The organism is Acinetobacter sp. AG3 (assembly GCF_022343575.1).
Classification (GTDB): Bacteria; Pseudomonadota; Gammaproteobacteria; order Pseudomonadales; family Moraxellaceae; genus Acinetobacter; species Acinetobacter guillouiae.
Genome location: NZ_JAKQZD010000001.1, coordinates 1,730,146 through 1,787,816, shown reverse-complemented (window position 1 = coordinate 1,787,816; position 57,671 = coordinate 1,730,146). Strand labels below are relative to the sequence as shown.

The following is a 57,671-nucleotide window of genomic DNA, read 5'->3' as shown; positions in this document are numbered from 1 at the left end:
AAGATGAGCCGCTTATACAAAAAAGACTGACTGACATATTAATTAATCTAGGGTACTCAATTGCAGATTTACGTTTTGCCCAAAGTTTAGCTCAAGCCAAAGAACAACTCAGTATACACTCAGCCTCTTTTGCATTGGTTGATTTGGGCTTGCCTGATGGTAATGGAATTGAGTTTATTGAAATTTTAAAAAACTATGATCCAACCATCATGATTTTAGTGATCTCTGCATGGAGCACTGAAGATGCGATCCTCAATGCACTAAGTGCAGGTGCAACAGGCTATGTGCTCAAAGAAAGAGATGACTTAGAAGTTTCTCTTTCGATCAAAAGTGTCTTGCGTGGTGGAGCGCCGATTGATCCATTTATTGCTCAAAAAATTTTAAAACAACTACACTTTAATGAAAAAAATAATTCAAATAAAACTGCACCCTGTCAGAAAGTCACTGATCAGGACAGTGTATTATCCAAAAGAGAATTGGGAATTTTAGAACTGGTTTCTCAAGGTTTAAGCAATAAGGAAATTGCAGATCAACTCAATTTATCCCGTTATACCGTTGAATCTCATATTAAACATATTTATCGGAAACTTGCGGTATGCAACAGAGCCAAAGCCATCGATACAGCACGCAACTTAGGATTACTCGACTAATTCTAAAATTAATCGGGTTGTTCGGTCTTATGCTAAGTTTGACCCAGCATTTTGCTTTTGCTGGTGCAGCCTTAACAGGTCAGTCCAATACAACAGATGCAGCCTGCCACTTTCAAATCCAAAGCATACAAGTTGCTCAAGCGCTTGCAAATCTTGAACAGGTTCCCCAACAGGGATGGAAAACAGTCACCTTGCCAGATGACTGGGAAACGCGCTGGAATAACTACACAGGCACTGCTTGGTATAAAATCAAATGGCAATATCAGTGCGATCAGGAAAATCAACCTGTCGCCTTGCTGATTGAACGAATCAATATTGCAGGAGCTGTCTATAGCAATAATGAACTGTTATGGAAAGACAAATCCTTAGTAGAGCCATTGTCAAGAAGTTGGAATATGCCAAGGTATTGGGTACTTCCTGCTACATCTATTCAAAACCAACAAAATGAAATTTTAGTCCGTGTTGTAGGGGTTGCATCACAACATTCAGGCCTAGGAAAAATTAAATTTGGTCAGGCCGAAGATATCGCCAATCAACAGGATCAGTTGGTTTTTGAACGGCGAACTTTATTTTTTATCAATATTATTATTACCTTTGTGGTGGGAACTACAGGTTTTACCATATGGCTATTTCGACGCCAAGAAAAAGCCTTTGGGTGGTTTGGTTTAACTTCATTTTTATGGGTATTGTTTGCCTATAATATTATTTCGACCATTCCTCTTCCTTTTACCGACAGTATCTTAACAGCACGTCTAAATCTGGTATTTTTAGTCGGATATACCTATTGCCTCTGTTTATTTGCTTGGCGTTTTGCCAATCGCCATTATCCGTATTTAGAACGTTTACTTTTATTGACCTCTATAATCGCGATTGCAGCATTGCTATTGACACCGATCAATTATCTAGAACCTAGCTTATCCTCTGTCTTTTTCTATTCTGGCATGGTATTTATTTTTAACTGCTTGTTTTTTCAGTGGATTGCTTTTAAACGTAGAAAGATGGACATTCTCCTGCTTGCGTTTATTTTCCTCATCTATTTACTTATTATTGTTCATGATTTTTATAGCATGATCCATCATCTGGATCAGACGCTCTATTGGACGCCATTGGCTGCACCAATTACCAGCTTAGCGATTTCGTTTATCTTGGCTTATCGTATTTCGCAGAATGTTGGACGTATTGAAAAATTTAATCAGACGCTTGAAGAAACTATTGAAAAAGTCACGTTTGACTTAGAACAATCTTTAGATAAAAAGTACCAACTTGAAATCGATAATATGCGGTTGCAAGAGCGTCTAAACCTGTCCCATGAATTACATGATGGACTAGGTGGTTCAATTGTTCGCTCGATGATTATACTGGATCACAGTGAACATATTGAAAAACAACAAGTGATCTCTATGTTTAAACTGTTAAGAAATGACTTACGCCAAGTGATTGACTCAGGAAGCAGTGCTGGGGCAAAAATACCTGAAAGTCCAGTGATGTGGGTTGCGCCATTGCGTCATCGTTTTATACAAATTTTCGAAGAAATGGAAATTGAATCGACTTGGATTTTTGCAGAAAAATGGAAACATAAACCGCTTGCATTGATTTGTTTAACCTTTTCTCGTGTCGCAGAAGAAGCCTTAACCAATATTGTAAAACATAGCCATGCAACTGATGTCGAAGTTTCGTTGGTTGAAGATGAACGACAACAACTCGTGTTAACCATTCAAGACAATGGCATTGGCTTTGAAGTTGATCAGGTTCAAGCTGGTTTGCATGTGGGTTTGCAGAGTATGCAAGTGCGAGTAAAAAGAATTGGAGGTAGTTTTGAAATCCATTCTCAGCAGGGTTTTACCGTGATCCGAGCCATAGTACCGTTGAAAGATAAAACCGAATGATTTAGATGAATGAAATAGTATTTCGACCAATATCATTCGCTTGATCTATGAAGAGATTCTGTCTTAAATCAGTTGGTGCAATTTTTTATGTTATATAGTTTTATAAAAGCATAAAAAAAGAGAAACTAGATCACTAGTTTCTCTTTAAAAAGATATCGCGTATTAGGATTTCTTTTTTGAACGCGCTAATACTGAGCTCGCTGTAAGCAACATCAGTCCAAATAAAGACCACAGTCCCGTACTGCCCCCACTGCTCTTATGCCCACCTGTAGTACCACTTGATTCATTTAAATCTAAATCAACAATAACCGGATCGTGATCAGAAGAACGGAAAGCATCTGGCGCATAGAAAGAAGCAATTTGTTCTTCAGTTTTATATTCTTCATTGTAGTCTAATGCTGTTGGTTCATCAGCATTGATATGCCATGCAAAAGTACGTTTAACCATTGGGTATAAGTTTGCATCTGCAATTGCATGATCTAAATTACCCGCACCACCATTCCCGGTTGCATCACTGGCCACACCAAAGACATAGCTATATGCAGATTTACCTTGCCCTACTTTTTCATCATTTAGCAATATTTTGTAGTTGGCTTTTTCAAATGCCAAGATTGGATCTTCTTTGGCATAACTGTTCATATCCCCAACCAATAAATAATTTGGTTTTTCAGCTTTGGTCGGGTTGGTTGCAATCCACTGAATCAATTTTTGTACTGCAGTAACACGAGTCGGATTCCAACAGCCTTGACCATCACCTTGGTTTGCTTCTGGTGAGGTTTTATCGTCAGGACAACTACCTTTAGACTTTAAGTGATTTGGTACAACAGTAAAGGTTTTTCCTCCCGTTACTGCTTGGAAGCTTTGTGCCATCGTGACTCGGTTTTTCTGTGTCAAATCATCATATACCACAGGATTACCAACAGGTTTTACACGTTTGCTATTATAAATAATCGCAACTGCAATCACATCAGTACCTAACTTATCCATATTCGGTGGGATGACATATTTCCAATCTGCACCTAAAGCTTTGGTTAAGTAATTCACAGCACTTTTTTCGCCATAACCATTGTTGGCAATTTCCATTAAGCCATAAACATCTGCATCAATGGTTTTAATCGCACTGACTATTTTGGCATGTTGACGATTAAATTCTGTCTCGGTGTTTGCACCACGATCTGGTTTAACACCAATCAGCGGCGAATTGTCATAATTTAGGACGTTAAATGCGGCAACACGAACCTGTTTAGTCTCTTTTGCCAAGACGGTTGAATTCCGCAGATTGCTGTCTTTGACAACCTCAGGCAAAGCTTTGTTTTGAATCGGTTGAATACGCCAAGCATTAAAACGGTATTCCAAAATCCCTTCAACATTTTTAAGCTGATAGCCTGTACGTAAAGTGTTTGCCGCATTAAATGTTTGTGGCAACCATGGTGTTCTGTTTTGATTGTTATAACCATCATCCAAGATAATCTTAGACAATAGATTTTGTTTTGCTAAAGCAACCGCTTCATTGGATTTCGCAGGATATAAATTGGTTGGGATATATAAACGTCCCAAACTTAAAGACAATTGACCATATCGACCATAATCATAATTCTCGCTAACCGTTAGGGTTTGAGGAATTTTCACCAACATGCCTTGATAGCGCTTAGGTGCATTGCCTGTAGCATCGGTTAAACTTGAAAATGGCAGTTGAATCGGAGTAGAACTCACCAAACTTGCGGCTTGATTATTACAGGTTTGAATATTGCTGCTCAGTTGATCAATTTGCAATTGATTTTCATAATTGGTTAAACGCCCTTTCAGAATCACTTCTTCACCCACTTTACCGCCAGTGATTGTGCTTGCAGCAGGGAGATAGACAAAGATCGCATTGCTTAAATTTGCTTTAGCTTTACTGTCAGGGGTTTGAATATAGAAACCTGAAAAACCATTTTGATAGCGATAATCCGCAGTAATGACACCTCGAACCACATATTGTTGGTTTTGTGCCGCAGATTGTAAATCTGCAATTGCAGTATCAGCAGCACTACAACTGATTGCAGTGATTGGCGGTGTCGTTGTACCAGTACCTAAATAGCTACTGAATGCATTACGATCTGACCATTTGCTCCACTCACTGTCCAAATCAAAGGCACTATTTGGATCTACAGCGCTGACATCATTTTTATTTTTTATTCTGCTTAGGCTATTTCCAGCACTGGTGATTGTGGTCCCCCAACCGCCACTTGCAGGTCTTTCCCCAATCCGCCCAAAACGATCTACAGCTGTTCCTTTATACACAAGGACCAAGGCATCATCGCCATTAAATGACAAAGCATTTGCAACTTGATTTAATTTATTACCAATTTCTGCCTGTAATTCAGTACTGCCCACAATAAATTTGGCTTTGGTCGCAAGTGTTCCTTGTAAATCAACAGTTGTAGGAGTTGTTTTACCATTGCTATATAGCTGAATTTGATAATCAGCAAGGTTGACGGTTGATGCATCTGGATTATAAATTTCTAATCCTTTTCTACTTCCTGTGCCATCAATGTATTGGCTAAACATCAATTGTGCATAGCTTGGAAATGAACAGCCCAATAGTGCAAGGCTTAAACAAAGTGTATGTGGTTTTAAATTTTGCATAATTTTTAACGTTTGTTGAAATTTAAAGCAGATTAATTTTTATTAATGACAATATCGTGAATTTGAATCATTCTATTTGATCCATTTATTATTTAGACAAAAAATATCACAGGTAAAGTGGACTAAAATTGTTATAAAGACCTTAGAAATACGGGATCTTATGCTGATCATAAAAAAGCACCCTTTCGGGTGCAAAGCATGGAACTTTAAAAGATATTAAGCCTGCAATTGCATTTGCTGTAATTTAGCCACTTCTTGTTGCTTCAATAAATTACGTTGAATTTTGCCACTAGATGTTTTGGGTAAGCTTTCAACAAACTCAATTTCACGTGGGTAAGAATGCTTAGATAATCGAGAACGTACATATTCTTGTAATTTCGCATTCAATTGGTGACAACCCGTGAACTGAGGCTTGAGCACAACAAAAGCTTTTACGATCTCTGTTCTTTCTGGATCAGGTTTACCAATCACGGCAGACTCTAAAACTTCAACACATTCCAAAAGGGTACTTTCTACATCAAATGGCCCAACACGATAACCTGAAGTTGTAATGACATCGTCTGCACGACCAATAAAATCAACCCCACCTAATTCATTCAAACGAACAGTATCCCCAGTTAAGTAATAATGATCAACGAAGGATTTACGATTATTTCCACCATAACCTTTAAACCATGTGAGTGGCGATTGAGAGAAGTCAATTGCTAGCGTTCCAATCTCACCTCGTTCAACTTCTTGGTTGTCTTGATTTAACACTGCAAAACGATGACCAGGATTAGCAAAGCCTGCTGAGCCGACTTTTATTGCATGTGCTAAAGCATGATGGTTACCAATCACCATACCTAATTCTGTCTGCCCATATTGGTCATAAATATTGACATTTAAGTCATGATTAAACCAATGAATTACTTCAGGTGTTAAAGGTTCACCCGCACTGCTGACTGCACGTAAATGCGCTTTGATTGAAGCATTAAATTTTTCTTTAAAGCCAAAGAACATACGAAATGCTGTCGGTGAACCGGTAAGATTACTGACTTGGTATTTTTGAATAATTTCCAAAGCATGGTCGACACTAAATGCCCGTTCATCCATGATAATACTGTGTCCCAATCCCAATGGGCCAGCAATACCATAATATAGACCATATGCCCAACCTGGATCCGCAAGGTTCCAAAATGAATCATCTTCACGTAAATCAACGGCGTGACGCATATATTCTTTAAAGGCCAAAATCGCTTTTAATGGTACTGGAACCGATTTTGCCAAACCTGTTGTTCCAGAGGTAAACATCATTAAAAAATCATCAGTAAAACTCAACATAACGGGTGCACATTCAGCTGATTGACCTGCTAGCTCTTGCCAAAAATCTGCATCCTTTGTTGTTGCAAAATCTTGTGGATGAACAGTCAGAATATTGGGAAGTTCAATCCCGTTTAATTTTGGACGTTGTTCAGTGTTAGTGATGATCAGTTGGGTATTGGCTGTTGCTACGCGATGCTCAATCGCTTTTGATTCAAAGGCGGTAAATAAGGGCTGATAAATTGCTCCGATACGCCAAGTTGCCAATATGGTGATCAGTAATTCTGGAGTGCGTGGTAATAAGCCAGCAATACAATCACCAGTTTTTAAGCCTAGCGAGTGTAAATAATTGGCTAATTTTCCTGATGCTTGTGCCAGTTGTTCAAAGGTCCATTGTGAAGACTCACCGTTTTTGCCTTCCCAGATCAAAGCCACTTTATTTAAACCGACAAAACGCTCGCAGCACTCGATATAGGCATTGATTGACTGTGGGTTGCCAACCAGTTGCTCATTGATTAGTTTTTCATAATCGAATTCTTGGTAGGCTTGTTCCAATGTTTTCATGGCAATATCCTTGTATTTTCAGCACAAATCATCTCGATGTGCGGTTCCATATTTTGCTTTCTAGCTTTTCTAAAAATGTTGAATCATTCAACATGTGTTCCTATGCGTATAGATAACCATGATTAGAAATCACACACAATTTCCAAATACCTCAATTGTATTGCAGTTTTTGAACATCTGCTTTTGCTGTCATGGTGGAAGGCTTTAAAATAAAAAAGACCAGTGCGAAGCTGGTCTTGAGATAGAATTTTGATGCGCTAATCTACAATTGAACTTACTGAATCAGCGCTCTTGCGATAACTAAACGTTGAATATCGGAAGCGCCTTCATAAATCTGACTGACTCGAACATCTCGATAGATTCGCTCTACTGGAAAATCAGCAACATAGCCATAACCACCATGAATTTGTATTGCATCTGAACAGACTTTTTCAGCAATTTCAGATGCAAACAACTTCGCCATTGATGCTTCTTTTAGACAAGCTAAACCTGCATCTTTTAAACTTGCGGCATGGTAAATCAACTGCCGTGCTGCTTCGATTTGAGTGGCCATATCGGCTAAGCGAAATGCCACAGCCTGATGTTGTACCAACTCCACTCCGAAAGCTTTGCGCTGATTGGCATATTCAACCGCAGCATCCAACGCCGCTCGTGCCATTCCCACACATTGAGCGGCTATACCAATGCGACCTGACTCTAAATTCGACAAGGCGATTTTATATCCTTCACCCTCATTTCCTAATATGTTCTCAGCAGGAATCCGACAATTCTCAAAAACAATTGTTGCGGTATCTGAGCAATGTTGTCCCATTTTATCTTCAATCCGAGAAACGATATAACCTTCTGTATTGGTTGGAACGATAAAACAAGAAATGCCTTTCTTCGCTGCGGATTTATCCGTAACTGCAAATACAATTGCCACTTGTGCGTGCTGTCCAGAAGTAATGAATTGTTTGGTTCCATTAATTACCCATGAATCGCCATCACGTTCTGCTTTACATAGCAAAGCACCTGCGTCTGAACCCGCCTGCGGCTCCGTTAAACAGAAACAGCCAAGCCATTGACCTGTTGCCAATGGCATTAAGTAGTCTTGTTTTTGTTGGTCTGTCCCATATTTTTGAATAATTCCACAAGGCAAAGAATTTTGTACGCTGACAATGGTTGAAATTGCACCATCTCCTGCGGCAATTTCTTCAATTGCCGTCACCAAGGAAATATAGTCCAAACCTGCGCCACCCCATTGATCAGACACGGTCATGCCTAATGCACCCAGTTCACCCAACTCTTTGAGTTCTTGATGAGGAAATTTTGCAGTTTTATCACGTTCAGCAGCTGTGGGTTTAAGTTTATTCTGCGAATAATTTCGCATCATTTCCTGAACCATTTTTTGTTCATCATTGAGAATCATTTGAGCATCCCTCTCAGCACTTTTAAATTTTAAATCACTGCAATCATGATCAGCGACCAATCAAAATCTCGTTGTTTATATAAATTTAGGCTAAAGTCTGCCTAACATGATGGTTTAGATCATGTCAGGCCGTATTCAATTTTTTAAAAGTTTGCTATTGCTTACATTAAAGCAAAGTTAGAAATAAGCAGACGGATTAGACCAGATTACTTTGGCTGCATACGGATTGCGCCGTCTAATCGAATTGTTTCACCATTTAAATAGCTATTTTCACAAATATGACCAACAAGCTGTGCAAACTCTTCAGGCTTCGCAAGGCGTTTAGGAAAAGGCACCATTTCACCCAACGCATCTTGAACATTTTGTGGTAATGATTTCAACATCGGGGTTTCCATAATCCCTGGTGCAATGGTCATCACACGGATGGCATGTTGCGCAAGTTCTCGCGCCAAAGGTAATGTCATTGCAACAACAGCACCTTTAGATGCAGCATAAGCGGATTGACCAATTTGGCCATCAAACGCAGCCACTGAAGCAGTGTTAATAATCACACCACGATCTTCTTCACCTGCGGGTAACGCATAACGAGAAATGACATCTGCGGCAAAACGCAGCATGTTAAATGTTCCTGCGACATTAATATTCAATACTTTTTGAAATGCGTCTAAAGCATGGATGCCATTTTTACCTAGTACTTTGGCAGATGGGCCAATTCCTGCACAATTAATTAAGCCATTTAATTGAGCATAATCCTGCTCCACATTTTTAAAGAATTGTTCAACAGCAACTTCATCGGTCACATCAAGTTGAACAAATTTGGACTTTTCACCTAAGCGCTTCTGCATTTCTTCGCCAAGCTGGTGATTCATATCCACCATGATCACTTTCGCACCTTGACCAATCAAATGTGTGGCTGTCGCTGCACCTAATCCAGATGCACCACCAGTCACAACAAAAACTTTTCCTTCAATTTTCATTTTATTTTCCTAGTTCATTGTTTGAATTGAGCAGTTTAAATGATGAATTAAACCCACTTTCGACTTAAGATGCAGAGTAAACATAGTCAAGCTTGAGTACAATTTCCAAAAGTTGCATCCTGTATGATGTATTTGGACAATTTAAACATCTTTTTGGAAAACTTTAGTCACAAAACACGTCTCACAAGATAATGGAATACACTGTGAACAATCAACAATTCAGTGAAAGCAAAGGCACAATTTCAATTGCACTGGTACATGAGGCGCTGAGCAGTGCCCAAGACAAGGGCTATGATATACAGCAGATTTTGCATGATGCAGAGATACCGCTGGAAATATTTCATGCAACCAAATCACGTATTGCTGTTTCAGCTTATGCAAAACTTTGGACTAAAATAGCAGACCATATGAATGATGAGCTCTTTGGCATGGACTCGCATCAGATGCGACGCGGTTGTTATAAATTATTGTCTAAAATGGTCATGCAAGCGGATACCCTACACACAGCGATTGAACAAATTTTGCAATATTTTAATTTTGTCTTGGATGACTTCACCAGCAAACTGATTATTGATGAAAATTATGCATACATTGTCATTACAGATAAATTACAAACTAAGCGTATGTTCTGCTATGCCACTTATATTATGTTGATTCACAGTTTGATCTGTTGGTTAGCAGATCAAAGGATTTTACTCAATCAATTACAATTAAAATGCACGCCTCCTGAAGATGACAGCGATTATCGCGTTCGATTCTGTGAAAATATTACTTACCAAGCAGATGAGAATTATCTGCAATTCGATGCAAACTACTTAAACATTCAAATCAAACGTGATCAAAAATCTTGGTATGGTTTTATTAAAAACACCCCTGAAAATCTACTATTAAGATTTAAGAATCCTTTGGCTTTAAGTTCAATGATTCGCAAGCAATTACTTTCTATTGCTCCTGCTGAATGGTTAGAACTCGGTGAACTATCAGCGCAGCTGAATATTTCAGAAGCCACCATACAACGCCGTTTAAAAAATGAAGGCAGCAGTTACCAACAACTCAAAAATGATATACGGCGAGATATGGCGATTGAACTGCTTGGTAAAACCACACATACCTTACAAGACATCAGTGAGCTGTTGAATTTTCAGGATGCCAGCGCATTTCATCGGGCATTTAAAAAATGGACTGGGGTAAGTCCAGGTGCTTATAGAGAACTCAAATAACATTGAAAGCATTGTTAATGCAAAAGATAATATTTTAAAAAATTTATTTAAAATCAAAATTATAATAAAAAATATATCAATATAAAGGCAAGCTCGATATTTACAGCTTATCTGAATAAGGTTGCAAATTAATCAATAATGGTATATTTATTACCCAATTTAAAGCAGGTTTTCTGCTTATTTCCTGTGGTACCCTCCTCCCCTTTAATCACTTTTAGGTCACTAACATGATTAAGATGATTGATGTACTAGAGCAAAATCTAGTTCAAAACTTTATCCATTCCCTTTCTGCTCAAACTGAACATTTAGATGAGCTTATCGAAGGTATTTTAAAAGCTTCAGATCATGACTTTGAACATGCCATGAATGATTTTTTCAAAACCAATGATGCTGCAGAAGTCGCACAAGCGCTTGATATTCACCAAGAGCGATTAGATGCAATTCAATCAGGCTTAGCAATGAAAAAAGAAAACATTGCTGATACTGCAAAAATTGTTGCGCTTTGTCTGGCACTTGAAACCAATGCATTAGACCAAGTTGAAATTGCAGACAGTCTGGAAGATTATCCAGTTTAATTTGCCCAATCCAAAAATGCCTCTGTATAGAGGCATTTTTTATGTCTAATGACTAAAATTTAATTAGAATATTTTTTTATAACTCATTTCAATAATCATCTATTCAACAAACAAATATGCATAATTTAAAAACATAAATTTATTCATATAGTTAAACCAATATTTTTTACATTTCATATTTTAAGAAGTGAATATCTGTTTTTCTTTTTTGTACTTTCACCCTAAAAAATATACATATCTAGCTCTGTGTTTCTCTTTGAATTTTATGGGGTATGTATGAAAGTTTTTAGCAAAAAAATGACGCACTTAGTTTCCACCTTAGCTTTAAGCTTAACCGCAATGTCTTCTTTTGCAACCATCCCAACAACATTGAAATTAGACTATGCCTATTACGCCCCAACAAGTTTAGTGGTTAAAGAACAAAAGCTATTAGAAAAAGCCTTACCCAAAACAGAGGTCAAATGGGTGTTTAGCCAAGGCAGTAACCGTTCACTTGAATATTTAAACAGTGGCAGTATCGATTTCGCCTCTACCGCGGGTTTAGCAGCAGTATTAAGTCGTGCCAATGGCAGTCCGATTAAAACGGTTTATATCCAAAGCCAGCCAGAATGGACTGCATTAGTCGTTGCAAAAAACTCAGCAATCAAATCCTTAAAAGATCTCAAAGGGAAAAAAATTGCTGCAACCAAAGGGACAGACCCATTCTTATTTACGCTTCAAGCACTTGAAACCGTCGGGTTAAATAAACGCGATGTGCAATTGGTACATCTACAACATCCAGATGGGAAAACAGCTTTAGAACGTGGTCAGGTAGATGCTTGGGCTGGTCTTGATCCACTGATGGCATCTGCACAATTGCAATCAGGCGCAAAACTGCTCTATCGCAATATCGCTTTTAATAGTTACAGCGTGTTAAGTGTAAAAGATCAATTTAGCACCCAAAGCCCAGAAGCAGTTGAGGCTGTAATTAAAGCTTATGAACAAGCACGTAAATGGGCAAAAGCCAATCCAGATAAACTTGCAGAATTATTAGCACGTGAAGCAAAATTGCCACTTGAAGTGGCGAAGTTGCAATTGAGCCGAACTAATCTAGATCAAAACATTCCAACCGCGAAACAGCTTAATGCGCTAAAGAAAGCAGGCACTATTTTGACTGAAGAGGAACTGGTTCGAAAAGGCACCAATGTAAATCAAGTTGTAGATCAACTATTTGACAGAAAATATGCACAAAAGGTCATTGGCAAGGTTGCTGAGAAGTAATGACAAAGTCTACACATACTCAATCGACGCAAAGCGAATCAAATGTACGTATAGCGCAGGCGAGTTTAAACAAACCTGCCTTTAAGACCAATGTTTTAAAATGGGTAAAAGGAATTACACTTCCGTTGCTGCTCATTTTATTATGTGAGTATTTAGTTCGTTTTGGATGGATTGAGTCTTATCTGCTCCCTGCCCCAAGTAGCTTAGTTGACTCATTCAAACAGCTTGCCGCAGGTGATTTATTGACCCATATCTATACCAGTACTTGGCGTGTTTTTTTAGGTTTTTTTATTGGTAGCTTATTGGGGCTCATTTTTGCAATTGCAGTGGGTTTAAACAAACACATTGAAGAATTTTTAGAACCTACATTTTCAGCGATCAAATCTATTCCAAGTCTTGCTTGGATTCCGTTATTGCTTTTGTGGTTAGGCATTGATGAAGCCTCAAAAATTACCTTAATTGCGATTGGTGCATTCTTTCCCACCTATACCAATAGCGTATCTGCCATACATGGTGTTGATTCAAAGTTGTTAGAAGTGGCAAAAGTATACCGTCTGACCTATCTACAAAGTATCTTCCAAATTGTTCTGCCTGCTGCATCGCCTGGAATTCTCGTTGGACTCAGAAACAGTTTAAGCCTAGCGTGGATGTTTATGATTGCAGCAGAACTGATTGCAGCGACACAAGGTATCGGTTATCTGCTCAGTGATGGTCGAGAAACCTCAAGACCTGATATTGTGATTATTGCGATCATCTTACTGGCTGTTCTCGGTAAACTCACTGACAATCTGATGAAATTGATTGAAAACTGGTTTTTACGTTGGAGAACATAAACCATTTAAAATACGGCTTTTGATCAGCCGTATTTTTTAAATTGCTTATTTGCAACTTGCATTTCTGCTTTTCTCTATGAAACACTGTCGCAGTAATAGTTAGGTAGACAGTATGATCATTCGTGATAAAAGTAACAGCTTCGCACTTCTCTTTGCTTGGCACGGCACCATTCTTCCCAAAGTCTTACCCGCATTAACTTTTGTTGTGCTGATCTCGACAGTTCTGGTTTACCTATCATCACATCACTATTTTACAATTCCTGCTGTACCTGCAATTGGGTTTACCGTGTTCGGGATTATCCTTTCTATTTTCTTAAGCTTTAGAAATACTGCATGTTATGATCGTTGGTGGGAGGGTCGTAAACTCTGGGGTGCCTTGATTGCAACCTCACGCCATCTTTCTCGTGACACACATGTTTTACAAGAAAACCAGCGTAAAGTTTTAATGTATCGGGTGATGCTATTTACCCGTTTATTAAGAAATCGTTTACGCAATCAAAATCAGTCCATTGAATTTTATAAAAATAAAGTTGATTTAGATGAATTAAGCTTTAGCCAACTGTCAAACCACATTAATGCTGCACAATTTGTTTTAGAAGAAATCCAAAAATCTTTAGTGCAATCACTTAAATCAGGTGAAATTTCTGACATTATCTATCAAGGTTTAAATCATCATATTGTTGCTATGGGTAATATTCAGGCTGGCTGTGATCGCATTCTAACCACCCCATTGCCTTATTCTTATTCAGTCTTATTACATCGCACAGTATATTGCTTTTGTTTGATTTTGCCGTTTAGTTTAGAGGCAAGTTTAGGGATTTGGACACCCGTCATCGTCAGTTTAATTGCTTATTTATTTTTGGGACTAGATGCTTTGAGTGCTCAGCTTGAAGAACCATTTGGCCTACAAGAAAATGATTTACCTTTAGATTCAATTACTCGTTTAATTGAAAGAGAAATGCACAGCTCTTTGGGTGAAAAACTCTTAGAGCCGATTCAATTGGTGAAAAGTAATTTGACTTAACTGGTTTTTCTAAAGGCTATATTTCCCCCTTAGCTTTTAAATACAGCGAATTCTTTTAATACTTATTATTCGCCAATAAAAAAGACTTTGTTGGATAAGCAACCACCGCCATCCAACAAAGTCTTTTTAGACATTGCAATGCAAAACTAATTTGGCCACTGACCTAGTGTGACACGATCATTTCCACCATAATCTTTAACGGTTCTGACTTGTTTAAAACCAGCACCTTTAAAAATGTTTTGTACCGCTTCAGCTTGATCATAACCATGCTCAAGTACGATCCAACCTTGAGTCGCCAACCATTTTTTACCTTGCTGAACAATATGTTCAATATCCGCCAAACCATGCTGCTCAGCAACCAAAGCTCTTTCAGGCTCAGAAGCAAGATGCGGCATATGCTCATCATCAGCATCAATGTAAGGTGGATTAGAAACAATCACATCAAAAAATTGACGATTCAAAGCTTTAAACCAACTTCCTAAGAAAAACTTGACCTGCCCTAAGTCATGTTTTTCAGCATTATGTAAAGCAACCTCTAAAGTCGGCTCATAAATATCTGTGGCAATAATAGACCAATTTGGACGCTCACTTGCCAGCGATAATGCGATCGCACCTGTACCCGTACCTAAATCAACCATACGAGTATCTTCAGGCAAATCAAGATTTAAAACCGTTTCAACCAATACCTCAGTATCTGGACGAGGGACTAAAGTATCTTTGGTAACTGTTAAATCCAAAGTCCAAAATGGTTGTGAGCCAGTTACATAAGCCAAGGGTTCACCCGCAGCAATCCGCGCTAGACCCTCGACATATTGCTGTTCTTGCTCAGCAGTTAATTCTTGCGTAGATTTAAGTGACAAATCAAAAGCATCAATTCTTAAAATATGCTCAAGTAACCAAGCATTTTCTTGACGCTCATAACTTTCAGCTTCTCCACGTAAGGCCAAAGCCTGTGCAATATTCATTAACCACCATTTTGTTGTGCAAGCATCGCCAACTGATCTGCTTGATATTCGCGATGTAAGCTGTCAAGTAGTTCAGTCAAATCACCTTCCATTACTGCATCTAACTTATATAAAGTTAAATTGATACGGTGATCTGTCATACGACCTTGTGGATAGTTATATGTGCGGATACGTTCCGAACGATCCCCTGAACCCACCAAATCACGGCGCATTTCAGATGTTGCTGCATCGGCTGCAGCACGTTTCGCATTCTCTAAACGTGAAGCCAGTAACGCCATCGCTTTTGCTTTGTTTTTATGCTGTGAACGTTCATCCTGACATTCCACCACAGTACCTGTTGGAAGATGGGTAATACGTACAGCAGAATCAGTTTTGTTAATGTGCTGACCACCCGCACCAGAAGCACGGTAAGTATCGATACGTAGATCCGCAGCATTAATCTCTACTGTGGTGTCTACATCAACTTCTGGAAGAATTGCCACAGTACATGCCGAAGTATGTACACGACCTTGTGACTCAGTGGCTGGAACACGTTGTACACGATGCGCCCCACTTTCAAACTTCAAGCGACCGTAAACACCTTCACCATTCACTAGACAGATAATCTCTTTATATCCGCCATGCTCACCTTCATTTTCAGATAAGATCTCAATACGCCAGTTTTGAGTTTCAGCGTATTTACTATACATACGGAATAAGTCACCCGAGAAAATCGCCGCTTCATCACCACCGGTACCAGCTCGGATTTCCAAATATGCCGAGTTGGCATCATTTGGGTCTTTAGGAATCATAAGAATATTCAACTCAGCTTCAAGTTGTTCAATTAAAGCTTTGTTCTCTTTGATTTCCTCAACAGCCATATCCTTAAAATCTGGATCAGTTAACATTGCTTCTGCTGTTTCAATATCTTCTTCAGCTTGCTTGTACTTTTTCCAAACATCGGTAATTTCTGATAAATCATTATGCTCACGGGACAAATTACGAAAACGCTTATTGTCTGAAATGACTTCAACATCTGCCAATAATGCTTCTAACTCTTCATGTCGATCACAAAGTTGGTCTAATCGTAAACGTAACGATTCTTTCATTTTAAATAGATTCTCAAGCTAAGCCTTACCAAAAAACATCGAGCTTTATAACAGCCCATTTAAAATTGGTAAGAAAATTCTAAAATTGTGCCTAGTTTACCGATTCTGCCATTTAAATGACACATTTATATAAGCACCATCAAGATAAGCTGGAGAATTTATAACAAGATGATCCGCATGTTTTTTGATTAGATGCTTTTATTCTCCATTATTCATGCTATTTGTTAACTAATATGGGTGTTTTAAAATCACTTTTAATAGAAAACATACATTCAGATACCAAACGCTATCAATTTTCAGATCCCTCTCCACATTTTTTTGAAAAATTTTTGTTACATTTGCCACATCGAATAGAGATAGAACTGTCCAGATAAGGACATGGAGCAACACATGAAATTTAATACGATCATATTTAGTACTGTATTGGCAGTAACTTCAATATTTACAGTAAGTGCTCATGCTGATAACTCAACACGTATTGCAGCAACTTCTGCTCTAGGTAGTGTCGTTGGTACTGCTGTAGGTAAACAAATCGGTGGTAACACTGGCGCAATGATTGGTTCAGCAGTGGGTGGTGCAGGTGGTGCTGCAGCATCAACCAATAGAAAAGACCGTACTGCGGCTGCAATCGGTGGTGGTTTAGGTGGTGTTGGTGGTTATACCGTAGGTAAAAATATGGGTGGTACCACAGGTGGTTATATTGGTGCTGCTGCTGGTGCGGCGGGTGGTTCGGTTCTTGGTAAAAAAGTTTCTCAAGACCGCCATGCAGATCAACGTAAGTACAATAAAAAGTACTACAAAAAACACCGTCGTCATCACTAATTGATCCGTGAATGATATCAAGCACCTTCGGGTGCTTTTTTGTTTTGTTTCATCTTAGATAAACTGTCAATCGTGTAGAACTACAAGTAATGATTCATAGCTTAATATTGATTGTACAAAATAAGGTTTTACTTAAAACTAAGTTTAATATTCACATAATATGAATAAATTAATCAGCCAAATATACAATCCACACACAAAACACAGAAATTGCTTACATTCAAATCCATAATTATTGCTAAATGTTTCGTTATTCTAGCCTCAAGTTAAAGAATTCGAAGAAGCTTCGATCAGGAGTTTAAAATGAAATTACAAGCAATCCTTGGTGCAACTGTAATTGCAGCAACAATGATGACGACTGCACATGCAGGCAACTCAACCAATACAGCATTAACATCAGCACTTGGTGGTGTGGTGGGTGCTGCGATTGGCCAACAAATGGGTGGTTCAACAGGCGCGATGATTGGTTCTGCAATCGGTGGTGGTGTTGGCGCAGGCGCTTCATCAAATAAACGTGACCGTAATGGTGCGATCATCGGTGGTGCTTTAGGTAGTGCTGGTGGTTATACCGTAGGTCGTAATGTGACGGGTACTTCAACTGGTGGCTATATTGGCGCAGGTCTTGGTGCTGCAGGTGGTTCGGCATTAGGTCAAAAAGTCAGTGACGACCGTCGTTATGATGATCGCTATGACAACCGTTATGGACGTTACAATGATCGATATGATCGTGGTGGTTACCGTAATGTTGATTATCGCTATAATGACCGTGGCTATCGTAAAGACAATGGCAATCATTATGGTCACTACAAAAACAAGAATCATTGGAATAACTGGAAAAATTAATTTCAGTCCAAAATTGATATCCAATTATTTAAATCAAGCACCTTCGGGTGCTTTTTTTTGGATAATAAAATCAACATCAAAACCACCAAATATCGACAATTTTCGATATACATTTGCACACTTATATCGTATTATTTCGATATATATTATTTTCGAGTTTAAAAATGTCGTCTTTAACAGATACCACATTAAAGAATACGAAGTTCTCTATCCTAGAACTCGCACCAGTTCGAGAAGATCAAACAGTTGAGTTTTCACTTAAGCATGCATTGCAACTTGCTCAGCATGCAGAACAGTTGGGGTTTGATCGCCTTTGGTTAGCTGAACATCATAATATGGACGGTATCGCCAGCTCCGCAACTGCTGTATTGCTGGGTTACATCTTAGCCAATACAAAAAATATTAAAGTGGGCTCGGGAGGGATTATGTTACCCAACCATGCACCTTTAGTGGTTGCTGAACAGTTTGGTACCTTGGCAACACTCTATCCAAATCGTATTGAACTCGGCTTAGGTCGTGCGCCTGGAACAGATCCAACCACCATGCGTGCATTAAGACGTGGTCGTCAAGAAACAGAAGAGCAATTTCCACAAGATGTTTTAGAAATTTTAAGCTATTTCGCCGATGCGGTGCCTCAGCAAAGAATTAAAGCAACACCTGGGCAAGGTACGCATGTGCCTGTGTGGCTTTTAGGATCGAGTCTTTTTAGTGCACAACTGGCGGCTAAATTAGGACTTCCTTATTCATTTGCCTCACATTTCGCACCGAGAATGTTAGGACAAGCCATTCAGCTCTATCGTGACAATTTTGAACCATCCGCCTATTTAGATAAACCGTTTGTATCTATGGGAGTTCCTACTGTGGTCGCCCAAACCGATGAGGAAGCAGAGTATCTAGCCACAAGTGTGTATCAACGTATTCTTGCATTACTGACAGGACAAAGTTTAAAACTGAAACCGCCTGTAGCAACAATGGAAGGCCGATGGTCTGCATCAGAGAAAATGTCCGTACAAAACTTCTTAGGTATGGCGCAAATTGGCTCACCAGACACAGTGAAGAACGGTTTAAAGCAACTTTTAGAAAAATATCAGGTAGATGAATTTATTTTCACTTGCGATATTTATGATACACAGAAGCGCCTAGACAACTTTAGTTTATTGATGGATTTAAAAAAATAATACAAATCAATCATGTTTTCCTCTTTACCAAAATGAAATGACAAATTTCATTTTGGTTTTTTTTTGATTTAACTGTCCTATAGCTGAAATATCCAATTGATTTAAAATACTATTTATTATTTCCCCCACTTAAACTCTATTTGAATTAGCTCTCATAAATTGAAAAGATTTGCCATCTCATTTCAAATCAGCATAATAGAACATATAAAAATCAGTAAAATAGTAATAAGGAACAACAATGAACCAATATATCAATAAACCCACCCCTGCTTTTATTGCAGTCAGTTGGGTGGCTTTACTTGCTGGTGCGGCAGCCTACTGTGTCGGTTTATTCAATGCACAAATTCTATTAAATGAAAAAGGCTATTATTTAATCCTGATCCTTTATGGTCTATTTTCTGCTGTTTCACTACAAAAAGTTGTTCGGGATAAACTTGAAGGTCAGCCAGTCACAGCAATTTATTATGGACTATGCTGGGCTTCAGTGGTGATCTGTATCGTTCTGCTCGCATTGGGTTTATGGAATGCGACCATGGCACTCAGTGAGAAAGGTTTTTATATCATGGCTTTTTTACTCAGCCTCTTCGGTGCTGTTGCTGTACAAAAGAATATTCGAGACTTGGAATATCTCAGAACGAATTCACAGCCTGAATTGCCTCAGCCCCACCCTGTTCAACAAGTTGAAGTTAAAGAACTTGAAACACCAGAAGATAAATTTTAATTGTTAAACAATCTATTGCTCCAAATGATAAGACTTGTCCTTTTATGACAAGTCTTTCTTTTTATCTCAATCACTTAGCTAAATTTTCACATTCAAAATCAAACCATTACTGGGTTGATATTTTTCATCATTTCACAATGAATATCTTTGCCAATTGATTCACAGAAATATTAAATAAAATGCAATGAAATCCTTATTTTTGATAGATTTGCTATGGCTTCAATTGACTTAGAAAAAATGTTAGATAAAGTCAAAAATACACAATGGACTTTATCCGATATTGATTGGGATGCACCAGGCCGTGAGCTGGTTACAGTTGAACAATGGCCAAAACTTAAAGACTTTATGGCAGATCTGATGTGGATTGAGCATGTAGGTGCCCGTGCATTTTCAGCAATGTCAAAAAAAGCGCCAACGGCAACTTTACGGGAGATGTACGCCATCTTTCATGCCGAAGAACAACGCCATGCCAATGCAGAAATGGCGCTCATGAAACGCTGGGGAATGTTAGATGGTGATATCCCTAAACCAAATAAAAATTTACGCTTGATTATTGAATGGCTAGATACCTATGCCGATGAAATGCCTTTTTATATTTTAGGCGCAGTGATTCCCATGCTTGAAGTGGCTTTGGATGGCGCTTTATGTACCTTTTTATTGGATACTGTAGATGATCCAGTTTGCCACCAAGCCTTTGAACTGATTAATGGCGATGAAGCACGGCATTTAGGTGTGGGTTTCAGTGTAATGGAAGCACAAGGGATCAATAAAAGCGTCATTGAGCTTGCCCAAATGGCTGCACGAGTAATCGACCCACGTTTGATGCTGGGTATTTTGGCCTACTTACCATTGATCAATAAAATGCGTGACAACGTCATTAAGCTCGGGCTTCCTGAAGAAAAATTATATGCAGCAATGAATAAATTTTCGAAAATTGGCGGAAGAACAGCGGAAGGACGCCGTAACCCATGGTTCCAAATCATTCAATTTCATGGCAAAAATGTAGTAGATCGCAATAAAAAATGGTTCCATATCCCGATTGATGCCATGGTTAGCGTGACTGACAAGATTCCTGAAAAGTCTTTACCTAAAGTCCCAAGTTGGATATATCAATTAACGTCAGAACCCACTGCGACCAATTAGTATAAAAAGGAAATAATATGCTCGATAGGAAAAAGAGTCAAAATGAAGGTTTTTTTCAAAATCAGCCGGAATTTTTTAAGCATTATAAAGGTAAAATTATTGCATCTACTGAGATTAAACTCACCGATTTTACCGGTTTAAACGTGGCAATTATTGGTGCAAATCAACTTACAGTCACACACCTTGGCCACGTTTTAAACAGTGCTGAATTTGTAAAAGTGTTTCAAATCACACCCGCTTTTATTTTACCGCAAACTGAAAAAGGGGTTCAAAAGTTAATTTCGCACCCTTTGATTATCAAAAATCGTCGTTTGTTTAATCATCGTGTTAAATCAATGTTGGCGATTCGTTATCTAGAGTCGCAAGTTCAGGAACAATGGTTAAAACGTCAGTTGATGCCGAACTCTGCGTTAAAGAGTAAAGTATTTTTAAAATCAGATACTTACTATACAGCATTACAACGTAAAAACTGTAAATTAATCACTTGGCCAGTCGTTAAAATTACTGAAAATGCAGTACAAAGTATGGAAGGAATTGAACATTTAGTGGATGTGATTATTACCACTTACGAATAATAGTTTGAGAAGGTTTGAATTTAAGAGGCTTTTAGGCCTCTTTTATTTAATTATTTGACCACACCACTGTAACGATAACCCTGTGGAGCTTTCTGATAACGTAAATAGTTATTGGTCAATTTTCCTGAAGCATTCACCACCAATATATCAATATTTTTTAAGTCTTTTGAGATACGGATAAAATCTTCAGCAGAACGCTCCCATTCCTGACAATCATTTTCAACACCGATTGAATCAAGTTTTTGAGTCTTGGTTTCAAAAATGGGGTGCGCGACAAATTTGCCGTTGTTCAATACAAAGGAGTGAATGCGATAGCCCCTTGAACAAGTACTATTAATAAATAGACTGGTGACTAAATAAACGTCCTGATTTTTAATTTTGACTTGCGCAATTTTATCGATAAATCCCACTTGAGCTAACTCTTGGGACGCCAATCCATTGCTTCGCTTCACCTGAATTAAACTATATGGTTCTCTCATCGTTCCCCCAGCAGAAACGTCCATTGTATAAAATTTGATTTTTCGATCAGGGCTGTAATGGATATCCAGCATATTTTTTTCAGTGAGTTTTGCAAACGAATATGCAAAACTCGATGAATCATTTTTTATTTTATTTTCAATTTCATTGGAAATTTTTTCATTGTACTGATCACATTCAGCACGTCCTGAACAGGTTTTTTGATAATATTTTTCAACCAACCCATTTTCAAATTTGCTCAATGATTCAGCATTGGTTTGTTGTGCAAATATACTTTGTCCACTTACAAGTATGAAAAATGAACTCACTTTTAATATCTTATTCATATAACAAATCACACTATAAAAAATAATAAACATAAAAGAAAAAGAGCCAAATCTTGATTCAGCTCAATACTGTTGTTACACCACAACACACATCAAAAAATATAATGATGGATTATCCAATACGACGTTTTAGACCTGTCATTTGTAATACGCGTGTTGAAATTTCTTCAATCGACATCTCTGAAACATTTAAATATTTAATCCCTTCAGAAATATAGATCCCTTCAACAGCACGCAGCTCCATCTGACACTGCGAAAAGCTCGCATAGCGACTATTGGCTTTACGTTCAGAACGAATGGCAACGAGACGTTCAGCATCAATCATCAAACCAAATAGTTTATTTTTATGTTCTTTCAGTACCGCAGGTAAGCGATTATCGTCTAAATCTTCTTCGGTCAATGGGTAGTTTGCAACTCGAATACCAAACTGCAAAGATAAATAAATTGAAGTTGGAGTTTTACCAGAACGCGATACGCCGATCAGGATTAAATCTGCTTTGTCATAATGGCGGGTACGTGCCCCATCATCGTTATCCAAAGCAAAATGAACAGCATCAATACGTGCTTTATACGACTCAGAATCCGTCACAGCATGGGTTTGTCCGACTAAAGTTGTAGGCGGTGTACCTAAAACGTCCGACAACTTACTAATAAGCCCTTCAAAAACATCAAGATTTACAGCATTTGCAGTGTTAATAATGTCACGAACATAAGGGTCAACCAAAGTATCGAATACCAAAGGTTGTTGACCATCTTTATCCGCCCTTTTATTGATTTCTTCGACTACATTCATTGCAGCTTCTTCAGAGGTAATATAGGGAATAATATGGATATCAAACTTTACATGAGGAAATTGCGCTAATAATGAATGCCCAAGGGTTTCAGCCGTAATCGCTGTACCATCAGAAATAAAAAATACGCTCCGCTTTATTTGGTTACTTTCTGACATTAAAAATCTCCTCAAACATTTGTCTTAGCGATGTATAATCTTTATAGTAAGCCCATCTTACATGACTATCACTTAGTTGAATCAAAATGCTAAGTTTTTTGTTATAATTTCATGCCAAGATAGTGATTAATACTGCATAAGTGGAGTAACAACTTTGGAAGCACGCGTAATCGGTCTGGAAAAACTAGGTAAACACGACGTTGAGATCGTGGGTGGTAAAAACTCTTCACTTGGGGAAATGATCAGTCATTTAGCAAATGCTGGTGTATCGGTTCCAGGTGGATTTGCAACGACTGCTGATGCATATCGCGAATTCCTAGAGCAAAGTGGCCTAAATGCTAAAATCAATGCAGAACTTGCAGCATTAAATGTTGATGATGTAATCGCACTGGCAGAAACTGGTGCAAAAATCCGTCAATGGATTGTAGAAACTCCACTTACTACAGGTCTAGAGACTGAAGTTCGCGAAGCATTTGCTGCCCTTTCTAACGGTAATCCTGACATCGCTGTTGCGGTACGTTCTTCTGCAACTGCTGAAGACTTACCAGATGCTTCATTTGCGGGTCAACAAGAAACTTTCTTAAACATTCGTGGGATCGACAACGTTCTTATCGCAATTAAAGAAGTTTTTGCTTCACTTTATAATGACCGTGCCATTGCTTACCGTGTACACCAAAATTTTGCACATGATATTGTTGCGCTTTCTGCTGGTATTCAGCGTATGGTTCGCTCTGAAACGGGTGCTGCAGGTGTAATGTTTACACTTGATACAGAATCTGGTTTCCGTGAAGCAGTATTTATTACTGCTTCTTACGGTTTGGGGGAAATGGTTGTACAAGGTGCAGTAAACCCTGACGAATTCTATGTTTCTAAGCCACTTCTAAGAAATGGCAAACATGCCGTTATTCGCCGTAATCTTGGTTCTAAACACCAAAAAATGATTTATGGTGAAGAAGGTGCTGCGGGTAAATCTGTTGTGGTTGTTGATGTTGAAAAAACAGATCGTCAGCAATTTGCTTTAAATGATTTAGAGCTTCAAGAACTTGCTAAACAAGCCTTGATCATTGAAGAACATTATCAAGCGCCGATGGATATCGAATGGGCAAAAGACGGTGATGATGGTCAAATCTATATCGTTCAAGCACGCCCTGAAACGGTAAAAAGCCGTGAGAATGTCGGCACAATGGAACGTTACCTCCTTAAACAAAAAGGTACAGTTCTTTGTGAAGGTCGTTCAATTGGTCAACGTATTGGTTCTGGTAAAGTTCGTATCGTTACCTCAATTAAAGAAATGGACAAAGTACAAGAAGGTGATGTTCTTGTATCTGACATGACTGACCCAGATTGGGAACCAGTGATGAAACGTGCGGCTGCAATTGTAACTAACCGTGGTGGTCGTACTTGTCATGCGGCAATTATTGCCCGTGAACTTGGTGTTCCTGCCATCGTAGGTTGTGGTAATGCAACAGAAGTGCTTGTTGATGGTCAAGAAGTCACTGTTTCTTGTGCTGAAGGTGATACAGGCTTTATTTATGAAGGTGCGTTAGATTTCGAAATTCAACGTAACTCGATCGAATCTATGCCTAAACTTCCGTTCAAAATTATGATGAACGTAGGTAACCCTGACCGTGCATTTGACTTTGCTCAAATTCCAAACGAAGGGATTGGTCTTGCACGTTTAGAATTCATCATCAACCGTATGATTGGTGTGCATCCAAAAGCGTTGTTAAACATTGACAGCCTACCACGCGAAACACGTGCGGCCGTTCTGGCACGTACTGCTGGTTATGCATCACCGATTGAATTCTATGTTGAAAAATTGGTTGAAGGTATTTCTACCCTTGCAGCTGCATTTGCTGACAAACCAGTAATTGTTCGTATGTCTGACTTTAAGTCGAATGAATATGCAAACTTGATTGGTGGTAAGCTTTACGAGCCTGAAGAAGAAAACCCAATGCTTGGTTTCCGTGGTGCGAGTCGTTATGTATCTGATAACTTCCGTGACTGCTTTGAACTCGAATGCCGTGCATTGAAAAAAGCACGTGATGAAATGGGTTTAACCAACATTCAAATCATGATTCCTTTTGTACGTACAGTATCTGAAGCGAAACGTGTTATTGAGTTATTGGCTCAGAACGGTCTTAGACGTGGTGAAAACGGTCTTAAAGTGATCATGATGTGTGAGTTACCAACAAACGCATTACTTGCTGAACAATTCCTTGAACACTTCGATGGTTTCTCTATCGGTTCAAATGACTTAACTCAGCTAACACTTGGTTTAGACCGTGACTCTGGTATCGTTTCTCACTTGTTTGACGAACGTGATCCAGCAGTAAAAGCATTACTTTCTATGGCAATTCATGCTTGCCGTAAAGCGGGTAAATATGTAGGTATCTGTGGTCAAGGTCCTTCTGATCACCCTGATCTTGCAAAATGGTTAATGGAACAAGGTATTGAATCTGTTTCATTAAACCCAGACTCAGTTTTAGATACTTGGTTCTTCCTTGCAGAAGAAAAGATTAAACAATCTTAATCAAAGCTGTTTAAAAAGACCCTCTAGCAGGGTCTTTTTTATGTATATTTTTTAAACTTTGATTTTAATATTCTATGAAGTATCAGATTTAAGATTGGTAGTTTTTAACGTAGATGCAAATATTAGATATATCGTTGGTGTATTCAGTTTTCACATCTGTGTTTGAATGTTGAACCAAGTTTTACAGTCACTCCTCTGCTGCTAAATAGGTTAATTTTTCTTGATATTTTAAGATTTCGTGTAAATTTAATGTTAATACATTCAAAAATCTAGTATACATAGTGGTTTAAAAAAGTAGGTGAACAAAGTTGCGGTTATGTTCATTTTCATCTACCAATTTTGTACTTTTAGATTTATTTTGAGAATTAAGTTTTATGCAAATTTACTTGGCGAGAAATAACCAACAAGCTGGTCCGTATTCAATTGAACAACTGAATCAAATGCTTGCAAGCCAGCAAGTACTTTTAACAGATTTAGCTTGGCATCAAGGATTAACGGAATGGAAAGCACTTGGTGAACTTACACAAGGTAAACTTGTTTATGAGCCTATTGGTTATGTCACACCAACGTCATCAAACAACGAACAAATTGATCGTCAACAAAATCCGGCTATCACCAATATAAAAATTGAAAAAAGTACAAAAAAAATCATTAAAGCAGCACCTGTAGGTAAACGAATCTCAGCCAAACTTATCGATTTTGCCCTTTTGTTTTTACCCCAATTCATCGCTATTGCTTATTTTATGCCTGAAGATGCAATCAAAGTTGCTTCAGATGGTTTTTCAGTAGACAACCAAGTTAAAATTGCTGAAATGATCAGTCAAAGTATGCCAGCCTATCTGAATATTGCTCTGATGGTCTTTGTACTTATTCTCTTGATCACTCAATGCTTTATGATTACCAAACTTGGACAATCTATTGGTAAAAAAATATTCAAACTGCAGATTGTTGATGTCAATACCAATCAATTGCCAGGGTCGCTAAGAGGATTTTTTGTTCGTTCATTTTTATTTCTTATCCTGTCTCAAGTTATGAGCGTATTGCCTCTGATTGCCATCATTTTCATTGTTGATTTGTTCATGTTTTTCTCTAAAGAGAATTATGCATTACATGATCGTATTTCTAAAACCAAAGTTATTGATCTTTCAGAATAATTCAAATGGCGGTTATACCGCCATTTTTTATCGCTAGCCAAGCACAAAATAATAATTTATGTTTTTGTTTTCCTTATAATTCCGACTAAAAATATCAGGTATTTTTACATCAATATATTCAACCTCTATGTATAGCTAAGTTTGACGATATGAGGCATAATGCCCTACAACGTAGCGGTGTCAGATCATTGAGAATGTTTTCTATTTAGAAATAATAGTCATTTTCAATCATGCGGCACTTTAATCGCTATCCCATATTTATATAGGGAATGGGACTCTTCACCGAGGTTGTAAAATGAGACAAACGACTTTAGCTGTATTGTCTTTATCTGCGATCGCCGCACTCTTAACTGGGTGTGGTGGTGATATAGTACTTCTAAACTCTAAAGGTCCAGTCGCTGAAGGTCAAAGTAGCCTGATGATGACTGCGATCTACTTAATGCTATTGGTCGTAATTCCTTCGATCTTGATGGCATTGTGGTTTGGTTGGAAATATCGCGCGTCAAATAAAGATGCAGACTATAAACCTACATGGGCACACTCTACTGCGATTGAAATTGTAGTATGGGGTATCCCGTGTATTATTATTGCTATTCTTGCGTATTTAACATGGTGGGGTTCACACAAATATGACCCTTACAGACCATTAACGAATACTCAAGGTCAGATGGAAGAACATTTAAAAATTCAAGCAGTCGCTGAACAATTTAAATGGGTATTTATCTATCCTGAACAACAAATAGCTACAATTAACGAAGTTCGTTTCCCAGTCAATAAACCAATTGAATTTCAAATCACTTCTAACTTTACAATGAACTCATTCTTCATTCCTAAGTTAGCAGGTCAGGTTTATGCAATGGCAGGTATGCAAACTAAGTTACATATGCTTGCAGAACATCCAAGTCCAGCAGATGGCTACCGTGGATTCTCAGCAAACTATAGCGGCTATGGCTTTACGCAAATGCGTTTCAGAGCTCATGCTGTTTCAGATGCTGACTTCAACACTTGGGTAGACGCTATTAAAGCAGGTAAAGGTACTTCAATTAATCCTGAAGCGATCCAAAAAACCACGCTTGATGCGACTGAATTTGCTACGCTCAAAGATGGTGATCGTTCTAAACACCAAATTGAAGCAATGCTGAACAATGCGCATACTCCAGAAGAACTTAAAGCTGCACACGAAGCTGAACGTAAAGGTCCATTCCCTACTAAGCCTCATCCTGTGACTTATTATTCTTCAGTTACGCCTGACTTGTTCAAAAGCATTATCAACACTTACATGAGCAACTACCATGGTGCAGACCATGCAGGTGCTGAACATGCAGGTGCTGAACATGCAACTGCTTCTGTAGGGGAATAAGACATGTCTTTGTTATTAGGTAAACTCAATTGGGATGCAATCCCTAAAGAGCCGATTGTACTTGTAACAATGGTCATTATGGCTCTTGGTGCAATTGCAGTTTTCGGCGGTATCACCTATTTCAAAAAATGGGGTTACCTCTGGAATGTATGGTTTAAATCTGTAGACCATAAAAAAATTGGTATTATGTATATCCTTGTGTCTGTTGTGATGCTACTTCGTGGTTTCGCAGATGCAATCATGATGCGTCTTCAACTGTTCCTTGCAAAAGGTGGCGGTGAAGGTTACTTACATCCAGACCATTACGATCAGATCTTCACCGCACATGGTGTAATCATGATCTTCTTCGTAGCAATGGGTCTTGTTGTTGGTATGATGAACATCACTGTACCACTTCAAATTGGTGCGCGTGACGTTGCATTCCCATTATTAAACTCTGTGAGCTTCTGGTTATTTGCTGGTGCTGCTGGTTTGATGATGGTTTCACTAGTATTAGGTGAGTTTGCTGCAACAGGTTGGATGGCTTATCCACCTCTTTCTGGCATTCAATATTCTCCTGGTGTTGGTGTTGACTACTATATCTGGGCACTTCAGGTTTCTGGTCTAGGTACGCTTTTAACCGGTGTTAACTTCTTTGTTACCATCATCAAAATGCGTGCACCTGGTATGAAACTTATGGACATGCCGATCTTTACTTGGACTGCACTTTGTACAGCAGTATTGATCATTGCATCTTTCCCAGTATTGACTGCAACAATTGCAATGTTAACGCTAGACCGTTACTTCGGTTTCCACTTCTTCACCAATGAGCTTGGCGGTAGCCCAATGCTTTATGTGAACTTGATTTGGACATGGGGTCACCCAGAAGTATATATCTTAGTATTACCTGCTTTTGGTCTTTACTCTGAAATCGTTTCAACGTTCTCTCGTAAAACGTTGTTCGGTTACAAGTCTATGGTGTATGCAACGATTGCGATTACAGTACTTGCTTTCGTGGTATGGTTACACCACTTCTTTACCATGGGTGCTGGTGCCAACGTTAACGCGTTCTTCGGTATCATGACCATGATTATTGCGATTCCTACTGGTGTGAAAATCTTCTCATGGTTATTCACTATGTATAAGGGTCGTATTACCTTTACATCACCAATGTACTGGACACTTGGCTTCCTTGTGACTTTCGGTATCGGTGGTTTAACGGGTGTATTGATGGCTGTTCCACCAGCTGACTTCTTGGTACACAACTCTTTATTCTTGATCGCTCACTTCCATAACGTAATTATTGGTGGTGTTGTATTCGGTATGTTCGCAGGTATCACTTTCTACTGGCCAAAAATGTTTGGTTGGAAGTTAAATGAAACTTGGGGTAAAGCATCGTTCTGGTTCTGGTTCTTTGGTTTCTATTTTGCATTCATGCCACTTTATATCCTTGGTTTCATGGGTATGACACGTCGTTTGAATACATATGACAACCCTGAATGGGACCCATACTTAGCAATTGCTTTGTTTGGTGCTGTGCTTGTAGCAATCGGTATTGCTTGTTTCTTAATGCAAGTTATTGTTGGTTTCTTACAACGTCACGACAACATGGACAACACAGGCGATCCATGGGATGGTCGTGTACTTGAATGGTCTACTTCATCCCCTGCTCCGTTCTATAACTTTGCTGAAATTCCAAAAATCAATGGTATTGATACTTTCTGGAATGACAAAGAGAATGGTGTAGCGTATGCACGTCCTGAGAAATATGAAGATATTCATATGCCAACTGACCGTGCTGCTGGTTTTGTTATTGCCTTGTTCATTACAGCAATGGGCTTCGCTTTAATCTGGCATATCTGGTGGTTAGTCGTTGCAACTTTCCTTGGTGCTGTTATCAGCTTCATCGTAAGTTCATTCACTAAAAAAGTGGACTACTACGTACCAGCTGCTGAAGTAGAACGTATCGAAAACGAGCGTTATGCTTTACTTGAAAAACACTTGAAGAAGGACTAAGGATATGGCTGAAGTACTTCATCACGACAACCACGGACACGATGAACATCATCATCACGATGATACAGACATCACCGTCTTTGGTTTCTGGACATACTTGATGAGTGACTTGATTTTATTCGGTACACTCTTCATCGCGTTCGCTGTATTAAGCAGTCATATTCCGCCTGGTACTCCAAGTCCAAAAGAGTTATTTGGTGAGTCTTTAGGTTTCGTACTTGTTGAAACCTTTGCTCTCTTGATTTCTTCTGTGACTTTCGGTTTTGCGGTACTTGCTTCTTACAAGAAAAATGTTAACCAAGTGCTTATGTGGTTAATTATCACTTGGCTCTTTGGTGCAACATTCATCGGTATGGAACTTTATGAATTTAATCATTTAGTTCACGCTGGTCATGGTCCTACCCACAGTGCGTTTTTATCTGCGTTCTTTACCCTTGTAGGTACGCATGGTATCCACGTAACATCTGGTTTGGTCTGGATGATCGTGTTAATGGTTCAAATCAAGAAAAATGGTTTGACTGTTCCAAATACACGTCGTCTTGCTTGCCTAAGTTTGTTCTGGCACTTCCTTGACATCGTTTGGATCTGTGTATTCAGCGTAGTTTATTTACTGGGAGCTTTATAATGAGTCATGATCATAATGCTGCTGGTGCTTCGCACGGAAACATCAAACAATACTCTATCGGCTTCATTCTTTCTGTCGTATTGACCATCATCCCTTTCGGGATGGTGATGAAAGGAATGACTGGTGGTGCAGTTGTTGCAACGATTGCGATCACTGCGATTGCTCAGGTTCTTGTACAATTAGTTTTCTTCTTGCACATGAATTCATCTTCTGAACAACGCTGGAATGTGATTGCATTCATCTATACGATTCTGACGATTGCAGTTCTATTAATTGGTTCTGTATGGATCATGAACTACTTACATTCAAACATGATGCTCTAGGGTGTCATGTTGAAAAAATATCTATTCCTGACTAAGCCAGGAATTCTCTTTGGTAACTTCGTTACCACTTTGGGCGGCTTTTTCTTAGCCGCTCAAGGTTCTGTAGATTTCCTTTTACTTCTCATCACATTACTCGGCACTACGCTTGTCGTTGCCTCTGGCTGTGTGGTGAATAATGTCATTGACCAAGACATTGACCAAAAAATGCAACGTACAATGAATCGTGCGCTTGTCAAAAAAACCATCAGCCCAACAGTTGCTTTAATTTTTTCTGCTGTGCTCGGTTTAATTGGCTTTGCTTTGTTGTGGTTTTTTGTCAACGCCTACGCATTTGGCTTTGCTGTACTCGGCTTTGTTGTGTATGTGATTTTTTATAGTCTTTGGAGTAAACGTACTACCATTCACCAAACTGTGATTGGAAGTATTTCTGGCGCAAGCCCTCCTGTAATTGGATATACTGCTGTTTCCAACGGATTTGATGTTGCCGCTTTGCTGATTTTTTTAGCTTATGCACTCTGGCAAATGCCACATTCTTGGGGAATTGCAATCTATCGATTTGATGATTATAAAAATGCAAATATTCCAATTTTACCTGTAGCCCGTTCAATTTTTCGCACGAAAGTTGAAAGTTTAATTTACGTTATTCTGTTTGCTGCAGTTTTAAATGGATTGTATTGTTTTGGCTATACCAACATTTTCTTCCTTATTACCTTTAATGCTTTATGTGCCTATTGGGTATATTTATCGATTATTGGATTTAAAGCTGAAAATGATCAGGTCTGGGCAAAAAAATATTTTTTGTATTCCGTCATTCTAATTACAGCGCTCAGTGTGAGCTTTAGTTTTAGTTATGTCTCCCCTGCACCTCATTTGCCACTGTTTTAAAAAAAGATAGAGTTCTCTCTATCTTTTTTTTATCTGCATAAATAAAATTAAAATATTAAAATTTTTATTATAACGATAGGCACTTTATGCTTTTTAAAAATAAAACACTGCAATATGTCTTTCTTGTCGGTTTACCTTTGGTAGTTCACCCTACTTCTAGCTTTGCTGGCGCTGCAGAAGAAATCGCATCACCAACTTTTGACCTAAACAACAATCAATATCGTATATTAAATCTCCCTATACTCTATCCAGCCAATGACAATAGAACCAACATGATGCTACTGCTAAGTGACAAAGGTTTAGCAAGTATCAAAGCATTTGAAGTTGATAAAATGAGTTTATGGGATACGTCTAGTGGCTTAGTCCCTTTTTACCCAACCGAACTAACTCAAGCATCTGAAAATAAGATTCCAAACAAACGTGCTTTTTATGATGCAAATGATCACGTCTATGATGAGCGCTGTATAACCCTCAAATCTGGTGCTGAAGTTTTTCTTCAACAAGTTTCAAATCACAAGAAAATATCTCAAAACGAAAAAAGCAGCTTGTTAGAACAACGAAATCAGATCAAAAATTGTCAACAAACTATTCCACTGATTCAGGTCAATACAGAATGGACACAATCCGCTCAACAGTATGCTTCTTATTTAAATGGGATCATTTTATTTTACAAAGCTAACTATTCCTCAGCAACTAAAATATTTACAGCACTAAGCCAAGTTGATGACCCTTGGTTAAAAGAAACCGCTCAATACATGCTCATCCGCACATCATTAAATGAGCTGTATAGCCAGTCATTAGGAACTTATGGTGATTTAGATACTCAAAAAGTTGATCAAGCGCTTCTTAAAACTTTTTTTAATCGCATTACTGATTATTTTAAGCTTTACCCTAAAGGTCAATACGTAGCCAGTGCCAGAGGCTTTTTACGCCGAGGCTACTGGATTGCCAATCAACAAGATGCGCTAGTCAAAGAGATGATTTGGCAGATGGATCACCCCAGATCAGATTATTACAATCTCGATATGTCCACATTGGCGGCCGAAATAGATCGCAAGGTATTTGGTTTAGAAAACTTCAATGCAAAAACACTCAACGATCCTTTCTTTTTAGCCATTTATGATCTGATGTATATGCGTCAGAGTGATTCTACGCAGTACCGGCCAATTAGCTGGTCCGAGTTAAATGCACAAAAACCTGTATTTAAGGAGCAACCTGAGTTGTTCCGTTATTTACAAGCCGTTCATTTATATTTTATTCAGAAAAAACCGCAAGATGCGTTAAATTATTTACCGAAACAAAAACCCAATTCCATTCAAAATTATTTAGAACTCAGCCAATATACGCTTAAAGGGGTCATTCTTGAAAAAAGTAGTGATAAAAATCTGATTGGACAATATTGGGACCATTTACTCGCAATTTCTGCTAATCCTTATCAAAAAGCTTTGGCAGAAGTCGCCCTAGCGATTCACTATAAAAACACCAATAACCAAAATGCCTTTTTAGGAAATCATTCAAAAATCAAACAAGCAAGCTTACAGAAAGCATTCATTACTCAAATTGCCGATGTCAAAGCTTTAGAAAGTATCATTACTGCCAAAGACAGTTCAGCTGATAAAAAGAATCTGGCTTTATATACATTATTAGATAAAAGCTTAATGAGTCAAAACTATGCGGTATTCAATAAAGCCTATACCACATGGTTACCTCAAGATGCCTCAGAATACAAAGCATACAACAGCAAAATTAAAGCTTATAAGTCAGAACCCCACTTCGAAGTTTTTGTTTGGAATGGTCATGAAATTACACCAACGCTCAAATGCCCTAAATTAAGCACCTTAACAGCTGGCTTAGAAAAAAATCCAAAAAATTTAACTTATCGTTTATGCCTAGGCGAATATATGCGTAATCAAGGCACTGCTTTAGAAAATTTTTATGGTGACTATTACTATGGTCCAAGTTTTAGCCAGCCGAAAAATGCCTTTACAGGTGAAACTTTTAGTCGTGGTGAGGTCTATAAAGAAATTATTAAATCCAATTCTAAAAGTGAATTACAAGCTTATGCGCTTTATCGCGCTGTGATGTGTTATTCGCCGAGTAGTATAAATGTCTGTGGTGGAAAAGAGGCCACAAAATCCACACGCAAACAATGGTACGCACAAATTAAACGTGACTATCCAAATACCACATGGGCAAAATCTTTAAAATATTATTGGTAGTTGATTCATGCTTAAACAGATTTTCTCGGTTCTACTGACAATCCAATGTTGTTTAGGATTAATGGCGTGTCAACCGAGTCAATCCGCAACAGCCTTAGATCAGGTCAATGCAAATGACTATGATACCTTTTGGATTTGGGGAAATATCAAGTCTGCGCCTTATTTAAGTAAAGCAAAGGAAATCTATATTTTACAAGGTGAAGTTAGGCTGGAGAAAAATTCCAACCAATCTATCTTGATCCAACAAGGCATTTCTGTGGTTAAGATTCCACATCAAAAAGTATGGTTAGTTTTTCGAAATCATCATTTAAATTGGCAAGGCGCTGAAATAGAAAAAATTTTACAACGCGTCCGACAGTGGGAAAGCGCAGGCAATCACATTCAAGGTATTCAAATCGACTTTGATGCACCAACTAAAAATTTAAAAGCGTATGGCTTATTTCTACAACAGCTTAGAAAGCAGTTACCACAGCATTATCAACTCAGCATCACCAGTTTGATGGATTGGGCAAATCTGCGTGATCCAGTTACACTTAGGCTATTTAGAGAAAATATTGATGAAATGGTGATTCAAACCTATCAAGGCACTACGACTATTCTAAATTATCAGACTTATTTAACCAAGGCTTCAACATTGAAACTGCCTTATAAAATTGGCTTGGTACAACATGGTAAATGGGATCAGCAACTTAAATTTGATACTGATCCAAACTTTAAGGGTTTTGTGGTGTTTTTATTACCACAAAATAAATCATGAATTAATCTAATCAATAAATTGATGTTTTTATTCAATTTAACTTCTAATTGAGTGACCCAATTAACTTCCAAAAAAAACAGAATCATGCTCAAACCGAGCAAATAATGCATCCATTTTTCCCGCATATTTCATATCCAGTTGATGCCATAATTTTTTCGGAAGTGGAATAAATTCTAATGTGTCGGAACCATCAGAAGCTTTACAGAAACGGATTTCATACTCAGGTTGTAAAATTTCATTGAGTGACCGTAGTGTGGTATCACGATCAGCACCTTCTCCTTGATAAGGAATCAACAATGATTTTTCACCATAATGAATTGTGATGCTAAAACCTTGTTGATTATCAGCATTTTCAAGTTCAGCAGACAATTGTCCAGTTTCTAAAATATTTTCACAATAGCCAATAATTGCATCATCCTCTTCTCTCCAATCCACCACCATGACAATGTCATAACGACCATCAAAAACATCAAAGTAGAAGTCTTGTGTAGGGTTTTCAATATAAGATTCAATGGTTTCAAGTTTTTCAGTACTGTAGTTTGTCATTTTAGTGATCCATATTTTTATTCATTTTTAATCTAAATAGGTACAAGATGAAATTCAATCTCGGGGCTGTAAAATTTTAGTGGTTATTCCAATAAATATTTGAATATTAAATTGTGTTTGCGCACAAACTTTCCTATAATAGGCGCTCGCAATTTTTGCGGCACAATCTACTGGCTTTTAAACTGTTGTTTAAAGTTTATGCTGATTGTGACTCCTTGCTTCAATCTTTTTAAGGTTGGGGCTGTATAAACCGTAAGGAGCTGACAATGCGTCACTACGAAATCGTAATTCTGGTACACCCAGACCAAAGCGATCAAGTTGTGGGAATGGTAGAACGCTACATTTCTCACATCAAAGATGCTGAAGGTCAAATTCACCGTCTTGAAGATTGGGGCCGTCGCCAATTGGCTTACCCAATTAACAAAATCCATAAAGCGCATTACATTTTAATGAACATTGAATGTAACCAAACTACGCTTAATGAATTAGAAGAATTGTTCCGTTATAACGATGCAATCCTTCGTAACGTGATTATCCGTCGTGAAAACGCAATCACTGAAGAATCTTTACTCGCTAAGAGTGCTGAAGAAAAACGTGCGCGTAAAGCTCAACGTGAAGAAGCACAACAAGCTCAAGATTCTGTTGAAGCATAAGGAGAACATCAATGGCACGTTTTTACCGTCGTCGCAAGTTCTGCCGCTTTACAGCTGAGAACGTTACGTACATCGACTACAAAGATATCGACACTTTAAAACAGTACATCACTGAAAACGGCAAGATTGTTCCTAGCCGTATTACAGGTACTAAAGCTCGTTACCAACGTCAATTAGCGCTTGCTATCAAACAAGCTCGCTACTTAGCGTTGATTCCTTACACTGACAATCATAAGTGAGGTTGAGCCGTGGATATTATTTTATTACAACGCATTAAAAACCTTGGTAAATTAGGCGATAAAGTTTCAGTTAAAGCTGGTTACGGCCGTAACTACCTTATCCCTCAAGGTAAAGCAGTTGCAGCGACTGAAGCGAATACTGCTGCATTTGAAGCTCGTCGTGCAGAACTTGAGAAAGGTGAAGCTGAAGTTTTAGCTGCTGCTCAAGCACGTGCTGACCAATTGAACGAAGTAAACATCGTTATCACTGCGAAAGCTGGTGATGAAGGTAAATTATTCGGTTCAATCGGTACTCGTGATATCGCTGACGCGTTAACAAATGCTGGTCTTGTTGTTGACCGTGCTGAAGTTCGTTTACCGAACGGTGCACTTCGTCACACTGGCGAATTTAACATCGCAATCCAATTGCATCATGATGTTACTGCTGAAGTTCTCGTTACTATCGTATCTGAGTAATTTCTTGCAGAAAAAAAGAGCATACTTTTGTATGCTCTTTTTTTATCTTTAAATTTTAGCTCGGATCAGCTGAAATTGTTTCTAGTTGATTCATTCCCCTACTTATCGGTATTACTGTTAGATACTTTTAGTATTTTGCATTAAGATAAGTGAGTACTTCAGTACACACGTACATTACGTAAATAATGTTTTTGCACGATTTAAAAATCAAGGTTTTATATGTCTCAGGCAACTGCCACAGCTCAACAGAATCCCTTCAGCACTGATGCAAAAAACAAAGACAATGCTCAGTTAAAAGAGTTTCGTACGCCTCCTCATAACTTGGCAATTGAACAAGCTGTACTGGCTGCATTGATGACGGTTGCTGAGTCTTTTGAACAAGTCAGTGATACTTTGAATGAAACTGATTTTTATGCAACACGTCACAAATATATCTTCCGTGCAATCGAAAAACTGGCACAAGAAAACTCTCCATATGATGCAGTTTTAGTCAACGATTGGCTGATTAAGCAAAACTTGCTTGATGCAATTGGCGGTGAAGAATATTTAATGCAATTGATGTCAGATTCACCTTCAAGTTTCTATAACCTAGAAACCTATGCGGGCAAAATCAAAGAATTTTCAACGTTAAGAAGCATGATTAAAGTGGGCAATGAAATCCTGCAAAATGCTTATGACACCAAAGGTCGTGAAGTCAGTGAAATTCTAGATCTTGCTGAAACCAATATTTTCTCTATTGCAGAACAACATAATAATAATGCCAAAGCACAAGGGCCAAAAGCCATTACCTCAGTTGTAGCAGACGTTTTTGATAAGTTAAATGAACTTTCTCAAATGGAAGGCAATATCACTGGTTTAACCACAGGTTTTATGGAGTTAGACAATAAAACCTCTGGTATGCAAGCTGGTGATATGATCATTGTTGCTGCACGTCCGTCGATGGGTAAAACAACCTTTGCCATGAACCTTGTAGAAAGTGTGTTATTTAACTGTGATCTTCCAGCACTGGTTTTCTCTATGGAGATGCCAGCAGATTCTATCGCCATGCGTCTCATTTCAGCATACGGTAAAGTCCATCAAGGGCATTTACGTTCAGGTAAGCTTGACGGCGATGAATGGTCTAAAGTCACAGGAACCATTTTACAGCTACAAGAAAAACATCTTTATATTGATGATTCATCTGCACTGCCACCAACGGAACTTCGGGCACGTGCACGACGTATTGCCAAACAACATGGTGGCAAGCTGGGTTGTATCATGATCGATTATCTACAATTGATGAAAGTGCCAGGCATGGGTGATAACCGTGTTGGTGAGATTGGTGAAATTTCACGAAGCTTAAAAGCCCTTGCCAAGGAAATGATGTGCCCTGTTATTGCACTGTCACAGCTTAACCGTTCTCTGGAAAACCGCCCAAATAAACGTCCGGTAATGTCCGACTTACGTGAATCAGGTGCAATCGAGCAGGATGCCGATTTAATTATGTTTATTTACCGTGATGAGGTTTATAACAAAGAGTCGAAAGAAGCAGGCACAGCTGAAATTATCATTGGTAAACAACGTAATGGCCCGATCGGGACTGTACGTTTAGCCTTTGAAGGTCAATATACGCGCTTTAGTAATCTATCGCCTGAGTATTATGCGCAATATCAAGATGAAGAATAATGCTGATCAATAAAGTTAGCATCATTTAACACTGCTGTTGAGATGAGATTTTAACCTTCAAATCTTGGAACTTAAAGTCTCTCTCAATGTTTCAATATTCTTAGTCCATTCATCATAATCATCTGAATCTTGCCAAAGCTCATCCAATTCAGAGTTTTCACTGGTCAATAATAATAATGCAGTCAATGCTTTGGGAATAAGCGCATAATTGACATTGTTTTTATTCTGTTCTAGCCATTTTTCTACAGGTTCAGGATAATATTCATTTTCTTCAATCCCTTCACCAAATGATTTAGCTAAAACATCTGCCGCAGCATGCGCAATACAGCCAATATCTGCATCGATAAACTCTTCGGTTGCCATATCAATCATTTCATCAAAAGCTTGTTCAATGACAACATGCCCATCTTGCTCTTCAAACTCATAGGCCCAATCACTTGCAGTATCATTTCCAAATGGTTCATGTGACCATGTTCCCATACACCCTCCGAAATAAATCCTTAAATTTAAATATAAAATGTACGATTTTATTTAAAAAATAAAGTGCAATATCTTTACAAATTATGTGCAAAGCGCTTAGCAAAAATTTTATCGATACAAAATCAATAAACCATTAAAAACACAAATGTTTATGTTTATTTAAAGCTGATAGGACTACAATATTTAGCGTTTTAAAGCTGCACTTTTTTTAAAGTTAGGCTTTTATCTCTATTTATGCGATTTAGCATTATTCAATCTTTGCCATTCCTCAGGAGTAACTAGGGTGCGTCAAGCAACAGTTTATATTGACAGTGAAGCACTGCAATATAATTTAAACCGAGTCAAACAACTTGCACCAAGCGCTAAAATTGTCAGTATGGTTAAAGCCAATGCATATGGACATGGCGTCAAGGACTGTTTAGCCGCCTTAAATGCGACTGATGCCTTTGGTGTCGCCTGCCTTGCTGAAGCCTTAGAGATTCGAGCATTAGGCTATCAACAACCGATTACTCTCATCGAAGGTATTTTCAGCGCTGATGAAATGATTAGTGTTCTTGAAAACAACCTTGAAATCGTTGTACATCATCAGCCACAATTGGCTTGGTTACGTGCACATAAAAAACAATATATCGACAAAGGTTTAAAAGTCTGGGTAAAACTCAATAGCGGTATGAATCGATTGGGTTTTAAGGTGGCTGAAATTATTGAAGTGATTCAATCACTCAAAGCAGAAGGCTTTACCTGTGTGCTGATCATGCATTTTGCCAATGCGGATGCGGATCATCACCCGTTAAATGAACAACAGAAAGATCAATTCTTACAGGTAAAAGCTGCTTGTGAACCGATCTTAGCTTCATGCTGCAATTCTGCTGCTATTTTTAAATGGCCTGAACTGAATTTTGATTTTGTACGTCCAGGTATCATGCTTTACGGCGCGTCTCCCTTTGCAGATCGAAGCGTTGCTGAACTAGACATCAAACCTGTCATGAGCTTTACCGCTGAAATCATCGCACTCAATCATATTCAAGCAGGTGAATCTGTAGGCTATGGCTCTACATTTGTCTCCAAAAATAAAATGGATATCGCCATTGTTTCAATAGGCTATGGGGATGGTTATCCGCGTGCTTTTCCTCAACAAAACTATGTCAGCATCAATGGTCAAATGACAGCGATCATTGGTCGTGTCGCAATGGATATGATTGCAATTGATGTCACTGGCTTAGATGCACCGCTAGGTACAGTCGTTGAACTGTGGGGCAAAGATCGTTTGGTTGATGATGTGGCTGCTGCCAATGGTACGATCGGTTATGAGTTACTCTGCCGTATGAGTGCTCGCCCTATCCGTAAAAAACTTTAAACACGCGTTCTCGATTCAAGATGAAAATCCAAGCCATCGCTTGGATTTTTTAAGAGTTTTCAGATTTCAGACAAATTCTTCTGGCTGTTCAATCTCATAGAGTAGTTTAAGTAATGTCGGGATATCCTGTTCATCTAAACTTAATGGGCGAAAATGGTTATAACCCTTACTCTCGAAGTATTGTTGAATTTTGCCATTTCGTCTCACGTATTTCATAGACCACTGTGAAAAATGCCCTTGCTCAACATGGCCTGCTCTAAACAGCTTGATCTGATGATGTCTTGGATCTTTATGCAATTTTTCCAATACATGTAAGATAATCACTTCCTCACCTTCTAGGCATTGAAAAAAATGCTCATCTGCAAAATACAGAACGCCTTGAACTTGATGAAGTATATTAAAATCTCTCGCTTCACCTAAAATATCTCTTAAATCATTGAGTATTTGATGATGGGGTGAAGTTGTTTTACTTGCATAGCATAATTGAAAAGTCATGTAATTCTTCTATTTTTAACTTTCATTATTTATAAACAATTATTTGCGATCATACAAGTCTTAACATTTTATTATTTAATTGTTTATCATTTTTTATTCGGATTGCTTTACAGCACATACATAATAACCATGCTCTTTAATTTTTTTAATTTAAAACAGTGATTTAATATATATTCATTAAAAATCACTCATAAATCAAAAAATGATCGTGTGGAGTGAATCAAATTGGTATTGAAAGTTCCTTCTCCCTATGGGCATTGGTATCTACACATCTTTTTGTAGAGACTCTAATGCAATTTCAGCAATCAGCTTAAGGTCATCAACCGAATGTTCAGATAATAATTGTAGTGTATTCAGTAATATTGACAGACCAGCCAAAATTGCAGGAGCACTTTCCCTTGTTCCTCTTTTTTGTTGCCTTCCTGATAGACGTGTTAGAAAGACTCTAACTCTTGAATTTTTCTCATCATTTTCTCGCTGTATTCGCCAAGTTAATACACATGCCATACTTGCAATTAAGAGTCGTCTTAATATCGCTTGCGGAGTTGTTTGTAGCCATGACTCAATGTCATGGCCCGCCTGTTTTAACAACTTAAAATAGTTTTCTATTTTCCAACGCCAGTAATACCAAGTTGCCAATTCTATACTTGGAATTTCTGATGATACATTACTTAATAAGCTCCAACGAGAAAGTGATTTTCCTTGCTTATTTTTAACTTCAACTACAATCAGTCGAACGGTTAATGACTTTCCCTTTTGTGGTGGAACTCTTTTTCCCGTTTCGTCTTTTTGCATTGGTCTTGCATTACGCGTAATACTGATTTGAGTTTCACCAACATAGAGTTGTTCGCAATTCCCTTTATATTGAATTGTATGGGTTTGTGTAGTTGGTATTTGGTCTGACACTTCCCTTAACTTAACATCTTCTCCTTGATATTCAACACGATTTCCTTCTTTACCTCGAATAAGAAATAAATGTTCTTGTTGATTCAATAATCTAAGATGAGCAATTGAATCTCCTTCACGATCAATAATATGTACGAGTTTCTTTTCTATTGGTAAAGACTCAATATGTTCGATTTGTTCACATAGTGCATTTAAATGGGTTTCTTTTATTTTATGCCCATCAGTAAATGTTGAATAACGTCCAGTAGCATCACATAAAGTTTGATCTAATGGTGCAATGGGTAAACCCGTTTCCGCATCAATTAATAAACTGCTTTGTAATTCATAGCCTTTGTCACTTGCATGTGTTCTTTTGAATCTATTTAACTTGTTGTTATGTTTGAAATATTGTAGTTGAGACCAATCATGAGCAACTAAGGCATAGTGATGGTTCGATAGAGCGATTTGTTCAAGCGCAAGTTTTTGAATAGGCTGATTGAGTTGTTGAAATGAAACGTTTTCGTTATTTAAGAAACGCCAAACAGAGGTGGATCAGGAAATTTGAACAACACTTATAAGTGATATTTTGCTCCCCAAATGATGTTATAAACATCAATATATGGAGTATTTTATGGCACGTAGACCAAGAAGAAATCATTCAAATGATTTTAAAGCTAAGGTAGCACTTGCTGCGATTAAAGCAGAAAAAACACTTGCTGAATTGAGTGCTGAATTTGATGTTCATCAAAACCAAATTATCGACTGGAAAAATCAACTGATTTCAGCTTCCTCGCAAGCTTTCGATCAATCAAAAGCTCCAACAGAACCACCCATCGATCTAAAAAAACTACATGCAAAAATCGGTGAGCAGGCATTAGAAATTGATTTTTTAGAAGGTGTGTTGAAGAAACTGGGCCGCTTCAACCACAAAAGTTAATCGATGACTCACTTCAGATTTCAGTATCTAAGCAAGCTCAGCTGCTGAAAGTCTCCCGTGGTTGTTATTACTATCGCCCAAAACCTGTGAGTGCATCAGATCTGAAGCTGATGCGGTGTATGGATGAGTTACATATGCAATACCCTTTTGCAGGTAGCCGTATGATGCGTGATTTGTTGAATCGTCAAGGACATCATATAGGACGACGTCATACACGTACTTTAATGAAGAAAATGGGCATTAATGCGTTATATTGCAAACCAAATTTAAGCCAGGCTAATCAAGCTCACCGCAAATATCCATATCTGCTCAAAGGATTGGCTATTCAGCGCAGTAATCAAGTGTGGTCTACGGATATAACGTATATCCCTATGGCAAAAGGCTTTGTTTATTTATGTGCTGTGATTGATTGGCATAGCCGCAAGGTACTTGCGCATAGAGTATCGATTAGTATGGAGGTTACATTTTGCATAGAAACATTAAATGAAGCTATTGAAAAATATGGTCGACCTGAAATATTTAATACAGACCAAGGCAGTCAGTTTACCAGTGATGCATTTATTGATGTATTGAAATCAAATGGCATTCAAATCAGTATGGATGGTAAAGGTCGATGGGTTGATAATGTGATGGTTGAACGATTATGGCGGAGCGTTAAATATGAAGAGGTGTATCTCAAAGCCTACAGCAATGTTTTGGATGCGAAGAAGCAATTAAACGCATATTTTGAATTTTATAATTTGAAACGACCTCATTCGAGTCTGGACAAAATGACTCCAGATGAGTTTTACTATGACCAGCTACCACAACAAAATAAGGTAGCTTAACTAGAGCAGAGTATCACTTATAAATAAGCTTTTAGTTGTTCAAACATGTGGGACCACATCTAACTGCTTGGGTTGTAGCAAAGCTAGTCTTTTGGGTAGAGGCAATATCTTTAAGCGCTGGGGCTAATGAAGCAAGTGGATTCATATTAAGTTTTACAAGACTTCCGTAGCGTTTAACTAATCGGTTATCTAAGTGTGGAATGTTAAATTGGAGAGCATGCTCTCCAATTTAACTTAAATAGATTTAATTGTGTAGATACCTATGCCCAGAGGGAGAAGGCTAGGATGAGGGGGCTTTTATGTTGATTTATGGTTTTAAAAAGAACTTATGAAAGAAGTCTATTATTAAAAACACAAAGTAAATCATGATCCACCTAGTCAATTGTCTCGATATAAATTTTAGAATAAAAGAAACATAGAATTGAATTTATGCGACCTCTTTATAATTTTTAATATAAAAAAAGCGAGATTAAACTCGCTTTAAAAGCACATAGAGTACTATTCAAAATAATCATTGGTCGGTTTAGGTAAATCTTGCAAACCTTTCTTTAAAGTTTCAGACCATTGTTTGCTGATGTGTTGAAAATAAGGATCACTGTCGTTAATTCGCTTGCCTTTTGGTACCTCTAGGCTGTCTTTAAGATAAATCATCGCATCTAATGGCATACCAACAGATACATTTGAACGTAAAGTCGAATCAAATGAAATTAAACTACAACGTAACGCTTCATCTAAAGGCATATCATAACTTAAGGCACGATCTAAAATTGGTTTACCATATTTACTTTCACCAATTTGAAAATAAGGTGTATCACTGGTTGCAGAAATAAAATTACCTTGCGGATAAATATTATAAAGCTGCATTTCCTCTCCACTGATCTGGCCACCAACCAATAAACTACAATAATAGTTACTTTGCTCTTGAGTATCTTCAGTGACATCTGCAATGACTTTGCGTAGGGTTTGCCCAACCAATCCTGCGACCTCGAACATCGTATTCACGCTATACAAATTGGGTTCTTGCTTAAGTGCCAAATGATTTTCTAAATGTCCAATCACCGCTTGTGTCGTTGCAAGGTTGCCAGAAGTTTGAATACAAATAAAGCGTTCGCCTTTTACCCCAAACGTATAAAGTTTTCGATATACAGAAATGTGATCGACTCCAGCATTGGTTCGAGTATCACTAATAAATACTAAACCTTGTTTGAGTCTTAAAGCACAGCAATACGTCATGAAACTACCTATACAACTAAATTTGAGATTAATCACATTCTGCAATTATTCACACTATTTACCATTGCCATCATTAACATGCAAGCACTTGAACAATAGAATACATGGTTTCAGTGCCACCTTGCTCTCTTACTCCACGAACGGGTGCAACATCCCAATAGTCGCGTCCAATCGCCACATAGACATGTGATTCTGGGCGGAATAATTGATTACTGACATCAATAACATGCCATTTACCGTCTAAAAATACCTCTGTCCAAGCATGACTCGCCAAATGCGATTGATTATTTACATATAAGTAACCAGAAACATAGCGAGCTGGTACACCCAATGCTTTGGCCATCGCAATCAAGACATGGCTATGATCTTGACATACCCCTTGTCGTGCTGAAAAAGATTCCATTGCGGTATGCGTTACTGTGGTACTTGCGCTGATATAAGGCATATGTTGCAATAAAGCTTCTGCTAATTTTTGGAAATTCGCCCAACGCTTATGCGTTATATACTGTTCAGCAAAAGCAATCATTTCTGTATTGCACAAGGTTGCAGTGGTTGGCTGTAAAAAAACCACAGGCGATACCTGATCTTCGATACCAAATTGATTGTCTACATTAATATCGACAATCCCCTGCGCCATAATGGACATTTGTTGATAAGGCTCAATTTGCGAACTGGTCAACCAAACATTATCAAAAGCATCTTTTTTAATGTGTTTTTCACCGGGAACACTGACATGCCAACCCGTCACCTGTTGATGCAAATTAGACTGTGGTGTCATCTTGATATACTGAATACTATTTTTTGCCCATTCAGAATATTGGTAATGCGTTTGGTGATTAATCATCAGTTTCATAAGCGATCCAATTCAAATAATGAGTCAATATGGTCACTAAAATGATAATAATTCATACGGTCTGGTTGGTTTTTTAGTTCTTCCCAAACTTCAGGCAAACTACACATACCATGTTGATCTAAACGATCAATCAAATGATTCAATTGTGTCAAAGTCACTGATTTATCTTGATTCAGACGTAATTGACGATCAAATTGTTCCATTTTTTGCCCTAAGCTAAAAAATAGAAACAATAATTCATCATCCTCTGCCTCTAAAACATCATTACATTCTTCACAAACATCACAAATAAAACCAGCATTTTGCTCTGCCTGTTGTAATAACTGATTTAATTCGGCAAAGGACTGTGCTGAAATCACCCCACGTAAATCATGAATATTATTTTTGGCACATAAAAAATGCTGATGAAATGATGCAGGTTGCTCATTGTCTAAAATCAATTCATTTAAAGAACTTGCATCAAATGCGGGTAAACAAAAAGCATGTGCATAGTCTAAAGCCAATTCATTGGTTTTAAATGGAAATTGGCTACACAAATATTGAATACGGGTTAAATAGCGTCCTAACCAAAAAATATTCTGTGCATTGGTACTGAGTAAAATCATGTTTGCTCTCCTTTGGCTGGGATTATTTGAAGGTGGGGCTAAATTGAATATTCATCAATTACCCATGTATCCTTAATTCCACCACCTTGTGATGAGTTGACCACCAGTGAACCTTGTTGCATCGCAACACGAGTCAAGCCACCTGGAACAATTTCTATGCGTTCTGGTGAGCTGAGAATAAATGGTCGTAAATCAATATGACGTTCAGCAATTCCTTGGGAAGTTAGTGTTGGTGCAACAGATAAATTTAAGGTGGGTTGAGCGATATACGCAGAGGGTGAAGCCATTAACTTCATTTTAAATAGGTCAATTTCTTGTTCAGTTGCTTTAGGACCGATGAGCATCCCATAACCACCTGAACCTTGAGCCTCTTTTACCACCAATTGATCCAGATTTGCCAAAACATAATCCAAAGCTTCAGCTTCACGGCATTGATACGTCGGTACATTGGACAAAATTGGTTTTTCATTTAAATAATAAGCAATCATTTGATCCACATAGGGATAAATCGACTTATCATCTGCAACGCCTGTACCAGGTGCATTAGCAATCACCACATTTCCACTTAAATAAGCAGACATTAGCCCTGCAACACCTAAAGTGCTATCAGGTCTAAAGCTTAATGGGTCTAAAAAACCATCATCCAAACGCCTATAAACTACATCAACCTGTTGACGCCCACGGATAGTTTTCACATAAACCTTGTCGTTTTCAACAAAAAGATCACGTGATGTCACCAATGGCACACCCATTTCCCTTGCTAAAAATGAATGTTCATAATAGGCGCTGTTATAACGTCCTGGTGTTAAAACCACGATTGTGGGGCAATCTACTTTTGAATTTTCAGCCAAAACATCACGCAACAATTGTGGATACAACTCAATATTGGCAACGTGTTGATTGCATAATTCAGGCATAAGTTTTTGACTCATCTTACGACTTTCAAGCATATAGGACACACCTGAAGGCGTACGTAGATTATCTTCTAAGACAAAAAACTCACCTTTGCAGTCCCGAACAATATCAATTCCACTGATTTGACTGTAAATATTTCCATTCAAGCGATGATTCATCATCACTGGTTGATAAGCTTCATGAGAAAGCACTTGTACTGCTGGGATTAAACCTTCTTTTAAAATATTTTGTTGATTATAGATATCCGCTAAAAATAGGTTTAAGGCTTGAATACGTTGTGTACAGCCTGCTGCAACCTTGTTCCACTGTTGCTTGGCAATCACACGTGGGATTAAATCAAATGGTATGGTGCGGTCAATTCCCGATTTTTCACCATAAACTGCAAAAGTAATTCCTTGATATAAAAAATGCGCTTTGGCTGTTTCATTGAGTTTTTCAAGTTGGTAAATGCTGTGTTGAGATAACCAATCTTCGATTTTTTCAGCAGTTTCGGGCGAAAGAACCTGATCATCCGTCATTTCATTAAAAAAAACCGAATTCATTTGTTTAAGTAAATGATGTGAGGCTTGTTGTGCATCGATATTTAGATTGATGGCCTGTTGGATATTTCCTATCTGTTGTTGATTCGTCGTTTCAGTTTTTTCTTCTGCCTCAGCAATTGGCAAAGCGAAGCGATCTGCATAATTCTCATTGCTTGAATTTGTATCTATGGTTTCTTTTAGCATACAAACCTCTTTTTATCTTCTCTAATGGCTTCTTTAATAATGCAATATCAATGCCAAAATATTATTAAATCGCCATATCCTGTATTCTTCACTTGTACAATTAAATCTTTCTGGCTCAGTTTTATTAATTCATTGTTTGCTATTGCACTCAATGTGAGTTTTGATCGAACTTGTTTCAAAATTTTTTAGCTAATATTTTCAACACCTAAGCGACTAGTCACAGGATATAACTTGCAGAATCAGTTTTAATTTTCTATTGTGTAGCTGATTTATTTCCCTTAAACATTCACGATTCCATTGATACCAAACCATGTCTGCACAAGAAAAAGAAACTTCCAATAGCCTCTATCGCCAATGGCAAATCCTGTCCCGACTCTCTACAGGGAAGTGGATGGGCACACGTGAATTACAAGAAGTTTTAGAACGTGAAGGGATCGAAATCAGTCTACGTACGATTCAGCGTGATCTAAATCAGATTGCTCAACGCTTTCCGATCGAGAGTAACAAAACCGTACCACAAGGCTGGCGTTGGCGTTCAGATGCACCGATTCAAAGTCTGCCGCATATGACCAGCTCGCAAGCAGTCACGTTTATGATGGTTGAAGAACATTTAAAACACCTGCTTCCACCAAGTTTAATTGATGAAATGAACCCTTGGTTCGATTTGGCACGGCGAAGCCTTTCTACGCAGAACAATGTTCGACAATGGATTAACCGTGTTCGAATTGTGCCTGCTAGCCAACCAGTAATCCCACCTCTGGTGGAAAGACATGCACAGCAAGCCATTTATGAAGGACTACTACAAGATAAACAAATTGAATGTGTCTATCGTGCACGCGGTTATCAGGGTGAAGAAAAAACCTATACTCTAAATCCTTTAGGTTTGGTTCAAAAAGGTGCAATTATTTATTTGATTTGTACGCGTCATGACAAGACAGAAGTTCAGACCTTTGCATTACATCGTTTTAAATCTGCAACTGTTTTAGATTTACGTGCTTTACACCCTGTCAAATTCGATATTGATGAATATATCGATTCTGGTGCGCTGGGCTTTAGAGTCGACTTTTCTCGACCGACCGAAAATGTTGAATTAAAATTAGTCATGCACGAAGATGATGCACAATACTTCACGGAAAGCCACCTCAGTAAAGAACAAAAAGTTGAACAACTGAATGAAGAGTTGTATCAAGTCAGTGCTGTGGTTCCATTTACCTCACAATTGGTATGGTGGTTAAGAAGTTTTGGTAAAAAGATTGTCCGAATTGAGCCTGTTGAAGTGTTTAATGCGGTACATGAAATTGAATAATCTAGCAACTTCGCCCAAGCCAATATAATCAAAATAAAAAGAGCCTTTCGGCTCTTTGATTTATTGTTTTGATTGTTATTTTTAAATTTTATTGTTTTTGTGCTGATATAAAACCCATGTCACATTTTTACATGTCCACAAGACATGGGATTTATTGGAGTATGTTAAACATCACATGTTACAGCACGCGAGTTCAGCACTATTGTAGCGGATCGATTTCATTGTCATGATGTTCACCTCTCGTTTGAATGTAAATTGACTATAACCATGATTTTGCAAACTGAAAAATAATTAAAACTGCTTTGTTTTTCATCAATTCTGTTTAGGAGTTATTTTTATAAAGTTAGATTGGATCTGTTTATTAAATCTGTTAAACACACTACACTTGATTAAAAATCAAAAGTAACCAATGAGAAATATTCAATGATTAAAAAAATGCTTATATTATCAATAACAAGTTTGTACTTAACAGGTTGTGGTGGTGGAAATGATTCCAATAATAACAATTCACCGTCTGAGCAACTCCCGCCAAATAAAGTTGAAAGCCAGTTACTCATTACTAAAGATAATCAAATTACTTCATTACAAGCAAATGTTGAAACTCAAGACCAAACGAAGCCATTATATAGAGTAATGCAAAGCTTTGAAGCTCCAAATCTGAATGAAGTAGGCGCTTATGAACTAAGTTACAATTATTATGAATTTCAATTCAATGCAAAAAATCAATTGAATGAAAACCACAGCTATATAGTTGGCGTACTTTTTGATAAACAAGATCTCACTAAAGAACCTGAAATTACTCGATTAATGGATGTTACCTCCATAACGAATCCTATTGAATATATCTGTTATTCTTATAGAACTGGTTGTAAGAATATAACAATGTCAATCGATCCAAATTCAGGAAGTAGTTATGCTACATTCAACAACACGTTGTTATATAATGAAGATACTTCAGAGAAAATAGAAATTAAACTCAATGGAAAAATTTCAGGTACCTTATCCAAACCACCTATAAAAATTCAAAATATTGAAAAAACTGATATAAAAAATAATATTGTGCTATATAACACCCTAAATAACAGCTCAACTAACTTTAATGGAAAACATTTTAAAATCTCTTTTACAAATCATAATATCATTGAGTTTTGGTCAAGCTCTTTGAGCCCATTTGATAACTTATATATAAAAACCATTGATAATCAGGCTACTGAATCACACTTTAATATTTATTCAAATATTGTTCCATCACCCAAAGTAAAAGCAGACTCTTTAAAAAACATCCAATTTAATCCAAAAACGTTTACATTTAACTTTAGTAAAGTAAAACTAGATGGCGTATTAAAAGATGATTACTTAGATGGCCAAGTTGGCCTGTAGAATTTATAAAATCAAAAGGTCATCATTAAGATTTTCCTTTGATTTACATAAATATTTACCTTTAAGCTGGCACATTGGAGAGTAGTTTGGCCAATAAGGGTTCAACTAAATCTTTAGCTCTGAGCTGCGCTAACCATGACTCTGGAATTGAATCAAAACCAAAATATAATCCAGCGATTCCTCCTGCGACACAAGCCGTTGTATCTGTATCTCGACCAAATGCAATGGCTGTTTTAATGACATCTTGATATGTTGTTTGTTGTAACGCATATCTAGCCGATTTTAAACAATCAACCACATAACCACTGCCTGTTCCCTTTTCCAATTCATCAGGTCGAATGTAATATTCTAGTTGTTCTAGATCGTCTGGCTTATCTTTTAAATAAGCACGTAATTTTGTCACTGCATCAGACCAAGCAGCGTCAATATCCAAACCATTTAAAATAGACCTTGCCCATAAACAATATAAAGCACAACAAACTTTAGAACGTAAATGCGCATGTGTGACATGTGATTGCGCATAAGCATCTTCAATCAATTGTATATCTGAACCTTGATGCCAAATTGCTAAAGGCAATACCCGCATCAATGAACCATTGCCATTTGCAAGTACATCATTATTTGCAACCTGTAATAATGGCACACCAGACAGATAGTTTCTTATGGCTTCAGCAGTTTGTACTCCAACATCAAATACTTGAAAATCCACAGCCATATAACCACATTGATACCAGTTACATATGCGTTTCATAAAATCTTCTGTATCCATTTTATTTTTATAAAGTAATGAATCCAAAAGGCATAAAGCTTGTGCGCCATCATCTGACCATGTCCCTACTGGAATATGAGGATAGGTCTTTGCAAAATTATTCGGTGGGAGCATTTCAATTTGGTCATAGGCTGGTAACTGCTCAGCTAAGAGAAATTCATAAGATACCCCTACAGCATCACCTACCAACAAACCATAGATTGCACCTTTTAATTGATCTTGTTTTGTCATGTTTTACTCTAAAATCTATTTACTTTTTATATTGTCATAATGACAATATATTTTCAATGAAAATTCCCCTTTGTCATAGACAATAAAAAACCCGCATATAGCGGGTTTCTTACAATTCAACATCTTAAGCTGATTTTCTCGCTTGGTTATTTTTACGAATTGTAATCATCACCAATTGAACAGCAGCAGGTGTTACACCCGGGATACGGCTGGCTTGTGCCAATGTTTCAGGTAATACATTTTTCAGTTTCATGGTGATTTCACGAGAAAGTCCTGAAACGATATCATAATCAAAATCAGCAGGAATTTTGGTGTCTTCCAAACGCTTCATTTGCGCAACATCTTCTTGCTGACGATTGATATAACCTTCGTATTTCACAGCAATTTCAATCTGCTCACCAACAAATGCAGATACTTCAGAACCAGTTAATTCAGCAATTTGTGCAAAGTTGATATTTGGGCGTTTAAGTAAATCGATTGCAGAACATTCTTTAGAAAGATCAGCGCCTGTCAATTCAACGAATTTTTTACCCATTGGATTGTTCGGTGCAGCCCAAAGGTGTTGTAAACGACCTGTTTCTTTTTCGACTGCTTCCATTTTTTCACAATAAGAAGCCCAACGCTCATCATCAACCAAGCCCATTTCACGGCCAATTGCTGTTAAACGTTGATCAGCATTATCTTCACGAAGCATCAAACGATATTCCGCACGAGAGGTAAACATACGGTATGGTTCTTTGGTACCTAAGGTAATCAAATCGTCGACCAAAACGCCCATATACGCTTCATCACGTTTAGGCGTCCATTGCTCTTGATCCCACGCACGACGTGCAGCATTTAAGCCCGCCAATAAACCTTGTGCACCAGCTTCTTCATAACCTGTTGTACCGTTAATTTGACCTGCAAAATACAAGTTATTAATCGATTTGGTTTCAAGTGAGAATTTCAAAGACTGCGGATTGAAATAATCATATTCAATTGCATAACCTGGGCGAAGAATGTGTGCATTCTCCATACCACGGATAGAGCGTACCAACTCAAACTGCACATCAAATGGTAAAGATGTTGAAATACCATTTGGATAAAGTTCGTGTGTATCCAGCCCTTCTGGCTCAAGGAATACTTGATGCGAATCTTTATCGGCAAATTTATGAATTTTATCTTCAATCGATGGGCAATAACGTGGACCTACACCTTCAATCACCCCAGTATACATCGGCGAACGGTCTAAACCACCACGAATAATCTCATGAGTACGCGCATTGGTATGCGTGATATAGCAATTTACTTGCTCAGGATGCATCGAAGCATCCCCCATAAATGACATAGTTGGTGATGGGAAATCACCCGGTTGTGGAATCATCACAGAAAAATCGACAGAACGCGCATCAATACGTGGTGGTGTACCAGTTTTTAAACGGCCTACTGGTAGATTTAATTCACGTAAACGAGCCGCTAACGAAATTGATGGTGGATCGCCAGCTCGCCCACCTGACGAATTATTTAGACCAACGTGAATCACGCCACCTAAGAATGTACCTGTGGTTAACACCACAGTTTTCGCATCAAAGCGAATACCCATTTGGGTCACTACACCTTTAACCGTATCGCCTTCAACAATTAAGTCATCTGCAGATTGTTGAAAAATATCTAAATTGGCTTGATTTTCAAGTGTATGACGAATCGCGGCTTTATAACGGATACGGTCAGCTTGTGCACGAGTTGCACGTACAGCTGCGCCTTTACGCGAGTTCAAAATACGAAATTGAATACCGCCCTTGTCTGCAGCCAATGCCATTGCACCACCTAAGGCGTCAATTTCGCGAACAAGGTGAGATTTACCAATACCACCAATGGCTGGGTTACAGCTCATCTGCCCTAAAGTCTCAATGTTATGAGTCAAAAGCAGAGTCTGTCGACCCATACGCGCCGCAGCCAGTGCCGCTTCCGTACCTGCGTGACCGCCACCGATAACAATGACATCGTAAACTTTAGGATAATGCATAGTGATAAATGAGAGATAAAAGAATGACAGGAAATTATAGCAAAATTTTACTTCTAGTTTTAGGCAGTTTTACAAATATTATTTCCCTCAATCATGCGTATGAACGATTAAACATCTCTTATACATAGGCAACATAAATTGACACTTCGTTTCATGACTGCCCTACAAATAGAATTTAACTTATCAAAAACTCACGATACGATAGACAATACACGGACAAATTATTTTTTTCGAGACTTTATATATAAGGAATATCATGATGAAAAATACCATGTCTAAAGTAATTACAGCATCTTTACTCAGTTGTGTTGCATTTAGTTTTGCCCATGCTGCTGATGAAAACACCAGCAAAGCCGAAGTGAAAAAGCAAATTCAGGTATGTGCCAAGAAAAAACAAGGTGACTGGGTCACCTACGCCAACAAAGGTGTAACTTTTAACGGTACATGTGAACCAAATGAAAATGGTAAATTACAATTTAGCTTCCCAGCACCTGCAGGTGGCAACCCAACTGCCGCTGCTGCAGCGCCTGAACCAGCCATTGAAAACCGCCCAGCTGTAGAACAATCTGCTCCAGCGAGTGCCGATGCACCAGCAACAAATGATGCATCACAAGCAGAACAACCTGCAATGGAGCAACCGAGTCAAGCCGCTCCAAGCGAAGATCCGATCCAAGCGCAATAATCTGCTTTAGGCATAAATACGTGCTTTTATAAATACCTGCTTTTATAAATAGCATGTATGAGCAAAAAAGGTGTTCCATTAAAAAATGGAGCACCTTTTTTATTTCAAGTCTGTGCGTAGACTTGATTAATATCAGTATTCATATAGTTTTACGTCTACGATGAATCAATTGTTATTCGGCCTAATGCTATATATTTAAAACACATATTTTCAAGAAGATTTCTGAGTCATAGATTTCATTTTTCAATTCGATACCTTTCGATTACACTCAAATCGAGAACGGAATATTCACATATTGAATCAGGGTCTGTTGACATTTAATAAATAGACGATTTGTCAACAGACCCTAATGTAAAACAACAAAAAGGATGAAACTATGGATTCAGGGATAATTACCATAATGCTTCCCCTCGCCCTCGCCATTATTATGATTGGACTAGGTTTAGAACTTACTCCAAAAGATTTTGCGCGAGTTTCTAAACACCCTAAAGCTGTATTGATTGCGTTATTCTGTCAATTGGTACTTTTGGTCGGTATCGCTTTTATCATTTGTAAGGTGCTTGCACTCCCGCCTTTGCTTGCCGTAGGTTTAATGTTGCTTGCAGCCTCACCTGGAGGAAGTACCGCCAATCTATTTAGTTATTTATTTAAAGGTGACATTGCACTTAATATTACCTTAACTGCAATTAACTCGGTCATTGCTGCCTTCACCTTGCCTTTGATCGTAAACTTTTCGATTCAATACTTTATGAATGATGGGCAACAAATCACCATGCAGTTCAGTAAAATACTGCAAGTCTTTGCAATTATTTTAATTCCTGTGTGTATCGGCATGCTCATTCGACATTATGCGCCACACTTTACTGAAAAATTAAGTAAACCTTTAAGAATTTTCTCAGTGGTATTTTTGATTCTCATTATTATTGGGGCAATCACCAAAGAACGTGCACATATCATGGAATACCTAACTCAAGTCGGCCTAGCCACGGTGATTTTCTGTATTTGCAGTCTGGTTATTGGCTACTTTGTTCCAAGATTACTCGGTATTAATAGTGCTCAAGCACGCGCATGCGCATTTGAGATCGGCATTCATAACAGTACCTTAGCCATGACAATTGCTTTAACTGTCATCGCAAATTCTACTGTCGCTATGCCTGCCGCAGTTTACTCAATCTTTATGTATATTTTCGCCGCTATTTTTGGTGCCTTAATTTCAAGACATGCAGCAACTGAAACTGAACCTGCGATATAAAGCCATCATGTGCCTCAACTAAAATGGATGCTTAAGCATCCATTTTTTATTTTGCTACTGAATATAAGCGTAACTTCCCAGTTTCGGCTACAATACTGCCTTTAAGAAAACGATTTAGGTCTTTGCCGTGAAGTGGTTACAAATTCATATTACTGTAGAACAAGCTCAAGTTGATTTTACTGAAACCTTGTTAAGTTCTTTAGGCGCAGTCAGCGTGACATTAGATGATGCTGAAAACCAAGACTTGCTTGAACCACTCCCTGGCGAAACTCCGCTATGGAATAAAGTGATTGTTACAGGAATCTACGCGCAAGAAGAAGGCGAAGACATTGATGTAACAGCACTAGAAACATTTATTCGTACTCAACTCCCAACTGAACCAATGCGTAGTGAATTTCTTGAAGACCAAGTATGGGAACGTTCTTGGATGAATTACTATGAACCAATTCAAATTGGTGAAAAGTATTGGATCGTACCTGAATGGATAGAGCCGCCAGAAGCGGATGCCGTCAATATCAAACTTGATCCAGGCTTAGCATTTGGTACAGGTAACCATGCATCTACTTTCCTTTGTCTGCAATGGTTAGGCAAAACCGATGTTAAAGATAAAGTGGTGATTGATTATGGTTGTGGTTCAGGCATCCTCGGTGTTGCAGCACTGCTTTTAGGTGCGAAGAAAGTCTATGCAACAGATATCGATCCACAAGCTGTCTTGGCGACCAAACAAAATGCTGAGCTGAATGGTGTTCTTGAAAATCTTTATGTTGGATTACCTGAAGAGTTCAATGCAGAATTTAAAAACCAACAGGCGGATATTTTGGTTGCAAATATTCTTGCAGGCCCACTTATGTCTCTTGCTAAAGAATTCTCAACTTTGATTAAATCTGAGGGAGAGTTCGCACTTGCTGGCGTAATTGAAGAGCAAGTTACTGATGTTTCTAGTATTTATTCTGAATTTTTTGATATAGTAGAAGTCGAGAAACGTGAAGAAACCTGGTGCAGAATTTCTGGGTCGCGTAAGGCTGTTTAATCTATGAAAATTTAAATATTTATGACCGAAAAACAAACCCGATGCCCAAATTGTGCTTCAGTTTATAAAGTATCAGTTACGCAACTCACTGTTGCGCAGGGTATGGTTTGTTGTCCGAAATGTTCACATAATTTTAATGCATTAATTCATTTACAAAACAGTCAACCTGCTCAACCCAAGATCAATCCTGAGACTGTCGTGCAAAGTCAGGCACAAAACCTCATTACGACGAAACGACAAATCGAAACCAATGTTTTAGATATTTTTAATCGTAAAATTGAAAACTCCAATATTGATTTAAGAACATACTTAAACAATTTGAATTATTTCAACAATGAGCCAGTCAATAACATTCCAAGCTTAAACTTATCACAAGGTTTAAATAACCACGGGCAACATTTAGTAAAACCCAAAAGTACGTTTTATTATCTGGCGTGGAGCTTGATCAATCTTGCTTTACTCAGCATTTTATTATTTCAAATCCTTTGGTTTAATCCAAACTTAACTGATCGTTATCCGTTTTTGAATACTGTCTTTACCCAAACCTGTGCCGTCTTACAGTGTGATACTGTTGATCAACGCTATAAACAAATTGTGATTAGTCATCTTAAAGTTAAAGCACTTGATAGACAGGAGACTCAATTTTCAGGTCAACTCAATAACCAATATTCTAAAAGCTTAGAATTACCCCTAATAAGAGTCACCTTAAAAGCTCAAAATAAGGTCATTGCTACACATGTGATTACACCTGAGCAATATCTGATTGAAAGTTTAGTTGGAATTAAGCGTATTCCTAAAAATAGCCCATATCCTTTTAAATTTGTTGTTACAGAGCCAAGAAAAAGTTTTGATCAGTACCAATTAGACATTATTCACCCTTAAA

The 57,671-nt window shown here is 38.0% G+C and carries 51 protein-coding genes and 1 pseudogene (1 of these 52 running past the window's edge); 34 read left to right on the top strand and 18 right to left on the bottom strand.

Features of this window, described 5'->3' with window-relative positions; genetic code table 11:
• Positions 1-650 carry the 3' portion of a response regulator transcription factor gene (locus L3V46_RS08205; protein ID WP_096735528.1) on the top strand. The gene continues 43 nt to the left of window position 1, outside the view, so the window shows 650 of its 693 coding nt (coding positions 44-693); its start codon lies off the left edge, out of view; its stop codon occupies positions 648-650.
• Positions 596-2,536, top strand: a complete 1,941-nt coding sequence (locus L3V46_RS08200) for an ATP-binding protein (protein ID WP_343212636.1) — start codon at positions 596-598, stop codon at positions 2,534-2,536. Before L3V46_RS08205 ends, L3V46_RS08200 begins: the two co-directional genes overlap by 55 nt.
• Before the next feature lie 162 nt (positions 2,537-2,698).
• On the opposite strand, the gene L3V46_RS08195 is transcribed toward L3V46_RS08200, so the two are convergent.
• From L3V46_RS08195 to L3V46_RS08180, 4 genes are all read right to left on the bottom strand, one after another.
• Entirely contained in the window at positions 2,699-5,164 is a 2,466-nt protein-coding gene (locus L3V46_RS08195; RefSeq protein ID WP_239045406.1) for an ExeM/NucH family extracellular endonuclease, read from the bottom strand.
• Between the two features lie 216 nt (positions 5,165-5,380).
• A complete protein-coding gene (locus L3V46_RS08190) occupies positions 5,381-7,027 on the bottom strand; it encodes an AMP-binding protein (protein ID WP_239045405.1) in 1,647 nt (548 codons plus the stop codon).
• A gap of 274 nt (positions 7,028-7,301) precedes the next feature.
• Positions 7,302-8,435: an acyl-CoA dehydrogenase family protein gene (locus tag L3V46_RS08185; RefSeq protein WP_239045404.1), complete on the bottom strand. Its 1,134-nt coding sequence runs from the start codon at positions 8,433-8,435 to the stop codon at positions 7,302-7,304.
• A gap of 206 nt (positions 8,436-8,641) precedes the next feature.
• Complete coding sequence (locus L3V46_RS08180; protein WP_004719394.1) at positions 8,642-9,412, bottom strand: 3-hydroxyacyl-CoA dehydrogenase; 771 nt, start codon at positions 9,410-9,412, stop codon at positions 8,642-8,644.
• A gap of 191 nt (positions 9,413-9,603) precedes the next feature.
• Here L3V46_RS08180 and L3V46_RS08175 point away from each other — a divergent pair, with 191 nt between their 5' ends.
• From L3V46_RS08175 to L3V46_RS08155, 5 genes are all read left to right on the top strand, one after another.
• Entirely contained in the window at positions 9,604-10,632 is a 1,029-nt protein-coding gene (locus L3V46_RS08175; RefSeq protein WP_239045403.1) for an AraC family transcriptional regulator, read from the top strand.
• 227 nt (positions 10,633-10,859) lie between these two features.
• Positions 10,860-11,207 carry a hypothetical protein gene (locus L3V46_RS08170; protein ID WP_004719389.1) on the top strand — a complete coding sequence of 116 codons (348 nt, stop codon included), beginning with the start codon at positions 10,860-10,862 and terminating at the stop codon, positions 11,205-11,207.
• A 297-nt stretch (positions 11,208-11,504) separates the two neighbouring features.
• Entirely contained in the window at positions 11,505-12,467 is a 963-nt protein-coding gene (locus L3V46_RS08165) for an aliphatic sulfonate ABC transporter substrate-binding protein (RefSeq protein ID WP_239046763.1), read from the top strand.
• Positions 12,467-13,300 carry an ABC transporter permease gene (locus tag L3V46_RS08160; protein ID WP_239045402.1) on the top strand — a complete coding sequence of 278 codons (834 nt, stop codon included), beginning with the start codon at positions 12,467-12,469 and terminating at the stop codon, positions 13,298-13,300. Before L3V46_RS08165 ends, L3V46_RS08160 begins: the two co-directional genes overlap by 1 nt.
• A gap of 112 nt (positions 13,301-13,412) precedes the next feature.
• A complete protein-coding gene (locus tag L3V46_RS08155) occupies positions 13,413-14,324 on the top strand; it encodes a bestrophin family protein (protein WP_239045401.1) in 912 nt (303 codons plus the stop codon).
• A 146-nt stretch (positions 14,325-14,470) separates the two neighbouring features.
• Here the strand turns inward: L3V46_RS08155 and prmC are convergent, their stop codons facing one another.
• On the bottom strand, positions 14,471-15,289 hold the full coding sequence (gene prmC / locus L3V46_RS08150; protein ID WP_239045400.1) for a peptide chain release factor N(5)-glutamine methyltransferase: 819 nt from the start codon (positions 15,287-15,289) through the stop codon (positions 14,471-14,473).
• Positions 15,289-16,377: a peptide chain release factor 1 gene (gene prfA / locus L3V46_RS08145; RefSeq protein WP_004719378.1), complete on the bottom strand. Its 1,089-nt coding sequence runs from the start codon at positions 16,375-16,377 to the stop codon at positions 15,289-15,291. The genes prmC and prfA overlap by 1 nt, the downstream gene beginning before the upstream one ends.
• A 390-nt stretch (positions 16,378-16,767) precedes the next feature.
• On the opposite strand from prfA, the gene L3V46_RS08140 reads away from it, so the two are divergent.
• The 6 genes from L3V46_RS08140 (at position 16,768) to L3V46_RS08115 (ending at position 21,659) form a co-directional block, all read left to right on the top strand.
• Positions 16,768-17,199: a hypothetical protein gene (locus L3V46_RS08140; protein WP_004822418.1), complete on the top strand. Its 432-nt coding sequence runs from the start codon at positions 16,768-16,770 to the stop codon at positions 17,197-17,199.
• A gap of 303 nt (positions 17,200-17,502) precedes the next feature.
• Complete coding sequence (locus L3V46_RS08135) at positions 17,503-18,042, top strand: glycine zipper domain-containing protein (RefSeq protein ID WP_004822419.1); 540 nt, start codon at positions 17,503-17,505, stop codon at positions 18,040-18,042.
• A 164-nt stretch (positions 18,043-18,206) separates the two neighbouring features.
• Complete coding sequence (locus tag L3V46_RS08130; protein ID WP_239045399.1) at positions 18,207-19,220, top strand: LLM class flavin-dependent oxidoreductase; 1,014 nt, start codon at positions 18,207-18,209, stop codon at positions 19,218-19,220.
• 238 nt (positions 19,221-19,458) lie between these two features.
• Positions 19,459-19,941 carry an inner membrane protein YiaA gene (gene yiaA / locus L3V46_RS08125; protein WP_034613439.1) on the top strand — a complete coding sequence of 161 codons (483 nt, stop codon included), beginning with the start codon at positions 19,459-19,461 and terminating at the stop codon, positions 19,939-19,941.
• A gap of 213 nt (positions 19,942-20,154) precedes the next feature.
• Entirely contained in the window at positions 20,155-21,084 is a 930-nt protein-coding gene (locus tag L3V46_RS08120; RefSeq protein ID WP_239045398.1) for a ferritin-like domain-containing protein, read from the top strand.
• A gap of 17 nt (positions 21,085-21,101) precedes the next feature.
• The gene (locus tag L3V46_RS08115) at positions 21,102-21,659 is read left to right on the top strand and encodes a flavoprotein (protein ID WP_105713737.1); all 558 of its coding nucleotides are present in this window, start codon (positions 21,102-21,104) and stop codon (positions 21,657-21,659) included.
• A gap of 50 nt (positions 21,660-21,709) precedes the next feature.
• On the opposite strand, the gene L3V46_RS08110 is transcribed toward L3V46_RS08115, so the two are convergent.
• On the bottom strand, positions 21,710-22,462 hold the full coding sequence (locus L3V46_RS08110; RefSeq protein WP_228128958.1) for a hypothetical protein: 753 nt from the start codon (positions 22,460-22,462) through the stop codon (positions 21,710-21,712).
• Positions 22,463-22,574: 112 nt separating this feature from the next.
• A complete protein-coding gene (locus L3V46_RS08105; RefSeq protein WP_004719361.1) occupies positions 22,575-23,411 on the bottom strand; it encodes a pyruvate, water dikinase regulatory protein in 837 nt (278 codons plus the stop codon).
• Between the two features lie 154 nt (positions 23,412-23,565).
• Between L3V46_RS08105 and ppsA the strand changes: the two genes are divergently transcribed.
• From ppsA to L3V46_RS08060, 9 genes are all read left to right on the top strand, one after another.
• Positions 23,566-25,944 (top strand): phosphoenolpyruvate synthase, encoded by a 2,379-nt coding sequence (gene ppsA, locus L3V46_RS08100; protein WP_004719359.1) that lies wholly within the window; start codon positions 23,566-23,568, stop codon positions 25,942-25,944.
• Between the two features lie 374 nt (positions 25,945-26,318).
• Positions 26,319-27,098 (top strand): RDD family protein, encoded by a 780-nt coding sequence (locus L3V46_RS08095; RefSeq protein ID WP_239045397.1) that lies wholly within the window; start codon positions 26,319-26,321, stop codon positions 27,096-27,098.
• A 295-nt stretch (positions 27,099-27,393) separates the two neighbouring features.
• Positions 27,394-28,458 (top strand): ubiquinol oxidase subunit II, encoded by a 1,065-nt coding sequence (cyoA, locus tag L3V46_RS08090; protein WP_004822435.1) that lies wholly within the window; start codon positions 27,394-27,396, stop codon positions 28,456-28,458.
• A gap of 3 nt (positions 28,459-28,461) precedes the next feature.
• Positions 28,462-30,453, top strand: a complete 1,992-nt coding sequence (cyoB, locus tag L3V46_RS08085) for a cytochrome o ubiquinol oxidase subunit I (RefSeq protein ID WP_004719352.1) — start codon at positions 28,462-28,464, stop codon at positions 30,451-30,453.
• A gap of 4 nt (positions 30,454-30,457) precedes the next feature.
• Positions 30,458-31,078, top strand: coding sequence for a cytochrome o ubiquinol oxidase subunit III (cyoC, locus tag L3V46_RS08080; RefSeq protein WP_004719350.1), 621 nt, complete (start codon positions 30,458-30,460; stop codon positions 31,076-31,078).
• Positions 31,075-31,401, top strand: coding sequence for a cytochrome o ubiquinol oxidase subunit IV (gene cyoD, locus L3V46_RS08075; RefSeq protein ID WP_171066910.1), 327 nt, complete (start codon positions 31,075-31,077; stop codon positions 31,399-31,401). Before cyoC ends, cyoD begins: the two co-directional genes overlap by 4 nt.
• 6 nt (positions 31,402-31,407) lie before the next feature.
• Positions 31,408-32,286 (top strand): heme o synthase, encoded by an 879-nt coding sequence (gene cyoE, locus L3V46_RS08070; RefSeq protein WP_004719345.1) that lies wholly within the window; start codon positions 31,408-31,410, stop codon positions 32,284-32,286.
• Positions 32,287-32,372: 86 nt separating this feature from the next.
• Positions 32,373-34,505, top strand: coding sequence for a hypothetical protein (locus L3V46_RS08065; RefSeq protein ID WP_239045396.1), 2,133 nt, complete (start codon positions 32,373-32,375; stop codon positions 34,503-34,505).
• A 7-nt stretch (positions 34,506-34,512) separates the two neighbouring features.
• Complete coding sequence (locus tag L3V46_RS08060) at positions 34,513-35,262, top strand: DUF3142 domain-containing protein (protein ID WP_239045395.1); 750 nt, start codon at positions 34,513-34,515, stop codon at positions 35,260-35,262.
• Between the two features lie 60 nt (positions 35,263-35,322).
• Here L3V46_RS08060 and L3V46_RS08055 read toward each other — a convergent pair whose 3' ends face one another.
• On the bottom strand, positions 35,323-35,808 hold the full coding sequence (locus tag L3V46_RS08055; RefSeq protein WP_239045394.1) for a hypothetical protein: 486 nt from the start codon (positions 35,806-35,808) through the stop codon (positions 35,323-35,325).
• A 266-nt stretch (positions 35,809-36,074) separates the two neighbouring features.
• Between L3V46_RS08055 and rpsF the strand changes: the two genes are divergently transcribed.
• The 4 genes from rpsF (at position 36,075) to dnaB (ending at position 38,821) form a co-directional block, all read left to right on the top strand.
• Positions 36,075-36,461 (top strand): 30S ribosomal protein S6, encoded by a 387-nt coding sequence (gene rpsF, locus L3V46_RS08050; protein ID WP_004719337.1) that lies wholly within the window; start codon positions 36,075-36,077, stop codon positions 36,459-36,461.
• 11 nt (positions 36,462-36,472) lie between these two features.
• The gene (rpsR, locus tag L3V46_RS08045) at positions 36,473-36,700 is read left to right on the top strand and encodes a 30S ribosomal protein S18 (protein ID WP_004719336.1); all 228 of its coding nucleotides are present in this window, start codon (positions 36,473-36,475) and stop codon (positions 36,698-36,700) included.
• Positions 36,701-36,709: 9 nt separating this feature from the next.
• Positions 36,710-37,156, top strand: coding sequence for a 50S ribosomal protein L9 (gene rplI / locus L3V46_RS08040; RefSeq protein ID WP_004719333.1), 447 nt, complete (start codon positions 36,710-36,712; stop codon positions 37,154-37,156).
• Between the two features lie 219 nt (positions 37,157-37,375).
• Positions 37,376-38,821, top strand: a complete 1,446-nt coding sequence (dnaB, locus tag L3V46_RS08035) for a replicative DNA helicase (protein ID WP_004719332.1) — start codon at positions 37,376-37,378, stop codon at positions 38,819-38,821.
• 57 nt (positions 38,822-38,878) lie between these two features.
• Here dnaB and L3V46_RS08030 read toward each other — a convergent pair whose 3' ends face one another.
• The gene (locus L3V46_RS08030) at positions 38,879-39,301 is read right to left on the bottom strand and encodes a DUF4259 domain-containing protein (protein ID WP_004719330.1); all 423 of its coding nucleotides are present in this window, start codon (positions 39,299-39,301) and stop codon (positions 38,879-38,881) included.
• 283 nt (positions 39,302-39,584) lie between these two features.
• Between L3V46_RS08030 and alr the strand changes: the two genes are divergently transcribed.
• Positions 39,585-40,658 (top strand): alanine racemase, encoded by a 1,074-nt coding sequence (gene alr / locus L3V46_RS08025; RefSeq protein ID WP_239045393.1) that lies wholly within the window; start codon positions 39,585-39,587, stop codon positions 40,656-40,658.
• A gap of 66 nt (positions 40,659-40,724) precedes the next feature.
• Here the strand turns inward: alr and L3V46_RS08020 are convergent, their stop codons facing one another.
• Positions 40,725-41,153 (bottom strand): BLUF domain-containing protein, encoded by a 429-nt coding sequence (locus tag L3V46_RS08020; protein WP_166782271.1) that lies wholly within the window; start codon positions 41,151-41,153, stop codon positions 40,725-40,727.
• 264 nt (positions 41,154-41,417) lie between these two features.
• Positions 41,418-42,635: pseudogene (locus L3V46_RS08015) on the bottom strand (transposase).
• Positions 42,636-42,669: 34 nt separating this feature from the next.
• On the opposite strand from L3V46_RS08015, the gene L3V46_RS08010 reads away from it, so the two are divergent.
• A protein-coding gene (locus L3V46_RS08010; protein ID WP_223235881.1) for an IS3 family transposase occupies positions 42,670-43,802 on the top strand; the annotation gives its coding sequence in 2 pieces (ribosomal slippage) (positions 42,670-42,922 and positions 42,922-43,802; 1,134 coding nt in all).
• Between the two features lie 498 nt (positions 43,803-44,300).
• Here the strand turns inward: L3V46_RS08010 and L3V46_RS08005 are convergent.
• From L3V46_RS08005 to L3V46_RS07990, 4 genes are all read right to left on the bottom strand, one after another.
• A complete protein-coding gene (locus L3V46_RS08005; protein ID WP_004822453.1) occupies positions 44,301-45,035 on the bottom strand; it encodes a proteasome-type protease in 735 nt (244 codons plus the stop codon).
• Positions 45,036-45,108: 73 nt separating this feature from the next.
• Positions 45,109-45,888 carry a transglutaminase family protein gene (locus tag L3V46_RS08000; RefSeq protein ID WP_004822455.1) on the bottom strand — a complete coding sequence of 260 codons (780 nt, stop codon included), beginning with the start codon at positions 45,886-45,888 and terminating at the stop codon, positions 45,109-45,111.
• The gene (locus L3V46_RS07995; RefSeq protein ID WP_004822456.1) at positions 45,885-46,493 is read right to left on the bottom strand and encodes an alpha-E domain-containing protein; all 609 of its coding nucleotides are present in this window, start codon (positions 46,491-46,493) and stop codon (positions 45,885-45,887) included. Before L3V46_RS07995 ends, L3V46_RS08000 begins: the two co-directional genes overlap by 4 nt.
• A gap of 38 nt (positions 46,494-46,531) precedes the next feature.
• The gene (locus L3V46_RS07990; RefSeq protein ID WP_239045392.1) at positions 46,532-48,133 is read right to left on the bottom strand and encodes a circularly permuted type 2 ATP-grasp protein; all 1,602 of its coding nucleotides are present in this window, start codon (positions 48,131-48,133) and stop codon (positions 46,532-46,534) included.
• 310 nt (positions 48,134-48,443) lie between these two features.
• Here L3V46_RS07990 and L3V46_RS07985 point away from each other — a divergent pair, with 310 nt between their 5' ends.
• Together L3V46_RS07985 and L3V46_RS07980 are read left to right on the top strand one after the other, a co-directional pair.
• Positions 48,444-49,439: a WYL domain-containing protein gene (locus tag L3V46_RS07985; protein ID WP_239045391.1), complete on the top strand. Its 996-nt coding sequence runs from the start codon at positions 48,444-48,446 to the stop codon at positions 49,437-49,439.
• A gap of 423 nt (positions 49,440-49,862) precedes the next feature.
• Positions 49,863-50,819: a hypothetical protein gene (locus L3V46_RS07980; RefSeq protein ID WP_239045390.1), complete on the top strand. Its 957-nt coding sequence runs from the start codon at positions 49,863-49,865 to the stop codon at positions 50,817-50,819.
• Between the two features lie 61 nt (positions 50,820-50,880).
• Here L3V46_RS07980 and L3V46_RS07975 read toward each other — a convergent pair whose 3' ends face one another.
• Positions 50,881-51,819, bottom strand: a complete 939-nt coding sequence (locus L3V46_RS07975) for an ADP-ribosylglycohydrolase family protein (RefSeq protein ID WP_239045389.1) — start codon at positions 51,817-51,819, stop codon at positions 50,881-50,883.
• A gap of 124 nt (positions 51,820-51,943) precedes the next feature.
• Positions 51,944-53,824, bottom strand: coding sequence for a tRNA uridine-5-carboxymethylaminomethyl(34) synthesis enzyme MnmG (gene mnmG / locus L3V46_RS07970; protein WP_004719311.1), 1,881 nt, complete (start codon positions 53,822-53,824; stop codon positions 51,944-51,946).
• 259 nt (positions 53,825-54,083) lie between these two features.
• Between mnmG and L3V46_RS22870 the strand changes: the two genes are divergently transcribed.
• From L3V46_RS22870 to L3V46_RS07950, 4 genes are all read left to right on the top strand, one after another.
• Complete coding sequence (locus L3V46_RS22870) at positions 54,084-54,506, top strand: hypothetical protein (protein ID WP_004719309.1); 423 nt, start codon at positions 54,084-54,086, stop codon at positions 54,504-54,506.
• Positions 54,507-54,882: 376 nt separating this feature from the next.
• On the top strand, positions 54,883-55,758 hold the full coding sequence (locus L3V46_RS07960) for a bile acid:sodium symporter family protein (protein ID WP_004822467.1): 876 nt from the start codon (positions 54,883-54,885) through the stop codon (positions 55,756-55,758).
• 127 nt (positions 55,759-55,885) lie between these two features.
• On the top strand, positions 55,886-56,788 hold the full coding sequence (gene prmA / locus L3V46_RS07955) for a 50S ribosomal protein L11 methyltransferase (RefSeq protein WP_239045388.1): 903 nt from the start codon (positions 55,886-55,888) through the stop codon (positions 56,786-56,788).
• Positions 56,789-56,809: 21 nt separating this feature from the next.
• Entirely contained in the window at positions 56,810-57,670 is an 861-nt protein-coding gene (locus tag L3V46_RS07950) for a zinc-ribbon and DUF3426 domain-containing protein (RefSeq protein ID WP_239045387.1), read from the top strand.
• The last annotated feature ends 1 nt before the right edge of the window (position 57,671 follow it).

Excerpts from the sequence above, each read along its gene's own strand:
- L3V46_RS08200 (WP_343212636.1), top strand. The coding sequence starts at position 596 with ATGCAACAGAGCCAAAGCCATCGATACAGCACGCAACTTAGGATTACT.
- L3V46_RS08195 (WP_239045406.1), bottom strand. The coding sequence starts at position 5,164 with ATGCAAAATTTAAAACCACATACACTTTGTTTAAGCCTTGCACTATTG.
- L3V46_RS08190 (WP_239045405.1), bottom strand. The coding sequence starts at position 7,027 with ATGAAAACATTGGAACAAGCCTACCAAGAATTCGATTATGAAAAACTA.
- L3V46_RS08185 (WP_239045404.1), bottom strand. The coding sequence starts at position 8,435 with ATGATTCTCAATGATGAACAAAAAATGGTTCAGGAAATGATGCGAAAT.
- L3V46_RS08180 (WP_004719394.1), bottom strand. The coding sequence starts at position 9,412 with ATGAAAATTGAAGGAAAAGTTTTTGTTGTGACTGGTGGTGCATCTGGA.
- L3V46_RS08175 (WP_239045403.1), top strand. The coding sequence starts at position 9,604 with ATGGAATACACTGTGAACAATCAACAATTCAGTGAAAGCAAAGGCACA.
- L3V46_RS08170 (WP_004719389.1), top strand. The coding sequence starts at position 10,860 with ATGATTAAGATGATTGATGTACTAGAGCAAAATCTAGTTCAAAACTTT.
- L3V46_RS08165 (WP_239046763.1), top strand. The coding sequence starts at position 11,505 with ATGACGCACTTAGTTTCCACCTTAGCTTTAAGCTTAACCGCAATGTCT.
- L3V46_RS08160 (WP_239045402.1), top strand. The coding sequence starts at position 12,467 with ATGACAAAGTCTACACATACTCAATCGACGCAAAGCGAATCAAATGTA.
- L3V46_RS08155 (WP_239045401.1), top strand. The coding sequence starts at position 13,413 with ATGATCATTCGTGATAAAAGTAACAGCTTCGCACTTCTCTTTGCTTGG.
- prmC (WP_239045400.1), bottom strand. The coding sequence starts at position 15,289 with ATGAATATTGCACAGGCTTTGGCCTTACGTGGAGAAGCTGAAAGTTAT.
- prfA (WP_004719378.1), bottom strand. The coding sequence starts at position 16,377 with ATGAAAGAATCGTTACGTTTACGATTAGACCAACTTTGTGATCGACAT.
- L3V46_RS08140 (WP_004822418.1), top strand. The coding sequence starts at position 16,768 with ATGAAATTTAATACGATCATATTTAGTACTGTATTGGCAGTAACTTCA.
- L3V46_RS08135 (WP_004822419.1), top strand. The coding sequence starts at position 17,503 with ATGAAATTACAAGCAATCCTTGGTGCAACTGTAATTGCAGCAACAATG.
- L3V46_RS08130 (WP_239045399.1), top strand. The coding sequence starts at position 18,207 with ATGTCGTCTTTAACAGATACCACATTAAAGAATACGAAGTTCTCTATC.
- yiaA (WP_034613439.1), top strand. The coding sequence starts at position 19,459 with ATGAACCAATATATCAATAAACCCACCCCTGCTTTTATTGCAGTCAGT.
- L3V46_RS08120 (WP_239045398.1), top strand. The coding sequence starts at position 20,155 with ATGGCTTCAATTGACTTAGAAAAAATGTTAGATAAAGTCAAAAATACA.
- L3V46_RS08115 (WP_105713737.1), top strand. The coding sequence starts at position 21,102 with ATGCTCGATAGGAAAAAGAGTCAAAATGAAGGTTTTTTTCAAAATCAG.
- L3V46_RS08110 (WP_228128958.1), bottom strand. The coding sequence starts at position 22,462 with ATGAATAAGATATTAAAAGTGAGTTCATTTTTCATACTTGTAAGTGGA.
- L3V46_RS08105 (WP_004719361.1), bottom strand. The coding sequence starts at position 23,411 with ATGTCAGAAAGTAACCAAATAAAGCGGAGCGTATTTTTTATTTCTGAT.
- L3V46_RS08095 (WP_239045397.1), top strand. The coding sequence starts at position 26,319 with ATGCAAATTTACTTGGCGAGAAATAACCAACAAGCTGGTCCGTATTCA.
- cyoA (WP_004822435.1), top strand. The coding sequence starts at position 27,394 with ATGAGACAAACGACTTTAGCTGTATTGTCTTTATCTGCGATCGCCGCA.
- cyoB (WP_004719352.1), top strand. The coding sequence starts at position 28,462 with ATGTCTTTGTTATTAGGTAAACTCAATTGGGATGCAATCCCTAAAGAG.
- cyoC (WP_004719350.1), top strand. The coding sequence starts at position 30,458 with ATGGCTGAAGTACTTCATCACGACAACCACGGACACGATGAACATCAT.
- cyoE (WP_004719345.1), top strand. The coding sequence starts at position 31,408 with ATGTTGAAAAAATATCTATTCCTGACTAAGCCAGGAATTCTCTTTGGT.
- L3V46_RS08065 (WP_239045396.1), top strand. The coding sequence starts at position 32,373 with ATGCTTTTTAAAAATAAAACACTGCAATATGTCTTTCTTGTCGGTTTA.
- L3V46_RS08060 (WP_239045395.1), top strand. The coding sequence starts at position 34,513 with ATGCTTAAACAGATTTTCTCGGTTCTACTGACAATCCAATGTTGTTTA.
- L3V46_RS08055 (WP_239045394.1), bottom strand. The coding sequence starts at position 35,808 with ATGACAAACTACAGTACTGAAAAACTTGAAACCATTGAATCTTATATT.
- rpsF (WP_004719337.1), top strand. The coding sequence starts at position 36,075 with ATGCGTCACTACGAAATCGTAATTCTGGTACACCCAGACCAAAGCGAT.
- rpsR (WP_004719336.1), top strand. The coding sequence starts at position 36,473 with ATGGCACGTTTTTACCGTCGTCGCAAGTTCTGCCGCTTTACAGCTGAG.
- dnaB (WP_004719332.1), top strand. The coding sequence starts at position 37,376 with ATGTCTCAGGCAACTGCCACAGCTCAACAGAATCCCTTCAGCACTGAT.
- L3V46_RS08030 (WP_004719330.1), bottom strand. The coding sequence starts at position 39,301 with ATGGGAACATGGTCACATGAACCATTTGGAAATGATACTGCAAGTGAT.
- L3V46_RS08020 (WP_166782271.1), bottom strand. The coding sequence starts at position 41,153 with ATGACTTTTCAATTATGCTATGCAAGTAAAACAACTTCACCCCATCAT.
- L3V46_RS08005 (WP_004822453.1), bottom strand. The coding sequence starts at position 45,035 with ATGACGTATTGCTGTGCTTTAAGACTCAAACAAGGTTTAGTATTTATT.
- L3V46_RS08000 (WP_004822455.1), bottom strand. The coding sequence starts at position 45,888 with ATGAAACTGATGATTAATCACCAAACGCATTACCAATATTCTGAATGG.
- L3V46_RS07995 (WP_004822456.1), bottom strand. The coding sequence starts at position 46,493 with ATGATTTTACTCAGTACCAATGCACAGAATATTTTTTGGTTAGGACGC.
- L3V46_RS07990 (WP_239045392.1), bottom strand. The coding sequence starts at position 48,133 with ATGCTAAAAGAAACCATAGATACAAATTCAAGCAATGAGAATTATGCA.
- L3V46_RS07985 (WP_239045391.1), top strand. The coding sequence starts at position 48,444 with ATGTCTGCACAAGAAAAAGAAACTTCCAATAGCCTCTATCGCCAATGG.
- L3V46_RS07980 (WP_239045390.1), top strand. The coding sequence starts at position 49,863 with ATGATTAAAAAAATGCTTATATTATCAATAACAAGTTTGTACTTAACA.
- L3V46_RS07975 (WP_239045389.1), bottom strand. The coding sequence starts at position 51,819 with ATGACAAAACAAGATCAATTAAAAGGTGCAATCTATGGTTTGTTGGTA.
- mnmG (WP_004719311.1), bottom strand. The coding sequence starts at position 53,824 with ATGCATTATCCTAAAGTTTACGATGTCATTGTTATCGGTGGCGGTCAC.
- L3V46_RS22870 (WP_004719309.1), top strand. The coding sequence starts at position 54,084 with ATGAAAAATACCATGTCTAAAGTAATTACAGCATCTTTACTCAGTTGT.
- L3V46_RS07960 (WP_004822467.1), top strand. The coding sequence starts at position 54,883 with ATGGATTCAGGGATAATTACCATAATGCTTCCCCTCGCCCTCGCCATT.
- L3V46_RS07950 (WP_239045387.1), top strand. The coding sequence starts at position 56,810 with ATGACCGAAAAACAAACCCGATGCCCAAATTGTGCTTCAGTTTATAAA.